The following is a 55070-nucleotide window of genomic DNA, read 5'->3' as shown; positions in this document are numbered from 1 at the left end:
ATCACCACCTCCTTGACGACGTATTTCAGCGCGTCGGCCACAGATTGCAGCAGGCCGAACACGCCCACCACGTTGGGGCCGCGCCGCATCTGGACAGCGGCCCAGATCTTGCGGTCGCCATAGACGAGGAACAGCAGTGAAACCATCACAAAGCCCAGCATCGCCAGACACTGAGCAAAGATGATGAGAACGGTCCCGAACGGGGTTGCAAAAAATTCGGCCATCAGATCCTCATACCATCGGTATTCCATTTTCCGCGCAGTCGGCGGCGACGACTTCGGCGTCGATTGTTTTCAGCCCACGCGGCAAGGCAGGCGAGATCGTATAAACCGCATCGCCGCGCCAAATGCCACCCTCATCCGCGATATTCGTGCGCACATGGCGCGCAAATCCGTAGCCTCGGATCAGGGCGTACTGTGCGGCGGCGCATTCCGCATAGCGCGCCACGTCGCCAGTGTCACGTGCGCCTGTCATGCTGACCCGGAAATTAACCAGATCCCCGTCCAGCAGATCGGTCTGGACACCGCGATATTCGGGCGCAAACGGCACCGCATTCCCGCCGGGTGCGCAGGCTGCCAGCCCCCCGGCCAGCGCCAGCAGGCCCATTGCAATGGCGGCGCGCATCACGCACAACCCGGCGCTGGCTTGCGCTGATCGGTCACAACCCAGCCGCCGCCGCGCGGCGACGCAATCAGCGTATAACGGCAGGATTTCGTGTAGGTTTCATAGGATGTGCCGATCGTGGTCACATTGCCCCACCCCCCGCGCCCGACGCCAATTCCAACGCCGATGACCGGGCGCGGGGATGGGCGGCTGGCTTGCTTGTCAACGCTCCACTGATAGGCGCGCCGCCCGTCGGGCAGATCGAACACCTCGGCCGGCTGGCCGAAATCCAGCATCGGATCAACGATGGAGCGGCCCATATATTTGTCCAGAACCGGCGCCGCGCAGCCTGCCAGAATCGCCGCCAGCGCCGTGCCGGTCAGGATATGGGCAAAGTGCCGCACGGGCCTGTTCACTCCGCCGCCAGTTTCGGCGCGCGGCGCGCTTTGGCGCCGGCGCTTAGCTCCGCCATCAGCTGACTGGCCCGCGCGATGGGGTTGGTCAGGTAATGATCCTTGATCGCATAGCGGAAGCTGGCGCTGCCGGGCGCGCGCGCGTCCAGCGGCTGCCAGTCATTTTCCGGGACCTGGTCGATATCGGCCAGATGCGGCACCTCGGCCACCAGGGCCTGGCGCAGCTGCGGCAGGCTGTCGTATGGCAGCACCGCGCCCATCTCGCCCGACAATGCGCGCAGGATTGCCCAGTTTTCCTTGGCCTCGCCGGGCGCAAAGCCCGCGCGCAATGCCAGCTGCGGGCGGCCTTCGGTATTGACGAACAGGGCCTGCTCTTCGGTATAGGCGGCGCCCGGCAGGATCACATCGGCGCGGTGCGCGCCGCGGTCGCCATGGCTGCCCTGATAGATCACGAACGGGCCGTCCTTGATCTCGCTCTCGTCGGCACCAAGGTTGTAGATCACCTCCGCCCCTTCGACAGCGGCCTCAAGCCCGCCTTCGGTGACCGCGCCCACATCCAGCGCGCCCACGCGGCCTGCGGCGGTGTGCAGCACCAGCATCTTGCCGCCGGTCGCATCGGCATAGGCCATCGCCTGGCTCAGCACCGCCTCCCCGTCAGCCTCGGTCAGGGCGCCCTGCCCGATAATGACGATGCAGCCCTCCTTCGCCTCGGCCTTGCCGACCAGATCGGTCAGCGCGGCGCGGTCGTCGCCCAAATGGTGAATGTCGTAGGTCAGATCCACCTTGGGGCCGATGACGCTGACATCCGCGCCGGCCAGCCACGCCTTTCGGATACGCGCATTCAGAATGGGCGCCTCGTCGCGCGGGTTGGTGCCGATCAGCACGATGGATTTGGCGGCATCAATTTCCTCGATCCGCGCGGTCCCGACATAGGCGGAGCGGTTGTCGGCAGGCAACTTTGCCCCATCCGTGCGGCATTCCACATGGCCGCCCTGCCCCTCGATCAGTTGCTTCAGCGCAAAGGCGGCCTCGACCGGAGCCAGATCACCGACAAGGCCGGCAACCTTCTTGCCCTTCATCGCTGTTGCGGCGGCGCTCAGCGCCTCGGGCCAGGTGGCGGGGCGCAGCTTGCCATTCTCGCGGATATAGGGACGGTCCAGACGCTGGCGGCGCAGCCCGTCCCAGACAAAGCGCGTCTTGTCCGAAATCCATTCCTCATTCACGCCGTCATGGTTGCGCGGCAGCATCCGCATCACTTCGCGGCCCTTGGTATCGACCCGAATGGACGAGCCGAGCGCATCCATCACGTCGATCGTTTCCGTTTTGGTCAATTCCCAAGGGCGGGCGGTAAAGGCATAGGGTTTGCTGACCAGCGCGCCGACGGGGCAAAGGTCAATGATATTGCCCTGAATGTTGCTGTCCAGCGTTTCGCCCAGGTACGACGTGATCTCGGCATCCTCGCCCCGGCCGGTCTGGCCCATCTGGCTGATCCCGGCGACCTCGGTGGTGAAGCGCACGCAGCGGGTGCAGGAAATGCAGCGCGTCATATGCGTTTCGACCAGCGGGCCCAGATCCAGATCCTCGGTTGCGCGCTTGGGCTCGCGGAAGCGGGAGAAGTCGACGCCGTAGGCCATCGCCTGATCCTGCAAATCGCACTCGCCGCCCTGATCGCAGATCGGGCAATCCAGCGGGTGATTGATCAGCAAAAATTCCATCACGCCCTCGCGGGCCTTCTTGACCATGGGCGAATTGGTCTTGACCTGAGGCGCCTCGCCGTCCTTGCCGGGGCGCAAATCGCGCACCTGCATGGCGCAGCTGGCGGCGGGCTTGGGCGGCCCGCCGACCACTTCGACCAGACACATCCGGCAGTTGCCGGCAATCGACAAACGCTCGTGATAGCAAAACCGCGGAATTTCCACGCCTGCAATCTCGCAAGCCTGAATCAGGGTCATAGCCCCGTCCACTTCGATCTCGGTTCCGTCGATGTTCACTTTGCGAAGGTCGGTCATATCGTTCACTTTGCTTTCAGGAATGAGCCGATGCGGCTGCGGTTCTTGATCTCTTCCTGTCCCAGTCGGCACAGGCTGGCGGCGTCCAGATTGCTGGCGCCTTTCGACTTGAAATAGGCGTTGCGCGTCGCGCGCATCTTTGCCTGCTCGGCGCTGTCATTCACATAGGCGTCAATCTGCGCAGCGGTATAGCCGCGCTCTGCGGCCAGACCTTTCAGCTGATTGACATAACTGCGCGCGGCCCAGAAGCGGCCAGACAAATCGCCGCACTCGCGGCGGATCTTGTCAGCGGCAGCGACAGCCAGAAGGCCGGCGTTGATGTCTTTCTCGGCGGCCAGATCGGCGCGGGCGGCGCTGGCCATGGTGCCAAGGCCAAGGGCGATAAGGGTCGTCAGGATCAGGCGCATAGGGTCACTCCATTCGTGCTGCATGTCAGGCAGGGTCGCATCGCGGCCCCGCTGTCACACGAGATGGAGAGCGGCACGCCTGTTATGCAATAACACGCGCAATTTGCCGCCGATATGCGCCGCACCGCTACCATTTCACGCAGCTTCCCCGCAGGATCAATGTGCCGTCTTCGGTTATGGCGCGGCCGTCTTCGGGGCCGTATCCGGGCTGCCAGTCGATGCTGCTGTCACCGAATGTTTCGACGCAGTATGTGGTGCCCTCAAACCGGCCCGCTTCCCGCGCGCCATTGATGCCCTGGCCGACATCGCGCACTGCCACGGAAAACTCCTCGCGCGACACGCCGGATTTGCTGAGCTTGGCGGGATAGTACTTCCCGTCAAAGAGAACCCGCTCGCCAGGCTTGCCGCAAGCCGTCAGAGCCATAGCGGCGGCCAGCGCCGTCAATGTTGTCGCTCGGATCATCGGAAAGCCCCCTTTTTTCAATCGGCCAGTCTTCGCCGGGCCTGTTATTCTGCCGCCACGGGGCGCGATGTGGTGCTGCGTTTATGCTTGATCCGGTCCTCGATCTCATCGCGGAAGTTGCGGATCAGGCCCTGGATCGGCCATGCCGCCGCATCGCCAAGCGCGCAGATGGTATGCCCCTCGACCTGCTTGGTCACGTCCAGCAGCATGTCGATTTCCTCTGGCTCCGCATCGCCGCGCACCAGACGGTCCATGACACGCATCATCCAGCCGGTGCCCTCACGGCAGGGGGTACATTGGCCGCAGCTTTCGTGCTTGTAGAATTTCGACAGGCGCCAGATCGCCTTGATGATATCCGTCGACTGGTCCATCACGATCACGGCGGCGGTGCCCAGACCGCTGCGCTGGTCGCGCAGATAGTCGAAATCCATGATCGCCTCGCGCATGTTCTCGCCCCGGATCAGCGGAACCGAGCTTCCACCCGGAATCACGGCCTTGAGATTGTCCCAGCCGCCGCGAATACCGCCGCAATGTTTCTCGATCAGCTCCTCGAAACCGATGCTCATCGCCTCCTCGACAACGCAGGGATTGTTGACGTGGCCCGAGATCGCAAACAGCTTGGTGCCCGCATTGTTGGGGCGGCCAAAGCTGGAGAACCAGTCCGGCCCGCGCCGCAGGATGGTGGGCACAACGGCAATGGATTCGACGTTGTTCACCGTGGTCGGGCAGCCATAAAGCCCCGCGCCCGCCGGGAACGGCGGCTTCATGCGCGGCATGCCTTTTTTGCCTTCGAGCGATTCCAGCAGCGCGGTTTCCTCGCCGCATATATAGGCGCCGGCGCCGTGGGTCAGGTAGATGTCAAAATCATAGCCCGATTTGCACGCATTCCGGCCCACCATTCCGGCCGCATAGCATTCGTCGATCGCGGCCTGAAGCGCCTCTTTCTCGCGGATATATTCTCCGCGAATGTAGATATAGCACGCCTGCGCCTGCATCGCGTAACTGGCGATCAGGCACCCCTCGATCAGGGTGTGCGGATCGTGGCGCATGATCTCGCGGTCCTTGCATGTGCCCGGCTCGGATTCGTCGGCATTGACCACCAGATAGCTGGGGCGGCCATCGCTTTCCTTGGGCATGAAGGACCATTTCAGACCGGTCGGGAAACCGGCCCCACCGCGCCCGCGCAGCCCGCTGGCCTTCATCTGGTCAATGATCCAGTCGCGCCCGTTCTCAAGGATCTTGGCCGTGCCATCCCAATGGCCCCGCGCCTGCGCGCCCTTCAGCGTGCGGTCATGCATCCCGTAAAGGTTGGTAAAGATGCGGTCCTGATCTTGCAGCATTGCCTTAACGCCCCTGATTGTCTTGGCGCGCACGCCAGATATTGTAGATCATCCAGATTGCCCACAGGAACCCCCCGAGGGCCATCAAATCGAACAGCGCAAGCGCGCGCTGGCTTAGTCCCAGTTTAGCACCGATAAACGTCGCTGCCACCCAAAGGATGGCGGTCGCCGCTATGACCAGTGCGGCGCGCCGACCTGCCTGCGCCTGATCTGCGTTTCTCATAGCGCCCGTGCCGCGACTGGCGCGACACTTGCATATTCAAGCCGCGTGTTGCGCCCGCCACTGTTGTCTTTGTCGGCAGATGTCTGGGTCGTCACTGTCATCTCCCCTTCGGTTCCGGGCGCATTTCGGCCTGTCTACTCGTAAACCTCACCCTTTTTAACGCGGCTTGCAAACTCGGTGTCGCCCCCCGCGGCAAGGGTTTTGGCCTGCGCGACCCATTCATCACGGGTGGCCCGACCTTTGAAATCTTCAAGGTTCTGATCGACCCAAGCCAACTCTTCGGGCGTCCACGCCGCAATCTGGTCGAAGTGATAAAATCCCATGTCATGCAGCATTTGCTCAAGCTTGGGACCAACGCCCTTGATCAGTTTCAGATCATCGGCGGCTTCATCGCGCGGCGCGGTCAGCGTCTGCGGCTTGCGGCCCGCGCTCGCGCCCGCTGTGCCGGGCAACGGTGTCTTGCCATCTGGCGTCGCAGCTGCGCCACCCTGCGCGCCGCCGGACTTCGCCGAGGCGTCTTTGGCCTCCGTCGTCGGCGTGCCGGTTGCGTCCCCTTCCATCTGAGGCGCTTTTTCCGTCGCATCCGATGTCTTGGCAATGCTGGCATCATCGCGCGGTCCGGGCTCGCCCGCCGGCGCGGTGGTGTTGTCTTCGCGCGGTTTGGCCTTGGAGACGGCAGCATCTCCCTGCGCAGCCTTGTCCGCGTCAATGCGGCCCGTCTCGGTGACGATATCAAGCGGCGCATCGCGCACGACCACCTTGGAGGGGTCGGGATGGTGATTTGCGCCCATGTCGCGCCACGGCGCCAGAAGCGGAACCTCGGTTCCGTCGATCCGTTTTACCGTTTCGCCCAGATCCGTCGCCAGCTGGGCCGAGGCATTGTATTTGCGCTGGCCACTGTCAAACTCTTTCAGGCTGGTGAGGCCTGATTTCGGCTCGGACGCAAAACGCCCGTTTTGCGGGCCCGGCGTCGGGACACGGCCCGCCGCCAGTTCGTCAATGATCTCGCGCAGGCGGTCGGCGGTCAGATCCTCGTAATAATCCTTGCCGATCATCGCCATCGGCGCATTGGCGCAGGCGCCCTGACACTCCACCTCTTCCCAGCTGAATTTACCGTCTGCGCTGACGGTGTGGGGCTTGTCCGCGATCTTCTCGCGGCAGACGGAAATCAGGTCTTCGGCGCCGCAGATCATGCAGGATGTGGTGCCGCAGATCTGGATCATCGCAACGCTGCCGGTGGGCTGCAACTGGAACTGGAAATAGAACGATGCCACTTCCAGCGCGCGCATATACGCCATGTCCAGCATGTCGGCGATCCCCTCAATCGCGGGGCGGGTCAGCCAACCTTCCTGCTCATGCGCGCGCCACATCAAGGGGATGATCGCCGAGGCCTGACGGCCCTCGGGAAACTTGGCAATCTGCGCTTCGGCCCATGCCTGATTTTCCGGCGTGAAGGCAAAGCTGTCGGGTTGTTCGGGGTGCAGGCGGCGTAGCATTAGGCGCAGTCTCCTGTGCGTATCAATATCGTGACCGGCGCGGGCGCGCAGGCAGCAAAAGGAATCGTCACCTGTCAATCTCCCCGAACACCACGTCCATCGTGCCGATGATCGCGGCGATATCGGCCAGCTGGTGCCCACCCGCGACGTAATCCATCGCCTGAAGGTGCAGATAGCCCGGCGCGCGCAGCTTGGCGCGATAAGGCGTATTGGTGCCGTCGCTGACCAGATAGACGCCGAATTCACCCTTCGGCGCTTCGACGGCGGCATAGATTTCGCCCGCCGGAACGTGGAAGCCTTCGGTGTATAGCTTGAAGTGGTGGATCAACGCCTCCATCGAGGTCTTCATGTCACTGCGCTTGGGCGGGGTAATCTTGCCACGGGCCAGAATGTCGCCCTGCCCCTCGGGCGCGCGCAGCTTTTCGATGGCTTGCAGCATGATATGCGCAGACTGGCGCATCTCCTCCATGCGGACCAGATAGCGATCATAGCAGTCGCCATTGGTTCCAACAGGCACCTTGAAGTCGAATTCGTCATAGCATTCATAGGGTTGCGCGCGGCGCAAATCCCAGGCCATGCCGCTGCCACGCACCATGACACCCGAAAAGCCCCAATCCAGCGCGTCCTGTTCGCTGACCTTGCCGATATCGACGTTGCGCTGCTTGAAAATGCGGTTTTCCGTCAACAGCCCGTCCAGATCATCCAGGAAAGACGGGAATGTCTTGGCCCAAGCCTCGATATCGTCCAGCAGATCGTTCGGCAGGTCCTGATGCACGCCGCCGGGCCGGAAATAGGCCGCGTGAAGGCGCGCGCCGCAGGCCCGCTCGTAGAAGATCATCAGCTTTTCGCGTTCCTCAAAGCCCCAGACAGGCGGCGTCAGTGCGCCCACGTCCATCGCCTGCGTCGTGACGTTCATCAGGTGGTTCAGGATGCGGCCAATCTCGCAATAAAGCACGCGGATCAGGCTGGCGCGGCGCGGCACTTCGATGCCCGTCAGACGCTCGATGGCGAGGCACCATGCATGTTCCTGATTCATCGGCGCGACGTAATCCAGCCGGTCGAAATAGGGCAGGTTTTGCAGATAAGTGCGGCTTTCCATCAGCTTTTCGGTGCCGCGATGCAGCAGGCCGATATGCGGATCGCACCGCTCGACAATCTCGCCGTCCAGTTCCAGAACCAACCGCAAAACACCGTGCGCCGCTGGGTGTTGCGGGCCGAAATTGATGTTGAAGTTACGGATCTGCTGTTCGCCCGTCTCGTAATCGCGGGTGCCGTCGTCATAGGTATTGTTGCGGATATCGCCGTCCATCACTTCGCCACCTCTTTTTTGTCCGTCTTCTCATCGCCGGGCAGGATGTATTCGGCCCCTTCCCATGGCGACATGAAATCGAACTGGCGGTATTCCTGAACCAGCGACACCGGCTCGTAGACCACGCGCTTTTGCGCCTCGTCATAGCGCACTTCTGTATAGCCGGTGGTCGGGAAGTCCTTGCGCAGCGGATGGCCGCGGAATCCGTAATCGGTCAGGATGCGGCGCAGGTCGGGGTGGCCGCTGAACAGCAGGCCGAACATGTCGAAAACCTCACGCTCGAACCAGCCGGCCGAGCGGTGGATGTCGGTAATCGACGGCACCATGTCATCGGCCCGCGCAGCTACGCGCAAGCGGATACGGTGATTTTGGTACATGCTGAGGAAATGGTAAACCACGTCAAAGCGCTTGGCCCGCTCCGGGTAATCCACGGCAGTGATGTCCACCAAGGTGGAGAACCGGCAGGTGCTGTCGGTTTTCAGAAACTCCACCAACCCCTTGATGCTGCTGAGCGCCACGTCAACGGTCAGCTCGTCATTGGCGATGGACCAGCCCAGCACGCAATCGCTGCGTTTCGTCTCGATATGGCTGCCCAGTTCCTTGAGCGCTTCGGTCATGTTCTTTCCCTTGCAATCAGCGATCCGCCCGGCTTAGCGGGTGATCGTTCCGGTGCGGCGGATTTTGCGTTGCAGTTGCAGAATACCATACAGCAACGCCTCGGCTGTCGGCGGGCAACCCGGCACGTAGATATCGACCGGCACGATCCGGTCGCAGCCACGCACCACGGAATAGCTGTAGTGGTAATAGCCGCCGCCATTGGCGCAGCTGCCCATCGAGATGACATAGCGCGGCTCGGGCATCTGGTCATAGACCTTGCGCAGGGCCGGAGCCATCTTGTTGGTCAGCGTACCGGCCACGATCATCACGTCGGACTGGCGCGGGCTGGCGCGCGGCGCGATGCCAAAACGTTCGGCGTCATAGCGCGGCATGGATGTGTGCATCATCTCGACCGCGCAACAGGCCAGGCCAAACGTCATCCAGTGCAGGCTGCCGGTGCGCGCCCAGTTGATGATGTCCGAGGAGGCGGTCAGCAGGAAACCCTTGTCCTGCAATGCGCGGTTCAGGTCCTGCGTTGCCACCTCGCGGTCGGCGCCCGCCTGGTTCAGTCCGGTCCCTACTCCCATTCCAGGGCTCCTTTTTTCCACTCATAGGCAAAGCCGATGGTCAGAACGCCCAGGAAAAACATCATTGACCAGAATGCTGTCATGCTCAGATCCTGGAACGCGACGGCCCACGGGAACAGCATGGCGATTTCAAGGTCGAATATGATGAACAGGATCGCCACCAGATAGAACCGGACGTCAAATTTCATTCGCGCGTCGTCAAACGCGTTGAAACCGCACTCGTATGCGCTGACCTTTTCGGGGTCGGGATCGCGGCCCTTCAGGATCAGGGACGCAAGGATCAGAACGACCCCAAGGCCGATTGCAATGGCCAGAAAGACCAGAATGGGAAGGTATTCCCTCAACATCTCATCCAAGAGCGGCTCCTTTTCTGCCCGGACGCGGCGCTCAGATGACAGGCGCGGGCGTCCAACCGGCAAAGTTGACTGCGCATGTATCTAGCCCCGCCCTTGGTTGGGGTCAACCTGCGCCGGGCGAAAACGAGGTCAGGGCAGCGGCCCCTTCTAAGCGGTGGGAACGGCGTAGAACGGGCGGTCAAACATGCGGCTGGCGTCGCCTGCGGGCAATGCATCCAGATAGCTCTGCCTTTCGGTGATCCGCTCGAACCACGCCGCCAGTTCGGGGTAGCCGTCCAGCGCGGCGAAATGGCGCGCCATGTAGACGGCCTGCCCCACGCAGATATCGGCGGCCGAATAGCCGCCCGTCAGCAGATAATCGCGATTCTCCACCGGGGTGCTGAGCCGCGCCTCGATCGCCTCGTAACACTGGATCAGATGCGCGACTTCGATCCGCATGACCGCGGCGCTGCGGTCTCCGGCATCCAGTACGAAATGCTGCTGCGTCAGCGCCGCGACATGCTGCGTCACGGTTTCGGCAAAATGGACCCAGACCAGCCACGCCATACGGTCCATCGCGCCGGGAAGCCGGCCCATGCCCCGCTCGGGAAACCGCTCGCACAGGTATTCCACCATGGCGCCGCTTTCGAACATGCGCTCGCCCTCGATCTCCAGCGCGGGCACGCGGCCTGCGGGCGACCGGGTCAGAAATTCCTCTGTTCCCAGCGATCCGTCAAACGGCATCTCCACCAATCGGTGCGGCACATCAAGCTCGTTCAGCAGCCACAGCACCCGCATCGAACGGCTTTGCGGCACATGATAGAGCGTGATCATCAATCCCTCCTGTTCAGATTCGGCATGCCTGCACCTGCGCCATAGCGAAAAAGCATCTTGGCGGCGCGCGCCTGCAATGGTGCATAACCCGCAAAACGTGCTGCGGTTTCCCCTGTTACCGCATATTGCATACCGGCGGGAGGTGCCGGGCGTCAGCCGACCGGCATTCTGCACCCTCCACCTGTTGCAATTACACCACATCGGACAAGTTCGGTTCACTCAGTGCCGCCATTTGATTCACGTCAAAGTGTGGCGCTGCATTGCGGCATACCTGACCGGTGAACCTGGAAGGAAGAGTGACATGACCATCTACACCAAAGCCCTCGCCGCTGCCGCCGCTGCTGCCGTTATCGGCGTCGCCGCCCCCGCAACTGCCCAGCAAAAGGGCGACATGACCCTCGGCATCGGTGTTCACAGCGTGAACCCGCAGGGCGGCACATCGACCACCAGCATCGGCGGCATTTCCGTCGGCACCAATGCCCGCCCGACCCTGACGTTTGAATATTTCGTTGCGGATCGCGTCGGTATCGAAGTGCTGGCCGCATGGCCGTTCGAGCATGATATCAAGCTGAACGGCGCCAAGGTCGGCTCGACCAAGCATCTGCCCCCGGTCATCTCGCTTCAGTATCACTTTGTGAACGAGTCGAAAATCACGCCCTTCATCGGCGTCGGTATCAACTACACAACGTTCTTCGATGACAAGCTGACAGGCGGTCCCAGCCTGAGCCTTGATGACAGCTGGGGCCTTGCCGCTCACGCTGGTGTGGATTTCAAGATGTCCGAATCCGGATCGCTGCGCTTTGACGTCCGCTACATCGACATTGCGACCGACGTTAAGGTTGCCGGCGGCAAAATCGGCAAGGTCGATATCGACCCGTTCGTCTTTGGCATGGCCTACGTCCACCGCTTCTGATTGCGAACAAGACAGCAATTTTCAGGGCTGCCCGGCATCGGGCGGCCCTTTTTCGTAACCACGGCTCATTGGGTGCGCGGTGCAATCTGCCCTACATGGCGCACGGCACCGAACCGGTCGATGAAATACTCGCGCCCGCCCTGCCCCGGCGGCGCGCAGGACACGACCAGCCACAGACCGTCCGAGACAGCCGGGCGCGCAGTGCAATCCACCGGTCGCGCCGCGCCGCCCATCTCTGCGACGTATCGCGCTGCGATCTGCACAATCACATCCGTTTCCGTCCCGCGCAGCGCCTTGCGGCCCAGCGACAGGCCAATGACCGCAGTTGCGGCGATCATCGCGATGACAGGAGCAAAGAACATCCAGCGCGGCATCACCCTGTCCTTTCGCGATCCGGCGCGAATCTCGGGAACCACCCGGCGCACCGTGTCGTTGATGCGATGAAACGCAATTCAGACATGAGGTTGAACATGACCGATACAGACATCAAAGGCACTTTCTGGGACCGCATTGAAAACGTCAATGTCGGGATGCTCTCGGCCGATGGAACCGATCCGCGCCCGATGGCGCATCACGCACGCCGCGACGATGGCGCACTGTGGTTCCTGACCGCCGATTCGACCGACATCGGCAGAGATGCCGCCGCCGGCAAAGCTGCCCGGTACCAGGTCGTAGGCGGCGACGCCAAGATTTACGCTGTCGTTGACGGCACCCTCAGCGTCGAGACGGACCGCGCAAAACTGGAAGAAATCTGGTCGCCGATGGACAACGCATGGTTCGAGGACGGCAAGGACGATCCCGATGTACGGCTGGTCCGCTTCACGCCCAAATCGGCCGAAGTCTGGGCGTCCGACGGCACCGCCAAGGCGCTGTATGACATGGCGACCTCAGCGATGAGCGACGACACCGCCAGCCCCGGCGCCCATGGCAAGATCACGTTCTGATGGGCCGCTTTGTCACCTACATGTCAGGGGCCGCCATTTTGGCGGCCTCTTTCGCGTGGCCCGTTGGCGCCGAGCAGGTGGGCGAAATCGGCGTTGACTGGGCCGGCAATGACATCGTGATCGAGGCGATTGCAGATCCGGACGTCACCGGCGTCACCTGCCATCTGGCCTATTTCAAACGCGGCCTGATTGACCGCCTGGCAAATGGAAACTGGTTCGAGGATCCGTCGAACAGTGCGCTTGAATGCCAGCAGACCGGCCCGATCAGGCTGGGGGACATTGACCGCTCCAAATCGGGTGAGGACGTGTTTCGCGCCAGCCGGTCGATCATTCTTAAAACGCTGCGTGTCAAACGCATCTTCGACCAATCCAACCAGACACTTGTCTATGTTGCGCATACCCGCGAACTGACCCAAGGATCGGCCAAGGTGTCCATCTCGACCGTGCCGCTGCGCGGCGCCCTTACGGAGTGACTGTCGGCAGCGCCTGCTGCCAGACGGCCCCCACCTCGGCCCGGATGATGCGCGCGATCAGCGCGCAGTCGTTCAGGCTGAAGGTCAGCGGCAGGCGCATATCGACAATGGCCCGCAATATCCGGTCGCTGGGCGGCAATGCCTCGCTTGGGGCGTAGTGCCAGCTGTCATATCGGCTGGTGTACCCTTCTGGCTCGGCGCCGCCGAACCATTTCAGTTGCACACCGCGCGCGGCGCAGCGATTCAGCACCTCCGACACTGCCCCATCCGGCCAGTCCTTGAGCAAGAACTGAATGGACGAGCCGACGAAGCTCTCCTCTTCGGGCCGCTCAATTACCGTCAGGCCGGGGGTGCCACGCAGCCCCGCCTCGACCGCCCGATACCGCGCTGTCCACGCCGCGCATTGCGCATCCAATCGCGCCAGCTGCGGGCGCAGAATGGCAGCGCGCAGGTTGTCCATGCGGCCCGAGACGTTGGGCATGTCGTATTTGGCCTGCGCGAATGCTGCATCGGGCGGCACTGTGCCATGCTTGCCAAACAGCATGTATGACCCTGACAAAAGGATGGCGCGCGCCATCACGTCATCGTCGTCGGTGATCAAAATCCCGCCTTCGCCGGCATTCAGATGCTTGTAGGTCTGCACCGAGTAGCAACCGATCAGCCCATCGCGCCCAGACAGGCGCCCGCGCCACGCGGCGCCCATGGTGTGGGCGCAATCCTCGATCACGGTCACGCCTGCGTCATCGCAAATCCGCATCAAGCGGTCCATATCGGCCAGATGCCCGCGCATATGGCTCAGCATCAGAACGCGCGCCTGATCGGCCTTGGCCTCCAGATCGTCCAGATCAATGGTCAGCGCCTCGGTCACGCCCACAAATACCGGCACCGCACCGACGCCCGCAATCGCCCCCGGCACCGGCGCCAGCGTAAAGGCGTTGGTCAGTACCCGGTCGCCCGGCCCCACGCCCACCGCGCGCAGCGCCGCGCCCATCGCATACCCGCCAGATGCCACTGCCAAGGCATATTTCGCGCCGGTATAGGCGGCAAAGTCACGCTCCAGCGCCGCGACTTCGCCAATCTCGCCCGCGGCGGTGTTGTAGCGATGCAGGCGTCCGCTGCGCATCACGGCGATGGCGGCGTCAATCGCGTCCTCCGGGATCGGCTCCTGCTGGGTGAAATTTCCGGTGAAAACCTCCGCGCCGGTCATATCAGCAGCCGCTGCGCCGCGTCCGGCAGATCGGCAAAATCGCTGAGCAGCACATCCGGCTCCAATCCGGCCATATCGGCGCCATTCGGGCCGAACGTGACCAGTACAGACGGCACACCGGCGGCGCGGGCGGTGGTGTGGTCCGTAATCGTATCACCCACCAGCAGGCAGCGGGCCGGATCGCCCCCGGCCCGGCGCGCCGCCTCGCGCAGCGGCTCGGGGTCGGGTTTGCGCACCGGCAGCGTGTCGGCGCCGATCAGCGCGCCAAACAGGTCCAGTGCGCCCATCCGCATCAGCAAAAGCCGCGCCAGATATTCCGGCTTGTTGGTGCAGATCGCCACCTTGAACCCCGCGGTTTTCAACGCCTCAACCGCATCCAGCGCACCGGGATAGAATACCGTATGGGTGTCGATCGCCTCTTCATACGCGTCCAGCAGGATCGGGTAAAACCGGTCAAGCACGGCCGCATCCGGCGCTTGGCCCATCCGCTCCAGCCCCAGCGCCAGCATCGCGCGGCCGCCGCACAGGGCGGTGCCCGCGTCGGTGCCCGCGTGCAGCATATCGCCCGCGCCCATCTGGCGGAAACACGCATTGGCGGCGGCGACCAGATCGCCGCTGGTATCGGCCAGCGTTCCATCAAGATCAAAAACGATACTGCGCATCTGCACCCTCCGGGGTTGCGGCCTGCGGCGACATTCCGCCCTGCCTTGTCACATATGGCAATCTTGTTTGATCGCCACCTCTCTTGCACATAGCTGGCCAGCAGATAAAACGGGCGACAGCCGGATACAAAGGAAATCTTGTCTATGACCCTCGCCCTGATCGTGCTTGCCGCCGGCAAAGGCACGCGCATGAATTCGGACCTGCCCAAGGTGCTGCACCCCGTTGCGGGCGCCCCGATGCTGGTCCATGCCCTGCGCGCCGCAACCACGCTGGAGCCTGATCGGATCTGCGTTGTCACCGGCCACGGCGCCGACGCGGTCGAGGCCGCGGCGCTGGAGCACGACCCCGAGATCCAAACCGCCCGCCAGACCGAGCAGCTGGGCACCGCACATGCGGTTGCCCAGGCCCGCACGGCGCTGGAGGGGCATGACGGCGACGCGATCGTGCTGTACGGCGACACCCCTTTCATTCGCCCCGAAACGCTGGAGCGTATGATCGCGGCCCGCAAGGAGTATGATCTGGTTGTGCTTGGCTTTGATGCCGCCGATCCGGGCCGCTACGGGCGTCTGGTCATGCAGGGCAATGCGCTGGACCGGATTGTGGAATTCAAGGATGCAACAGATAAAGAGCGCGCGATAACACTTTGTAACTCCGGCGTAATCGCAGCAGACAGCGACACCCTGTTCGATCTGATCAGCGCCGTCGGCAATGAAAACGCATCCGGCGATTATTATCTGACCGACATCATCGCAATCGCCCGCGCCAAGGGGCTGACCGCCACGGCCATCACCTGCGACGAGGCCGAGACACTGGGCGTCAATTCCCGCGCCGAACTGGCCGCCGCCGAAGCGCTGTTTCAGACCGCTATGCGCCAAGCCGCCTTCGAGGATGGTGTCGGCTTCTACGCGCCCGACAGCGTCTATTTCTCATTTGACACGGTTCTTGGCCGCGATGCGCTGATCGAACAGAATGTCGTTTTCGGCCCCGGCGTCACCGTCGAAAGCGGCGCGCATATCCGCGCGTTTTCCCACCTTGAGGGCTGCCATGTGGCGCGCGGCGCTGTCGTTGGCCCCTATGCGCGCCTGCGTCCCGGCGCCGAACTGGCCGAGGATGCCCGCGTCGGCAATTTCGTCGAGATCAAGAACGCCTTTCTGGACACTGGCGCCAAGGTCAACCACCTGACCTATATCGGCGACGCCGATCTGGGCGCGGGCTGCAACGTGGGCGCGGGCAGTGTCACCTGCAATTACGACGGTGTGCGCAAGCACCGCACCAGCATCGGTGCGGGGGCCTTTGTCGGCTCGGGCACCATGCTGGTCGCGCCCGTAACGGTGGGCGCCGAAGCGATGACAGGCTCCGGCTCGGTCATCACGCAGGACGTGCCCGATGGCGCGCTGGCGCTGGGGCGCGCTGTGCAGGTTGTCAAACCCGGCCTTGCCCGGCGGCTTATGGCCTTGTTCAAATCGTCCAAAGAAAACAACCAGAAAGAGGCCATCTGATGTGCGGAATTGTCGGAATACTGGGCAAGCACGAAGTCGCCCCAACGCTGGTCGAGGCGCTGAAGCGGCTGGAGTATCGCGGCTATGACAGCGCGGGTATCGCCACTGTCAACGATGGCGCATTGGAACGGCGCCGCGCCATCGGCAAGCTGGTCAATCTCAGCGATCTTCTGGTGCATCAGCCGCTGGCCGGCAAATCCGGCATCGGGCATACACGCTGGGCCACCCACGGCGCGCCGACGCTGACCAACACCCATCCGCATCAAACCCGCCGCGTCGCGGTTGTGCATAACGGTATCATCGAAAACTACCGCGAATTGCGCGCGGATCTGGCGCAGGCCGGCATCACCCACCAGACCGAAACGGACACCGAAACCGTCGCCCTGCTGGCGCAGCACTACATCGACCAGGGCGCCACGCCGGCAGACGCTGTGCGCCGCACCGTCGCCCGGCTGGAGGGTGCCTATGCGCTGGCTTTCCTATTCGAGGACGAGCCTGATCTGATGATCGCCGCCCGCAAGGGCAGCCCGCTGGCCATCGGTCACGGCGACGGCGAGGTCTATATCGGCTCGGACGCCATCGCGCTGGCGCCGATGACCAACCGCGTCACCTATCTGGAAGAGGGCGATTGCGCCGTCCTGACCCGCAGCACGATCACCATCACCGACCCTGCCGGCACCCCGGTTGTGCGCACACCGCGCACCATTCGCGTTGACGCCGCCCTAATCGACAAGGCCGGGCACAAGCACTTCATGTCCAAGGAGATCGCCCAGCAGCCAACCGTCATCGGCGAGACGATCGCCGCCTATGTGGCAGCCGATGCCAGCGACATCAACCTTCCCGGTGAAGGCATTGACTTTACAAAGATAAACCGCCTTACGATGGCATCCTGCGGCACTGCGTATTATGCCTGCCTGACGGCAAAATACTGGTTCGAGCAGTTGGCCGGCCTGCCTGTCGAGGTCGATTTTGCCTCCGAATTCCGCTATCGCACGCCCCCCATTAGCGACGGTACAGCCGCGCTCTTTGTCAGCCAGTCGGGCGAAACCGCAGACACGCTCGCCGCGCTGCGCTACTGCGCGGGCAAGGCGCAGTCGATCCTGTCGGTCACCAACGTCCCCGAAAGCTCGATCGCGCGCGAAAGCGATCTGACCCTGCCGATCTATGCGGGTGCGGAAATCGGCGTCGCATCGACCAAGGCGTTTACCTGCCAGCTGACTGTGCTGCTGCTTCTGGCGCTCAAGGCGGCCCATGCCAGAGGCCGGATCAGCAGCCAGACATTGCAGGAAAAGCTGACCGCAGTGCGCGGCCTGCCAGCGATCTTCAATCAGGCCATGAGCATTGAGGACCACGTGCGCAGCATATCCCAGCGCCTAGCAGAGTCGCGTGATGCACTGTTCCTGGGGCGCGGGCTGATGTTTCCGATCGCCTTGGAGGGTGCGCTTAAACTCAAGGAAATCAGCTATATACACGCCGAAGCTTATGCTTCGGGTGAGCTGAAGCACGGCCCCATTGCGCTGATTGATGAAAAAATGCCCGTGGTGGTGATGGCCCCGCGCGATGCGCTGTTCGACAAGACGGTATCGAACATGCAAGAGGTGATGGCCCGCGGCGGCAAGGTGATCCTGATAACCGATCAGTCCGGCGCCACCTCAGCGTCGGAAGGCGTGTGGCAGACAATCATCCTGCCCGATATTGATTTTGATCTGACACCCATCCTCTATGCGCTGCCGGTCCAGTTTCTGGCCTACCATACCGCTGTCACCAAAGGGACAGATGTCGATCAGCCGCGCAATTTGGCCAAATCCGTGACCGTTGAATGATCTGATAAATCAAAACGTTACGCAGCACCGTCAAAGCGATGCGTTAATCCAGGGAGAATACGCGCAACTCAGGCAGGCCCGTCAGCGGCGCGTCAATCACACGCAGCGCGGCAAGGGACATCCGGCTGCCTGCCCCCGCCTCGCCTGTGATCGGGATCAGATCGACCTTCACCGACTTGCCATTCGCAGGATACACCACCCGCCCCGGACCCGGCGCCGATACAAGCGGCGTTTTCAGCCAGAATCCCGGCTCGCCCGCCGCGCCCAGACTTGCGATCGTCAAGCCCAGATCCCTGCCGCCCGCTGCCGGGGCGGCGGCCGCTGCCTTGTCCGCGGCGGTCGTTGTGTCGAATTCGGTCACCGTGCGGGCCGTTTGCGGCGGCTTGATCGCGGCAACAGTGCTGGGCGCCGGTTCGGCCGCGGGGGCCTGCACATCCGGCGCGGCGTTCTGCCGCGGTGTCAGCCAGTCCGGCGCGTTTGCGCATCCTGCCACGATCAACAGCGGCGCGATAAGGGTAATATGCTTCATCCGCTCAGCCTATGACGACAATTCACCGCGCACAACACCGCTTGCACCAGCCTGTCGGCATCGGGGCGGCTGATGGCGTGAACGTGCCGAAACAGCTTGCCCCAAGGGGCGCGGCACCTTACCTTTGCGGGCATGACAGAGCCTCTTATAGATCCGTTTCACCGTGCCATCGATTATCTGCGCGTGTCGGTTACCGACCGCTGCGATTTTCGCTGTGTTTATTGCATGTCCGAGAACATGACATTCCTTCCCAAGAAGGAATTGCTGACGCTGGAGGAGCTGGACCGCATGTGCAGCGCCTTTGTCGGCCTTGGCGTGCAAAAACTGCGCATCACCGGTGGGGAGCCTTTGGTGCGGCGCGGGATCATGTCGTTTTTCCAGTCGATGACGCGCCATCTGGACAGCGGCGCGCTGCGCGAGCTGACGCTGACGACCAACGGATCGCAGTTGGAGAAATACGCGGATGACCTGTATGCGGCCGGTGTGCGGCGCATCAACGTGTCGATGGACACCGCCGACGAAGAAAAATTTGCGGCCATCACCCGCTGGGGCCGACTGCCCCAGGTCCTGCGCGGCATCGACGCGGCGCAGCGCGCGGGGCTTCGGATAAAAATCAACGCGGTCGCGCTGAAGGGCTTCAACGAGGACGAGCTGATTTCGATCACCGAATGGTGCGCCAGCCGCGACATGGATCTGACATGGATCGAAGTCATGCCGATGGGCGATATCGGGAACGAGGACCGTCTGGGCCAATATTGGCCCTTGAAGGATTTGCGCGCCCGCCTGGCGGAGCATTACACCGTCACCGATATCCCCGAACGCACCGGCGGCCCCGCCCGCTATGTCCGGCTGGAGGAGACGGGCCAGAAGATTGGATTCATCACGCCGCTGACACATAATTTCTGCGAAAGCTGCAACCGCGTGCGCCTGACCTGCACGGGCGAGCTGTACATGTGCCTCGGGCAGGAAGATATGGCCGATCTGCGCCCGCCGCTGCGCAACCACCCGCAAGATATCGCACCTTTGCAGGATGCGATCCGCGCTGCAATCGCGCGCAAACCCAAGGGCCACGATTTCGACTATTCGCGCCAGACGGTGGACGGCAAGATGCCCCGCCACATGAGCCACACAGGCGGCTAAGCGCGTGGCGCACCGGCCGGGCGGGTCCACGCTGCTGTTGCGGGCCTATGGTGCTGCTGCGCGCGTCGCAGCGCCACTGGCCTACCGGGGTGTGCGGCGCAAACTGGCGGCGCATGGCACCGATCCTGCGCGCATTCGTGAGCGTCTGGGGCGGGCCACGGTGCCGCGCCCGGATGGCCCGCTGATGTGGCTGCACGCGGCCAGCGTGGGCGAAAGCCTGTCCGTGCTGCGCCTGATTGCGCATATGGGCGCGTGCGATCCGAGGCTGAATTTCCTTCTGACCTCCGGCACGGCCACATCGGCGCAGATGCTGGCCACGCGCCTGCCGCCGCGCTGCATTCATCAGTTTGCACCGCTGGACAGCCCGGCCTATCTGCGCCGGTTTTTTACCCACTGGCATCCTGATGCGGCGGTGTTCGTCGAATCCGAGCTATGGCCCAATACGCTGCGGATGGCGGCGCGGCGCGGCATTCCGCTGGCACTGCTGAATGCGCGTATCTCCGACCGTTCGGCGCGCGGTTGGGGCCGGATGCCCAGGACGGCACGGGCATTGCTGGGACTTTTTGCCATGATCCATTGTCAGGACGCACGCACGGCGGCGCACCTGGCCGATTTGGGCGCGAGCAACGCCCGGCATGGCGCAAACCTCAAGGCGATGGCAGGGCCGCTGGCCTTTGACGCCGTGCAACTGGTGGAGCTGCAAAACCGGATCGGCGCGCGTCCGGTCTGGACCATGTCCTCCACCCATCCGGGCGAGGAGGAGGTGGCGCTGAATGCACATGCGGCGCTGCTGCGGACGCATCCCGACGCGCTGCTGATCCTTGCGCCGCGCCACCCCGACCGGGCGGAGGAGATCGCGAAGATGATTAAAACGGCAGGGTTTACGCAGTCCCGCCGCAGCGCAGGCACCCTGCCCGGTGCGCAGGATCAGGTATATCTGGCCGATACGCTGGGCGAGCTGGGACTGTGGTACGCGCTGGCGCCGGTTGCCTGCATTGCCGGGTCTTTCGTTCCGGTCGGCGGGCATAACCCCTATGAGGCTGCCCATGCCGGCACGGCGGTGCTGCACGGCCCGCTTTACGTCAATTTTGCGCAGGCCTATGCGCAGATGGATGCGGCAGGTGCGGCGCGGCAGGTTGCGGACGCGGACCAGCTGGCGGATACGCTCCGCACACTATTGGGCGCGGGCGACGATCTGAAGGCGATGCGGCAGGCGGCGCTAGGCTTTGCCAATGCGCAGGACGATCAGCTGGCCGAGCTGTCCACGACACTTTGCGCGGCGCTCAAGCTGGGGTAGACCCGGCCACAGATCCCCTTGCCGAAAGCAGCTGCCGTGACCGAGCTTATCGTGACCAATTTCAACCCGAATTTTACCGGCGTGTCGGCAACGGCGGCGGGGGTTCTGCGCGCGCAGGTGCCGCGCTATGATCTGGCGCTGGCCGGCCAGCCGCTGCCGGGTTGCCCCATACCGATCAGCAAGGATGAGGCGCGCCGTCGGTCGCGCCAGCCCTCGAATGGGCGGCCCTTTGTGATCTGGCATGTGCGGCGCAACACCGAAATGCGCGCCGCGCTGTGGGCGCGCGATGTGCTGCGCCTGCCTGTGCGGATCGTGTTCACCTCGGCGGCGCAGCGGCGACACTCGGCCTTGCCGCGCTGGCTGATCTCGCGCATGGATGCGGTGGTCGCCACGACCGAACGCGCGGCAGAATTCGTGCCGCACGTGCGGGCGGTGGTGCCCCACGGCGTCGATTGCGCATCCTTTGCGCCCGCGCCCGACCGGTCAGTGGCATGGGGCGGCACCGGATACCCCGGCGCGCGCGGCATCGCCACGATTGGCCGCATAAGGCCCGAGAAAGGCACCGACCGCTTTGTCGAGGCGATGCTGCGGCTTTTGCCGGACCAGCCGGACGTGACCGCGCTGGTGCTGGGGCGCGCAGGGCGCAGCGACGCCGCGTTCCTGCAAGGGCTTAAGGATCAGATCGCTGCCGCCGGCCTGTCAGGGCGCATCCTGTTTCCCGGCGAAATCGCGCCCGCCGCCCTGCCCGCATTGCTGCGCGGCCTGTCCGCCGTGGTTCAGATGCCGCGCTATGAGGGCTACGGCATGGCCCCGCTGGAAGGCATGGCCAGCGGCGTGCCGTTCTTTGCAACCGATGCAGGCTACTACCGGCAGTTCAGCCAGCGCGGCGCGACCGGCGTTATCATCAGGGATGCCGTGGAAGCGGCGGAGGCGCTCGCGGCGCTGCTGAGCGATCCGCATCGTCATGCGGCCATGGCCGATGCTGCGCGCGCCGCGGCCACTGCCCAGTTCAGCGTCGAGGCCGAAGCAGACGGCATCGGCGCCGTGTATGACGCCCTGTGGGCGGGCGCCTGAGAAAATTCGCGAATTTTCTCGGCCCGCGCGCCGCAGGCGTTACACCGGCATGCGCCGTTCGACCAGCTCCGCCCACCAACTGCACCCGCTGGGGATGATGGAATCGTCAAAATCATATTCGGCGTTATGCACCGGGGCCGTGTCGCCGTTGCCGAGCAGGATATAGGCGCCGGGCCGTTCCTCCAGCATATACGCGAAATCCTCGCCGCCCATGACCAGCGGCGCGTCGGCGCAATCGCCGCTGACCGCGCGGGCGGCATCTGCGGCAAATTCGGTCTGCTCGACATGATTGACCATGACCGGGTAATTGCGCTGATACTCCAGCTCCGCGCTGCCGCCCATCGCGGCGCCCAGATGGATGCACAGCGCGCGCAGCCGCGTTTCCGCCAGATCGCGCATGGCAGGCTTCAGCGTGCGAATCGTACCTTTGAGATGCACACTGCCCGGAATGACATTCATCGCCGTGCTGGAGGATTCGATCGACGTGACCGAGACCACCAGCTGTTCGGTCGGATCCGCGTTGCGGCTGGAAATTGTCTGGATGGCTGTGATCAGCTGCGCCGCCATGACGACCGGATCGACGCCCTCATGCGGTTTGGCCGCATGGCCGCCGCTGCCTTGAACGCTGATCTGAAACTCGTCCGTCGCGGCGAAAAACGGGCCGGGCCGGATTGCAAAACTGCCCACAGGCAGGCCGGGCCAGTTGTGCAGGCCGTACACCTCCTGAATGCCGAACCGCTGCATCAGACCGTCATCGCACATGACCTTGGCGCCGCCGCCACCCTCTTCGGCGGGCTGAAATATGACCACGGCCGTCCCGTCGAAATTACGCGTTTCGGCAATATATTGCGCCGCGCCCAGCAGCATGGCGGTATGCCCATCGTGGCCACAGGCATGCATCGCGCCCGGCACCGTGCTGGCATAGGGCGCGCCCGTCGCCTCAAGGATCGGCAGCGCGTCCATGTCCGCGCGCAGGGCGATCACCTTGCCCGAGCCGCAGCGCCGCCCCCGGATCACGCCGACAACACCGGTCCGGCCGATGCCTGTCACCACCTCGTCGCAGCCAAACGCGCGCAGCTTTTCCGCCACCAGCGCGCTGGTGCGGTGCGTGTCAAACATCAGTTCGGGATGGGCATGGATATCGCGGCGCCACGCGGTGATCGCGTCGTGTGTCTGGGCAAAGCGGTTTTTCGTTGGCATGGCACGGTCCTCCTTGGGCGGCATGATCGCAGAATGACCTTTAGGGCGATGCAGGTAAAGGGCGCCTTTGTGGTGCACTCCAGTCCACCCGCTCGCGCATGACGGGAGCCCGCTTAATTATGGTAAATTATTTGCGCATTTTAACATCTTTATTGAGAAATTGGCCGCGGCTGGTCTGGAATATCCTGATCGTTTTATGCCAACTTGCCGCAGGTGGTCCGATTTGAGGCTGCTGTCATTCCCATCGATCCCGCCCTGACACCGGAGGATGGCCATGTTTGCCAGATTGATCGCAGCGGCGATATCGCTGTGCATGCCTGTGCCACTTTTTGCGGCGGATGGGCATGCCGGGCGCGGATCGGACGGCCTGCTTCGGCTATATTACTGGCAGGCGCCCTCAACGCTGAACCCCTATCTGTCCGGCGGAATCAAGGATGTAGAGGCTGCCAGCCTGATCCTTGAGCCTCTGGCACGGCTGGATCCCGATGGCCGCATGGTGCCTTGGCTTGCGCGTGAAATTCCATCGCAGGACAATGGCGGCATCGCAGACGACATGCGCAGCATTACCTGGCGGCTGAAACCGGGGCTTGAATGGTCAGACGGCAGCGCCGTTACGTCGCAGGATGTCAAATTCACCGTAACCTATTGCATGGCCCCCGGCAGCGGCTGCGCCCAGCAGGCCAAGTTTCGCGACGTGGTGGCCGTGGACACCCCGGACCCGCTGACGGCGGTGCTGCGCTTTGCAGCGCCCAAGCCCTTCCCCTACGGCCCGTTCGTCGGCGCCCAGACGCCGGTTTTGCAAGCCGCACAATTCGCAGACTGCCTCGGCCCCGCCGCAGCCGCCTGCACCGAAGCCAATTTTGCGCCCATCGGCACCGGCCCCTTCCGCGCGGTGGCGTTCCGCCCCGGCGACGCCGCAAGGTTCGAGGCGAACCCGGCCTACCGCGTGCCGGATGCGCCCGCCTTTGCCACTGTCCTGCTCAAGGGCGGCGGCAGCGCCATCACCGCTGGCCGGGCGGTGCTGGAAACCGGCGAATTTGACTATGCGTGGAACCTGCAACTTGGCCCCGATGTGCTGAATGCCATGGCCGCCAAGGGGCGGGGGCGCGTCGTCACCGCATTTTCGACACTGGTGGAACGGATGGCCCTTAACCTGCGGGAGTCGGCCCCGCGCGGCTCATCCACGGCGGGGCCCAGCCCGATCCCGCACCCGGCCATGGCCGACATTGCCGTGCGGCGGGCGCTGTCAATGTCGCTGGACCGCAATCTGATGGTTCAGATCGGGTATGGCGAGGCCGGCCGCGTCAGCTGTAACATCGTCCCCGGACCGCCGGCCTACGCATCGCGCGCAAATGACGGCTGCGCGGCGCAGGACATCCCCGGCGCGCGGGAGGTTCTGACGAAGGCAGGCTGGACCGATGATAACGGCGACGGCGTGCGCGGGCGGAACGGGCGCGAGCTGCGATTTGTGTTTCAAACCTCGACAAACGCTGTGCGCCAGGATTTTCAACTTCTGGCCAAGGAATGGTGGCGCCAGATCGGCGTTGCGACAGAGCTGCACAGCATCGACTCATCGGTGTTTTTCAGCGCCGACGCGGGCAATCGCGACTCGCTTCAGCAGTTCAATGCCCATATCCAGATGTATGCCAGCGCCTCGGACGGCACCGACCCCGAGGCGTATCTGTCCGGCTGGTCCTGCGACAACATTCCGACAGCGCGAAACGGATGGCAGGGCCGCAATGTCGGCGGCTGGTGCGATCCGGCCTATGACGCGCTGCTGGACCGCCTGTCAGCCACCTCTGCACCCGAGGATCGCGCGGCGCTGGCGCGCACGCTGAATGACATGCTGGTGCAAAACTATGTGGTCGTGCCGCTGGTGGATCGTGGCCGCGTGTCCGCGCACGCAAACACACTGGAAGGCGTGCGGATGAACGCCTGGGACAGCGAGCTGTGGAACATCGCAGACTGGCGACGGGCGCCCCGCTAGGCCAGCGCCACTTGACGGCCCCCGCCCCGCACCAGACACTGCCCGGCCACCTGCCCCACACCTTGCCATAGGCCACCCCATGCGCGCATCAGCCCTTCGCCGCCTTGCCATGACGCTGCCGACGCTTCTGGTGATCTCGGCGCTGATCTTTGCGTTGCTGGAGCTTGCACCGGGCGATCCTATGGCCCAACTGCCCGACAGCATCCCCGCCGAGGTACGTGCGGATATGGCCGCCGCCCTTGGGCTGGATCAAAGCGGGCCGGTCCGCTACGCGCTCTGGCTGCGCCAGATGCTGGTGGTCGAGCCATCGGTTGCGCTGGACAGGCTGCTGGGCACCGATCTGGCCGAAGGGGCGCCGCGCATCCTCAGCTGGCAAACCCGCGCGCCGGTGATGTCGCTGATCGCGCAGCGCCTGCCGCAGACGCTGGCGGTGGTGGGCCTGGCATATCTCATCGGCACCTTGGCCGCCGTCGCGCTCGGGGTCTGGTCTGCCGCGCGGCAGGGGACCGCGCTGGACCGTGCCGGCACGGCGGTTGCGGCGATGGGCTATGGCCTGCCGCCCTATTTCACCGCCGCTGTGCTGATCTACGTCTTTGCAATCTGGCTGGGATGGGTGCCGACGGTGTACGACACCACGCACCGCGTCACCGGATGGGACAGCGCAGCCGTGCAACTCCGGCAGATAATCCTGCCCGTCGCCGTACTGTCCTTGCAGACCACGGCCCAGATCACCCGCTACACCCGCGCCGCGATGCTGGAGGCGCTGGGCCAGAATTATATCCGCACAGCCCGCGCCAAAGGGCTGACCCAGCGGCGCGTGCTTCTGCGCCATGCCCTGCGCAACTCATGGGTCGCAACGCTGACCGTGATCGCATTGGGCGCACCGCAGGTTTTCGCCGGCGCCATCATCACCGAGCAGATCTTTGGCGTGAACGGTATCGGTCAGCTGCTGATCCAATCGCTTCACGTCGGCGATTTGCCCGTCGTGCAGACCGTGACCATGCTGATTGCCGTGCTGATCGTGCTGGCCAATCTGGCCGCCGATCTGCTGATCGCACGCATTGACCCACGGCCCGATCATGGATAACGCGCGCCGTCACACTCTGGGCGTCATGCTTCTGGGCGGCACCATTGCGCTCGTGCTCCTCGGGCCGCTGATATGGCCCGTGCCGCACACCGCCATGGACCTCGGCGCGCGCAACGCGCCCGCCAGCCTTGCCCATCCACTCGGCACAGATCAGCTGGGCCGCGATCTGGCCGCGCGGCTGCTGGCCGGGGGGCGCATCTCGCTGGCTGTGGCGCTGGTGGCCGCGCTTGTCGGCACCGGGCTGGGGCTGGCCATCGGGCTGGCTGCGGGTATGTCCCGCGCACTTGATGCGCCCTTGATGCGGCTGACGGACATCTTCCTGTCGCTGCCGCTCCTGCCCCTGCTGCTGATCGCCGCAACCGTGCTTCGCGCGCCCCTTGCCGCAATCTTCGGCCCAGAGGCGGGCATATTCGCATTGATCACCCTGTCCATCGGCGCGACCAACTGGATGGCAACGGCCCGTATCCTGCGCGCCGAGGTGCGCGCCGTGATGAAGCGCGACTTTATCGCCGCCGCACGTCTGGCCGGGATCGGCCCGTCGCGCATCGCCTTCTTCCATATCCTGCCCAACATCTCGGCCCCGCTCGGCGTCTCGGCCGCGCAGGCTGCGGCCGCCGCCATTTTGATGGAAAGCGCGCTCAGCTTTCTGGGGCTGGGCTTTCCTCCCGATCTGCCCAGCTGGGGGCGCCTGATCTACGAGGGCACGCCGCATCTGGGCACCTATCCCGGCCGGGCGCTTTGGCCCGGCGCGTTGATCGCAGTCACCGCAACCGGTATCACTTGCCTCGGGGATCGGCTGGGCGGCCCCCCGCAATAACCGGCGCGCACCCATTTTTTTTCTTGGTCAAAATACCCAAGATCCCGCCGCCCGCCACACAGCCCGGCGATGCCTTGACCGCCCCACCGCTCGACACGGCCGCGCCGCCACCCTAGATGAACGCAAACCACAGCCCCTGACCAAAGGAAGTCCCCATGCATTACGGCGACACGCGGCCCGAGACGCTGAAATACAACCCGTTCAAGGCGATCGTCACACCGCGCCCCATCGGCTGGATCGGAACGCTCGATCCCGGCGGGCAGGCCAACCTGGCGCCCTACTCCTTTTTCAACGGCATCGGATCAGACCCCGAGATGGTCATGTTCTCCAGCGAAGGGGCCAAGCATTCGGCCACCTACGCGCGCGAACGCGGCGAGTTCACATTTTCCCTGGCGACCGAGTCGCTTGCGCCGCAGATGAACATCACATCCGCCCCCGAACCCTCTGGCGTGAACGAATTCGAGCTGGCCGATCTTGAGCAAGGCGCGCCCGCCGTGATCCGGACGCCGTTTGTCGCCGCCAGCCCTGCCGCGCTGGAATGCGTGACGCTTGACGTGCGCCAGCTCAGCGACCGGCACGGCACCTTGCTGGACCGGTTTTTGGTCATCGGCGAAGTCGTTCAGACCCATATCCGCGACGAGTACATCACAGACGGCCGCTTTGACACAGTGGCGGCGCGGCCCATCGCGCGGATGGGATATGCCGATTACGCCACCGTCACCGAGGCGTGGCAGATGGGCCGCCCCGCGCGTTAGTGGATATCTGCACCGTCAGCGCCAGATCGGCGCGTAAATCCGCTGTCGCGCGCGCCTTTGCCGCCGCATCGGGCAGGCGCAGCAAATATGACGGGTGCAATGTGATCAGCACGTCGATGCCCGCGCTGCCGCGCTCCACACTGCCGCGCCGGGCCGTGATGCGGGCGCCCGACCCGGTCAACGACAGGGCCGCCGTGGCGCCCATGGCAACGATCAGCCGCGGTTTGGACCGGGCAATTTCGGCGTCCAGCCACCATTTGCACTGCTGGACCTCGCCCGCATCCGGGCGCTGGTGGATGCGTTTGCGACCGCGCGGGATGTGCTTGAAATGCTTGACCGCGTTGGTCACATAGGCGGCGCCGCGGTCCAGCCCGGCCTCTGCCGCCAGCGTGTCAAACAGCTGTCCGGCAGGCCCGACAAAGGGGCGACCGACCAGATCCTCCCGGTCGCCGGGCTGCTCGCCCACGATCATCAGCGCCGCATCCGCCGGCCCCTCGCCGCACACCGCTTGCGTGGCATTGCAATGCAGCGCGCAGCGGGTGCAGGCGCGAATATCCGCCTCCAGCCCGCCGCCCGTATCCGTCCATGCCGACACGTGCCGCGCCAGCCCGGCCTGCGCCGCCGCCGCGCGCAAGGGTGGCAGGGTCGGCGCCGCTGCCGCCATCGCCCTCGCGCGCGCTGGCGCATCTGCGATCAGGCCGGGAATCGCCGCCGCCTCCCGCAGGTTCTTCCAGTATTTTCGCGGCATTTCGGACGTCATCGCATTCACTTTCAACCGCGCAGGATTGAAAATATTGCGAAAATAGGTCAGCCATAGCTCCTCGCTGGCGTCCTCTGGCAGGTGCGGTGCCGCCTGCCCCGCCTCCAGCCTGACCTTGCCCTTCTCAAAAATCGCGGTCACATCCGGCGTCACGATCCGCCAATCCATATCCGCAAAGCGGTCCCGGAAAAACGGTGTGTTCATCTCCAGCGTATAATGCGTCGGCTCGAACCACGCGGCAAAGCTGCGACGCGGCGCTGCCGGATCGCCGATCTCGCGGAACCGGACAAACGCGCGCATCTTGTGACGGCAGCGATGCACCGCCTTTTCCATCTGCCGCAACTTGGCCAGTTCAGGATCGGCGCGGTCCGACATAAGGTGCGGCGCATCCCGCAGCCGCCACAAAAACGCATAAAGCCGCGCAAACCGCTGCGGATCCGAGTGAAACACGGCCGAATTGGCCAACTCCACAAAGCCGCGCGGCACCGTCACCGGCGCTGTGCCCACAAGCGGCGGCGTGTCTGCCGCGAACAAATCCGGCGCGCCACCCTGCCCTTGGGCATTCCATAACACATCGCAGGGCGCCACGTTGGCCGCCAGCAATCCGCGCGCCGCATCGCGCCACGCGCCCGCCGCCCCGATCATCGGCACCGTGACATGCTGCATCAGAACAGGGTCATCTGTTCAGGCGGCGGCGCAAACCGCGCGCGCAAATGGGCGCTGTCCGTCAGACTGCCGGGCGTCCAGCCGCCTGCGGTCACGAACGCGCCCGCTTTTTTCATGGACGCGCCCATGCGCGTGATATCCTCATACCTCAAATGGCGGTGTCGGCGCGTGGTCAGAATGCGGTTCACCGTTTTCACGCCAAAGCCCGGAACACGCAGCAGCAACTCGCGACTGGCGCGGTTCACATCCAGCGGAAACAGACCGCGATGTTGTAGCGCCCAGGCCAGCTTCGGGTCGATATCCAGCGCCAGATTGCCATCGGGCGTCACCGACGTAATCTCATCCACGTCAAAGCCATAGAACCGCAGCAGCCAATCGGCCTGATACAGCCGATGTTCGCGCTGCAAAGGCGGGCTGATGAGCGGCAATTTCGCCGACGCATCGGGAATGGGCGAGAACGCCGAATAATATACCCGGCGCAAGCCGTAGCTTGAATAGAGCCGCGTCGATTGGGTCAGAACGGCGGTGTCGGTGGACGCATCCGCGCCAATAATCACTTGCGTCGATTGCCCGGCAGGGGCAAATTTCGGCGGCCTTTTGCCTGAATGGCTGCGGTCCTTGGCCACCTCGCGCCGTTCGCGCACATCGGCCATGGCGCGGCGGATCTGGCCGGGGTTCTTTTCCGGCGCGAAAGTGCTGAGCGCGGCATCGGTGGGCAGTTCCACATTGATCGACAACCGGTCCGACAGCAGCCCCGCCTCGGCAATCAGTTCCGGCGCGGCGTCGGGGATGGTTTTCAGGTGGATATAACCTTTGAAATGCTCCTCGTGGCGCAGTTTTCGGGCGATCTGAACCATGTCCGACATCGTGGCATCCGGCGACCGGATAACGCCGGAGGATAGGAACAAGCCCTCGATATAATTGCGACGGTAGAACTCGATCGTCAGCTTCACCACCTCATCCACCGAAAACCGCGCGCGCGGCACGTTCGACGACACGCGATTGATGCAATAGCTGCAATCGTAGATGCAGAAATTCGTCATCAGGATCTTCAGCAGACTGATGCACCGGCCATCGGGCGCGTAGCTGTGGCAAATCCCGCTTCCGGTGTTGGAGCCAAGCCCGCCGCCCCGCGCATTCCGTTTCGTACCGCCCGATGACGCGCAGGACGCATCATATTTGGCCGCATCGCTGAGAATCGCCAGCTTCTGGTCGAGTGTTTGCTTCGTCATGCGTTCACTATATGTTCGCATTTAGCGCGTAGCAATAGGGTCATGCAACGGAATACAGCCATCCCGGAACACAAAAGAGCGAGCCGACCGGCCCGCTCTCTCGCTGTCATTTCGCAATTCCGGTTCAGGCCGCGCGCGCCGCCGCGATCGAATCTTCCAGGATATCCAGCGCCTCGGCAAAAATGTCGTCCTGGATGGTGATCGGCGCAAGGAAGCGGATGACGTTGCCGTAAATCCCGCAAGTCAGCAGGATCAGCCCGCGCTTGAGCGCTTCCATGCGGATGCGGTTGGTCATGTCAGGGTTCGGCGCGCTGCCATCGGTGGTGTTGAATTCCGCGGCGATCATGAAACCCGGACCGCGCACATCGACCATTTCAGGCGTGGTGGCGCGGATCGATTCCAGACGCTGCTTCAACCGCGAGCCAAGCTCATTTGCGCGGTTGCACAGATCCTCTTCCTCGATCACGTCCAGCACGGCGTTCGATGCCGCAATGCCCAGCGGGTTGCCGCCATAGGTGCCGCCCAGACCGCCGGGATGCGACGCATCCATGATCTCAGCGCGCCCCGTCAACGCCGCCAGCGGCAGACCGCCGGCCAGACCCTTGGCCATGGTGGTGATGTCTGCGGCCACGCCGTAGCCTTCCATCGCAAAGAGGTGCCCGGTCCGGGCAAAGCCGGTCTGCACCTCATCGGCGATCATCACAATGCCATGCTCATCGCACAGCTTGCGAAGGCCGCGCATCAGATCGGCGGGTGCGGGGTAAAAGCCGCCCTCGCCCTGAACCGGCTCGATGATGATGGCGGCGACGCGCTCGGGGTCCAGATCGGCCTTGAACAGCTTGTGCAGCGACTCCATCGCGTCCTCGGTGGAAATGCCGTGCAGATCGATCGGGAACGGAACGTGATAGACGTCGGGCATCATCGCGCCGAAACCCTTCTTGTAGGGCACAACCTTGCCGGTCAGCGACATGCCCATGAACGTCCGGCCATGGAACGCACCGCCAAAGGCGATGATCGCCGAACGGCCTGTATGGATGCGCGCAACCTTGATCGCGTTTTCAACGGCTTCGGCGCCGGTTGTCACGAAAACGGTCTTTTTCGGGAAATCGCCCGGCACCTTTTCGTTCAGCCGCTCGGCCAGACGGATATAGCTCTCGTAAGGCAGAACCTGATGGCAGGTATGGGTAAAACGCGCCACCTGATCGGACACGGCCTGCATCACCTTGGGGTGGCAGTGGCCGGTGTTGACCACGGCAATCCCGGCGGCGAAGTCGATATAGCGGTTGCCTTCGACGTCCCACACTTCGGAATTCTTGGCGCGGTCGGCGTAGATCTGGGTCATCATGCCCACACCCTGCGAAATGGCGCCTGTGCGGCGTTCTGCGATCTCGGCGTTCAACATGACGCATCCTTTCGAGAAAAATGAAAAGAAATCCGGGCGCATTTGGCCCCGTGGTTTCGGGCATGCTGTACGCCGTTTTATCAGCCGCAAAAAGTCTGTTTATTGCCTACAGCAACCCATTGTTTTAAATAGCCATGAATTTCATCTGTTCAAGGAACTGAACATGCCCAACAGCGCCGACGATCTGGATCTTGGCCCCCGTTTGCGGGCGGTGCGCAGCAAGGCCGGCCTGTCACAGCGCGCGCTGGCCAAGCGGACAGGCGTGCCAAATTCGACCATTTCGCTGATCGAAGCAGGCAAGGTGAACCCCTCTGTTTCAGCGCTCAAGCGGATACTGGAGGGGATTCCCACCTCCTTATCCGAATTTTTCAACTTCCAGCCCGAACCGGAACGCAAAACCTTCTACGCCGCCGAGGATCTGACGGAAATCGGCAAAAATGGCGTGTCCCTGCGCCAGATCGGCACCACCCTTTTCGGGCGCGCGATGATGATCCTCAGCGAAACATACGAGATCGGCGCCGATACGGGCCGCACCATGATCGGACACGAGGCCGAAGAAGGTGGCATCGTGGTGAAGGGCCGGATCGAGGTGACCGTAGGCGATCAGCGTAAAATTCTCGGCCCCGGCGACGCCTATTACTTCGACAGCCGCATCCCCCACCGGTTCCGCCAGGTCGGGCCAGAGCGCTGCGAGATCATCAGCGCCTGCACACCGCCGACTTTTTAGGTCGGCCGCGCAAACCACCGAATTGACAAGCCCGCGTCACGAACCAACACCAAAAGAGATTTTCCGCCTGGGTTTTTTCTTGGGTACAAATACCCAAATCCCGCCGCCGGCGACACTCACGCCGCCTGAGAGGCCACCAGCCTGATCCGCTCGATCATTGCCCGCAGCCCGTTAGAGCGCTGCGCAGACAAATGGTCGGTCAGCCCCAGCCGGGCCAGCTCGCCGCCCGCGTCGACGCGCGGCACCTCCTCAACCGGCAGGTCGTTATACAGCGCGCGCAGCACGGCAATCAGGCCCCGCACGATCAGCGCGTCACTGTCCCCGTCAAAGCGAAAGATGCCATTCGACACTTGCGGATGCAGCCAGACCTGACTGGCGCACCCCTCGACGCGGGTGGCAGGTACTTTCAGCGCATCATCCAGCGGCGCCATCGCCTTGCCCTGTTCGATGACGTGCCTGTAGCGGTCTTCCCAGTCATCCAGAAATTCAAAATCCTCGGCGATCTCTTCGAAGGGGGCTTGGGCCATGATCCATCCTCTGACTAACTGCATCACCGCAGGTAGCCCCGACGCAGGCAAACGTCCACCCCAGGGTGCCGCGCTGCCTTGCGCTTGGGCGGCTGGGCCTGCTAGGGTCTGCGCCATTGAAAAGCGGCGAAAGGGGCATGTGCCAATGCGCGGTCTGGTTACATTTTTGACGATTTCCAGCCTGACGCTGGCGGGCTGTTCCGGCTTTGGCTCGTCGCGGGCCAATCCCGCCAACTGGTTTGGTCCAAGCAATGCGGCGCCGCGCAGCGCGCCTGTGCAGGATGCGTCGGTCAATCCGCTGATTCCCGAACAGACAAACACGATTTTCCGCCGCAAACGCGGCCCCGCGGCATATCTGGGCACGCCGATCTACGCGGTTCAGAATGTTGTGGTCGAACCCTCCGCCGGCGGCGCCATTGTCACGGCAACCGGCGTTTCGCTCCGGCAAGGTGCGTTCGACGTTCGGCTTTGGCCCGAAAACGAAGGCGAGCCGGTCGATGGTGTTCTGACCTACACCTTGCGCGCGATCCAGCGTGTCGACACCCCCCAGGGCCCCGAGCAGACCCGCCGCGTCAGCGCCGGGCAGTTTGTATCGTCCCAGACATTGGACCGGGTGCGCGGCGTGCGTGTTCTCAGCCAGACCACCACCGCCAGCAGCAACCGCTAAGCTGGCGGCTGTTACAGCTCGACCGTTTCGATGGTGCTGCCTTTGACGCGCAGCGCGATTTCGCCCTTGCACAGGCGCAGCGCCTCGTGGCCGAACACATCGCGGCGCCAGCCGCTGAGCGCGGGCACATCGCGCTGACCTGCGGCGATGGCGTCCAGATCCGACGCGGTGGCGATCAGCTTGGACGCCACCCCCTCGCGGTCGGCCGCACCTTTCAGCAGGACGCGCAGAAGGTCGGCAACAGCCGGATTGACCTGCAATTTCTCGCGGCTCAGGTCCGGCTCGGGCTGTTCGCCCGCCGGCACCGCCTGCCCGTCTGCCACCGCCTTCAGGATCCCATCGGCAATGTCGCCCTTGCGCGCCTCGCGCAGCAACAGGCGCGAGCGGCCTAGATCCTGAACGCTGGTCGGTTTCGTCGAAGCCAGTTCGACCAGCGCATCATCCTTGTACACACGATTGCGCGGCACGTTGCGCGACTGCGCATAAGCCTCGCGGAATTCGGCCAGCGCCCGCAGAATCGACAAAAACCGGCCCGAGTTGTTGCGCGTCTTGATCCGCTGCCACGCATCGCGCGGGTGGGTGATATACGTTTCGGGATTGGTCAGAACGGCCATTTCCTCGGCCACCCATTTGTCGCGACCGGTCTTTTTCAGCTCGCGCGCCAGATACTCGTACACTTTGCGCAGATGTGTCACGTCCGCCAGCGCGTAGGTCTTTTGTGCATCGCTCAGCGGGCGGCGCGACCAGTCGGTAAAGCGCGATGATTTGTCGATCTGCGCCTTTGCGATGCGCTTTACCAGCGTCTCGTATCCCGCCTGCTCGCCAAAGCCGCAGACCATCGCGGCGACTTGCGTGTCGAACAGCGGCGAGGGAATCAGCCCGGCATCGACATAGAAGATCTCCAGATCCTGCCGGGCCGCATGAAACACCTTGACCACGTTTTCATCGCGGAACAGTTCATATAGCGGCTCCAGCGACAGCCCGTCCGCCAGCGGATCGACCAGAACCGCAGTTTCGTCCCCGTCGCCCGGATAGGCCAGCTGAACAAGGCAAAGCTGGGAATAATACGTGCGTTCGCGCAAAAATTCGGTGTCGACAGTCACGTAAGGATGCGCTGCGGCGCGGGTGCAATATTCGGCCAGGGCGTCTGTGGTGGTGATGGTGTGGATCAAAGGAACGGCTTCTTTCGCTGATATGGGCTGCGCTGCTATAGCGCGCAGCGCCGGAAATTGAAACGGGAATGCCTGCGCCCGCCCGTCATGGCAGCCAGACCGGCGTGCGATCCCCGGCCGCGAAACGGCGCAGCACCGCCGGGTACAAAACATGCTCCATCGCCAGCACGCGGGCGGCCAATGTACCGGGCGTGTCGTCTTGGGCGACAGGCACCCGCGCCTGCCCCAGAATCGGCCCGTCATCCAGCGCCGCTGTGACCTCATGCACGGTGCAGCCCGCCTCGGCGTCGCCGGCGTCCAGCGCGCGCGCATGTGTGTCCAGACCGCGATATTTGGGCAAAAGCGATGGGTGAATATTGATCATCCGGCCCTGCCAGCGCGCGACAAACCCTTCGGTCAGCACGCGCATGAACCCCGCCAGGCATATGATATCAGGCTGATATTCCATGATGCGCGCATGCAGCGCATCCTCGAAACCGGCGCGGTCCGCGCCATGGGGCCGGTGATCGACCACCTCGGTCGGCACACCGCGCGCCGCGGCCTTCTCCAGCCCGCCCGCATTCGCACGGTTCGACAGAACCAGCGCCGGGCGCGCGGGGTGATCGCCGGTCATGCTGTCCAGCAGCGCCACCATGTTCGAGCCGCCGCCCGACAGAAGGATGGCGACCCGTTCGCTCACGCCAGCGCGCCGCTATAGCGCACGCCGGCGCCTTTGGTGACATGGCCCAGCCGGTGGACTGTCTCGCCCGTTTCGGCGAACAATTCGGCCAGTGCGTCGGCGCGGGCCGCGTCAACGCAAACGATCATGCCGATGCCGCAGTTGAACGTCTTCAGCAGTTCGGATTCGGCCATGTCGCCGGTCTGCTTGAGCCAGTCAAAAACACCCGGCAGCGGCCAGGCGCCCAGATCAATCTCGGCGCCCAGCTCCTCGGGCAGAACGCGCGGCAGGTTTTCCGTCAGCCCGCCGCCGGTGATATGGGCCAGCGCATGCACGCCGCCACTGCGGATCGCCGCCAGCGCAGATTTGACGTAAAGCCGCGTGGGCGTCAGCAGCGCCGCGCCCAGCGTACCATCCGCCCAGGGGCACTCGGCATCCCAGCCAAGACCGGAAATCTCAACCAGTTTGCGCACCAGCGAATAGCCGTTGGAATGCACGCCGTCACTGGCAAGGCCCAGCAAAACATCGCCCTCGGCCACGCCGTCCGGCAGGGCGCCGCCCCGCTCCATCGCGCCGACGGCAAAGCCCGCCAGATCGAAATCGCCCGCCGGGTACATTCCCGGCATTTCCGCCGTCTCGCCGCCGATCAGCGCGGCGCCCGAGCGCTCGCAGCCCGTTGCAATGCCTTCGATGATGCGCGCGGCCTGCTCTGTCTCCAGCTTGCCGGTGGCGAAATAATCGAGGAAAAACAGCGGCTCGGCACCTTGGCAAACCAGATCGTTGACGCACATGGCAACCAGATCAATACCGACACCGTCCACATTGCCGGTATCAATCGCGATGCGCAGCTTGGTGCCGACGCCGTCGGTGGCAGCCACCAGCACCGGATCATGGTAACCGGCCGCCTTGAGATCGAACAGCGCGCCAAAGCCGCCAAGCCCCGACATCACGCCGGGGCGCGCGGTGCGTTTGGCCGCGGGTTTGATCCGCTCGACCAGCGCGTTGCCTGCGTCGATATCAACACCGGCATCGGCATAGCTGATACCATTTTTCGGGTCTGTCATCCTGGCACTCCTTGGTCCATGGCGGGCGGATCACGCGCGGGGTAGCCCATCACAGCGGCAATCGCAATCTCAAAGCCTTGACGCGGGCGCAGCGGCTGATTACGACACGCCCCATGGCGGGCCTGTAGCTCAACTGGTTAGAGCAGAGCGCTCATAACGCTTTGGTTGCGGGTTCAAGTCCTGCCGGGCCTACCATATCCTCCGCCGCATTACAGCCAGCGCAGCATCTGAAGCGCGATGACAGCAATCGCTGTCCCTGCCAGAATTTTCGCCACCGGCATCAGGCGCAGCATGGGCGCGGCGCCGCCGACCGCGCGCAATGTGCCCTCGCGGGCCATGACGCTGAGAATCGCGACGCAGATCGTCACCGATGCCGTCCCCAGCGCCATTGCAAGGGTGGCGATCAGCCCGGCCAGCGCGATATCCATCTGCCACGTCAGCACAAGCAGCAGCAGCGCGCCGGTGCAGGGCCGGATGGCAATGCCGCCGATCAGTGCGGCGGTATCCCAGACGCCATGCACCTGCGCCGCCTCCTGCGGGGTGGGTCCATGGCGGTGGCCGCATCCGCAATCGCCCGGCGCGTGGCCCGGTGGCACCCTGCCCTGCCGCCACAGGCGCCGCGCGCCGCGCACGGCAAGCCAGACACCGATCAGGCCGATTGCGGCGCTGCTGATCGGGGCCATCCACCCCTCGACCGCGCCGGTCATCTGGGTGCGGGTATATCCCAGCAGCAGCACGCCGCCATAGACCAGCAGCACCGCCGAGGCCGCCTGAGCCAGCGATGCCCCCAGCGCGATCAGCGACAAGCGCCAGACCGGCACGCGCCGGCCCATGCCATAGCCGCCGATCAATACCTTGCCATGGCCCGGCCCGACCGCGTGAACAAAGCCATAGCCGAAGGCAAGGCTCATCAATACCGCCAATGCGCCCGGCTCCTTGCTGCGCAGGGCGCGCAGCGCACTGGCCAGACCGTTCTGGAAATCACGTTGCCAGCCCGCCGCCCAGCGCGCGATGGCCGCGTCGCCGCCATAGGCCAGCGCCCAGATGGCCAGCGCCGCACAGCCCAGCGGCACAAGGATCAGCGCGCGGCGCATGTCACGCTAAAGCTGTCGGCAAAAAGCACGCCGATATCCCCCAGATCGACCGCCGCGAACGGATCGTCCGACACGTCGACAGCGGCCAGCTTGTCCCCATATTCCGCCTGCGCGCGGGCCGTATCGGCGCGGGTGCGGGTCACTGTGCAATCTGCGCCCTCGACGGTGGGCATCACCGGCACCTCATAGGCCACGAAATAGCTGGGATCGTAGATTTGCAATGTCACCGCCTCGGCCCAGTCCGTGATGGGCGTCGTGAGCGGCCGTATATGCGTGGTGATGATCCGCCCGTTTTCATACAGCGCGCGGTGCCGGATCGGCGGCGCCAGCGGAACGGGATCGCCGCCCATTCCAAGGGTCACATCACCGGGAAATCCGGCAGCCCAATCGACGTCCTGTCCGGCGAACGCCTCAAGCTGCGCAGGCTCGGGCGTGCCGTCGCCGTCGGCGTCCAGGCCCCTGTCCTCGATCATGACCAGCGAATAGAACGCGTCATAGGACCAGCCGATGCGCAGGGCGGCCAGATCGCCATCGTCGTTGACGATCAGCGCGGCTGCCGCGTCGATAAAGACATGCGGATGCGCCATCACGGCGCTGCCGGGCGCGCAGGCCCATGCCGCCGCGCACAGTGCCAGCGCCCGCCTCATTTCAGGCAATCCGTCAGCGCGGCGCTGATGCTGCGCAGCAAGGCGGGGTAGAACGCCGCGCCGGGCGCAATGTCACTGCCCATGGGATCAACGGACGCGGTGCGCACGGAAGTGCCGTCAATCACCGTCTGCACCAGCGCCGGGTTGAACGCAGGTTCCGACAGGACGCAGCGCGCGCCGCTGTCCTGCACGATCCGGCGCACCTCGGCCACGCGGGCCGGGCCGGGATCGGACGCATCGCTATGCGCGATGGCGCCGGCGGCGGCCAGCTGAAACCGGTGCTCGAAATACTGGAACGCATCGTGAAACACCACAAAGGGGGTGTCCTGCACCGGCGCCAAGGCGTGGGCAATCTGGGCCTCCAGCGCGGCAAATTCGGCGCGTCCGGCCTGTGCGTTGGCCGCGTAGGTCTGCGCGTTTTCAGGGTCCAGATCGCTCAACTTTTGCGCGATGACATCCAGCCAGACCTGCGCGTTTTGCGGGTCCAGCCATGCATGCGGGTCCGTTCCTTGGTGGTGGTGATCGCCGTGGTCATCGTGATCGCTGTGATCGCCATGATCGTGGCTGCCATGCGCTGCCGCGCCAAATGCGGCCTCGGTTCGGAAGTCCAGAAGATGGGTGCCACCGGCTTCCAGCAGGGGCACCACAGTCGCATCCGGCGCCAGCGCGGTGATCGCGCCCTCCAGCCACGGGGTCAGCGACGGGCCGATCCAGAACACCGCGTCCGCAGCTTGCAGGCTGCCCGCCTCGGACGGGCGCAAGGCATAGCCATGCGGCGATGCGCCGGGCCGCACGATCACCGACGCCGCGCCCAGATCGCCCATGACACGTGCGACCAGCGACTGCACCGGCGCCACGTCCGTCGCCACATTCGGCACATCGGCCCCTGCCGGCCCGGCGGCGACGGCCAATGTCAGGCCAGCGGCCAAGGTGATCTGTTTCATCTGGTTGAACATGTTCGGACCTTGTGACAATATAACATTACATATCGCTCTAAATGATATATTATATCATCGCAAGCCCTTCTTCTTACCCGCACTCCGCCAAGGACATCCCATGACCCCCGATGCGTTCGATCCCCACAATCATCAGGACTGCATCGCAGACGGTCTGGCCGCGGCCGAGCGTCACTGCGCCAGGGAGGGACTGCAATTCACCCCGATACGCCGCCGCGTGCTGGAGATTTTGCTGGGCGATCACACTGCACTGGGCGCCTATGACATTCTGGACCGGCTGCGCAAGGATGGGCTGAACGCGCAGCCGCCCATGGCTTACCGCGCGCTGGATTTTCTGGTGATGCACGGCTTTGCCCACCGGATCGAGCGGCTCAATGCCTTTATCGCCTGCTCGCACCTGCATGGCGACCACACGCCCGCCTTCCTGATTTGCCGCACCTGCCAGCGCGTGGTGGAGACAGACACAGACCCCGCCGCGGGCGAGCTGGGCCGCGCGGCCAGGCAAGCCGGCTTTGTGATCGAGCGTACCGTGCGCGAGGCCGAGGGCCTGTGCCCCGCATGCGCGGAGGCCGCATGAGCGCGGCGCTTGTCACAACCGCCGGCCTGACCGTGCGGCACGGCGCCGCGACCGTGCTGGAGAATGTCGATTTCAGCATCGTGCCGGGCGAGATTGTCACAATCGTCGGTCCGAACGGATCGGGCAAATCCACCCTTCTGCGCGCGATACTGGGCGGGGTGCGCCCGGCAGCGGGGACAGTGACGCGCCGTGCGGGCCTGCGGCTGGGCTATGTGCCGCAGCGGCTGGTGCTGGATGCCACGCTGCCGATGACAGTGGCGCGGTTCCTGGGCCTGCCGCGCCGCGTTCCGGCGGCCGAGGCAACCGCCGCACTGGCGCGCGCCGGCGTGCCGGGAATTGGCACGCGCCAGATGGCGGCGCTGTCGGGCGGCCAGTTTCAGCGTGTGCTGCTGGCCCGCGCCCTGATTGCCCGGCCCGAGCTGCTGATACTGGACGAGGCGACCGCCGGTCTTGATCAGCCCGGCTCTGCCGCGTTCTACCGCCAGATCGAGCAGGTCCGCCGCGAGACGGGCTGCGCCGTGCTGATGGTCAGCCACGATCTGCATGTGGTGATGAGCGCCTCTGACCGCGTCATTTGCGTCAACGGCCATATCTGCTGCGAAGGCACGCCCGAAGTCGTGGCCGAGGCCCCGGTGTACCGCGCCCTCTTCGGCGAAGGCACCCAAGGGGCGCTGGCGCTCTACCGCCACCACCATGACCACCGCCACGGCCCCGGCGAGGGGTGCGGCCACGATCACACCGCAAAGCGGGCCGCAGCAGAGGAGCAGGCATAATGCTGGACGATTTCATGCTGCGCGCGGCACTGGCCGGGATCGGCACCGCGCTGGCCGCCGCGCCGCTGGGCTGTTTCGTGGTCTGGCGCCGAATGGCGTATTTTGGCGATGCAACGGCCCATGCGGCCATTCTGGGCGTGGCGTTGTCGCTGGCCCTGTCCCTGCCGGTCTTTGCCGGGGCGCTGATCGTGGCGCTGGTCATGGCGACGCTGGTGACGCTGCTGGCCGGGCGCGGCTATGCGATGGATACGCTGCTGGGCGTCATGGCCCATTCGGCGCTGGCCTTCGGGCTGGTGGCGGTGTCGTTCCTCAGCGGCGTGCGGATCGACGTGATGGCCTATCTGTTTGGCGATATCCTGTCAGTGTCGCGCGGGGATCTGGGCATCATCTGGGGCGGTGCCGCGCTGGTTCTGGCGCTGACGCTGTGGCGATGGTCGGCGCTGCTGACGGCCACGCTGAACCCCGACCTGGCCCGCGCCGCCGGCATTGACCCGCGCCGCGAGGAGCTGATCCTGACGCTGGCGCTGGCCATCGTGGTGGCGGTGGCGATCAAGGTGGTCGGCGTTTTGCTGATCACCGCGCTGCTGATCATCCCGGCGGCCACGGCCCGCCCCTTTGCCCGCACGCCTGAGGCGATGGCGCTGATCGCGGCCCTCATCGCCGTGGTCGCCGCGTGGGGCGGGCTGCGCCTGTCATTCATGTTCGACACCCCCACCGGGCCGACCATCGTGTGCGCGCTGGCATTGATGTTCTGCGCGTCCAGCGTGGCAACGGCGGTCCGGCGGCGCGCGTAGGCGGCCCCTGCCCTACCCGGCGCGCGCCTGCATCGGGGACTGAAACGCGCTGACGCCTTCGGTGATCTGCTCGACCAGCTTCAATGCGGCATCGGACATATTGATATGCTTGTAGAACAGGCCAACGTGAATGTTGGCAAGTTTTGGAAACCCATCCTCGGGCGTCAGAATGCGCATTCCCGGCAGCAGCGTCTTGCTGGTCAGGGCGGTCACGCCCATGCCGGTCAAAACCGCCTTTTGCAGGGCCGAGATGCCGGGGCTTTCAAATGAGACGCGCCAGTCGCGCCCCTCCACCTCCAGCGCCTCGACCATGCCCTTGCGGTAAAAACACCCCTCGGGGTGGGCGATGATCCGCACCATGCTGCCGGGGTCTATCCGATACTCCTGCGCGCAGGCCCAGACGGGACGTTCGGACCAGTAAAGCGACAGATGCGGCGCGGGCACCACATCGGTGATCGACACGACCATATCCAGATCGTCCACATCCAGCGCCGCCAGCAAATCACGGCTGCGGCTGCACCGGATATCCAGCAAGACCTGCGGATTGGCGCTGGAAAATTCGCCGATGATCCTTTGGAAATACTCGATCGAGTAGTCAATCGGCAGCCCGATGCGCAGCGTTCCCAGCAGCTTGGTGCGTTGCAGGCTGGCGGCGGCACGATCATTCAGGCGCAGGATTTCGCGCGCGTAGCCCAGCAAAACCTGCCCATCTGCCGTCAATTCGATCTTCTTGCGGCTGTCGCTCAGCAGCTTGACCCCTGCCACCTCTTCCAGCCGCTTGATCTGTAGCGAAATCGCCGGCTGCGTGCGGCCAAGCGCCCGGCCCGTTTCGGTGAAATTGCGCAGATCAACCACCGTCACGAACGTGCGTAACAGATCCATCTGAAGGTTCGTAAATCGGCGCACTATAAATAATCCTTATCACTTCATTACTACTATAAATTTCGCGCATGCCGCAAGCCGCGCTAGGATTACCAAGCTTTAAAAGTGAGGGTAACATGACCAGATCAACCGTTTTTGCCGCCGAAATGGCATGGCCTGACTATCAAAAACGGGTGCAAAACGGTGATGTCCCAATCTTGATTCCCCTCGGCTCGATGGAGCAGCACGGCCACCATATGCCGATGCATGTCGATGTGCTGCTGCCCACCGAATTTGCCCGCCGCGTGGCGGGCGAGGTGGGCGCACTGGTCGCGCCGCCGTTTACCTACGGCTATAAATCACACCAGAAATCGGGCGGTGGCAATTTTTTTCCCGGCACGACCAGCCTTGATGGCGCAACGCTGGTCAATGCCCTGAAGGATGTGGTCAAGGAATTCGTGCGCCACGGCGTGCGCAACCTGTGCATCGTCAACGGGCATTTTGAAAACTCGTGGTTCATCACCGAGGCGATTGATCTGGCCCTGCGCGAGTTGCGCTGGGGCGGCACGGATGATGTCACCGTCATGGTGCTGTCCTATTGGGACTTCGTCGATCAGGCTTCGATCGAGAAGCTGTATCCAAACGGTTTCCTTGGCTGGGATATCGAGCATGGTGGCGTGCTGGAGACATCGCTGATGCTGCGCCTGCACCCCGATCTGGTATCGCTGAAGGACGCGGTCGAACATGCGCCCGCCACCTTCCCGCCCTATGACGTCTACCCGGCCAAGCCCGATTGGACCCCCGCCAGCGGCACGTTGTCCTCGCCCAAGGAGGCGACGGCCGAAAAGGGTGATATACTGCTGGAGGTCTGCACCCGCGGCATCGTCGACGCCATCAACACCGAATTTCCGCGCCGCGCCGCATAGACCGCCCAGACACAACACAAAAGCATGCCAAAATGCTGAGTCCCAACAAGGAGAAGACACCGATGACACATTCCCTGATCCGGCCCACCCGCCGCAAACTGCTGACCATGACGGCAGGCGCCGCGCTGGCCACGCCCTTCCTGTCGATCCGCGCCTCGGCGCAGACGGTCAACCTGTCGATGCTGGCATGGTACGGCCACGCCGAGCCTGACATCGTGGGCGCATTCGAGGAGGCCAACAACGTCAAGTTCACGCCGAAATACTATACCGGCGGCGACAACATGCTGGGCCTGATCGCGCAATCGCCCCCCGGCACCTATGACGTGATCCTGTCGGACGGCGAATATGTGCAGCAGCTGAACGGCGCGGGATATATTCAGGAACTGGACCCGGCGGATTACCCGTTTGACGATTTCTTCCCCGAATTCCAGAAATTCCCCGGCCACTGGGTCGATGACAAGCTTTATTCGGTCATCACGCGCTTTGGCTTTCTGGGCGTGGCCTACAACACCGACGCCTTCACCGAAGAAGAGGCCTCGACCTACGCCGTTTATGCCGATGACCGCGCCGCCGGCAAGCTGGGCCATTTCGACTGGCACCTGCCGAACCTTGGCCAGATGAGCCTGTGGAACGGCAACCCGTCGCCCTATGACATCGACAGCGCAGCATGGGATGCGGTGCAGGAAACCGCGATGGGGCTGCGCCCGCAGGTCGGCGGCTTTTTCGACTATGGCGGAACCTTCTCGTCGCTGGAAAGCGGGCAGATGACGCTGTTTTCGGGTATCGGCGACTGGATCACCGGCGTGCTTGAGAAAAACGGCGCCAAGGTGCGCAGCGTCATCCCCAAGGAAGGCGGCCTGCAATTCACCGAATCCTTCTCGATCGGGAAAGGCACGCAGAATTACGACATGGCGAAAAAGTGGATCCAGTACATCACATCGCCCGAAGGTCAGGCAAAATCGGCCAACATGGCCGCCTACCCCGCCCTGATCCCCAGCGAAGCGGGCTGGAAAGTGCTGAACGACACCAACCCGGCCGAGGCCAAGCGCCAGAACATGGTGCTGGGCGTGCGCAACGTGATGGACATGATCCGCGAGGGCCTGATTCAGTACCGCCAGCTGCCCGTTCAGCAGGATCTGGGCGACTGGAACGATTTCTGGTCCGATTACAAGGCGTCCTGATACTGGCGCGCGCCGGGGCGTGGCTGACATCGCCCCGGCGCATCCCCCACCCTCAGATTGGGAACCGTGATGATCAAACGCCCGAGCCTTTTCTCGCTTGTCCTGACGCTGCCGCTGCTGATCTGGCAACTGGCGTTCTTCCTGTTTCCGCTGATATTCCTGGTCGCCATCAGCTTCTGGACGGTCAAGACATTCCAGATGCAGCCTGACCTGAATTTCGGCAACTGGCAGCGCATCCTGACGCGCGGCGTGTTCTGGGACGCGTATCTGCGCACCATGATCCTGGCCACATCCGCCGCAGTGCTGACCAGCGCCATCGCCTTTCCGGCGTCCTACGCGATTTCGTTCAAGCTGAGCGATACTGCCAAACGCTGGATGATTTTCGTGCTGATCATCCCGTTTTTCACCAGCTATCTGGTGCGGATCTATTCCTGGCAGGTGTTTCTGACCGATGCGGGCATCATCAACGCGGCGCTGGCCTATGTCGGGCTGGGTCCGTTTCCGATGCTGAACAACACATTCGGCACACTGGTCGGCATGGTCACGCTGTGCCTGCCGCTGGTCATCCTGCTGCAAACCTTCAGCCTGAACTTCGTCAACCGCGACCTGATCGAGGCGGCGCATAACCTGCGCTGCGGGCGGTTGCGCACTGTCTTTGCGGTTGTTGTGCCGTCGGCCAAGGTGGGCCTGGTGGTTGCGGCGCTCTTTGCCTTTATCCTGTCATTCGGTGATTTCGTCAGCCCGCTATACCTTGGGGGCGGCAACCCGCCGACATTGTCGATCATGATCACCGACATCACCAAATCGGGCCAGCAGTGGCCGCGTGCCGCCGTCGTCGCGGTGATGATGATCGGAACGCTGATGACCGTGGCCTTTGCCGCCATCACCTACGCCTACAAGGAGCGCGGAAAATAATGGGCAATGAAAACAAACTGATCAACGCATTGCTGTTCGTTCATATCGCGCTGTGCCTGATATTCATCTTTGCCCCGATTGCTGGCAGCTTTGTCTTTTCGCTGAATTCTGACCGGTTTCCGTCACTTCCCTTGGGTGAGTTTTCCTTTGAGTGGTATCGGCTGATCTTCAACGATCCGCTGGTCTGGTCCGGCTTTTTCAACACGCTGATTGTCGGCCTGACGGTGGCGGTGATCGCCACGTTGCTGGGCTTTGGCGGGGCCTATGCCGATTTCCGCTACAATTTTTTCGGCAAGTCGATCTATCTGGCGCTGGCGCTGCTGCCGCCGACGATTCCGGTGGTGATCATGGGCCTTGCGATGCTGGCCTTCCTGTCGCGCGTCAATCTGTCGGGCACGACCATATCGGTCATCATCGCCCATGGCGTGATGTGCAGCCCGTTTGCCATGGCCATCATCCGGCTGCGCCTGTCGCAGATGGATCCCGATCTTGAGGCGGCATCGTGGAATCTCGGCGGCAATGAATGGGCGACCCTGCGCCACGTGATCATCCCGTTTACCAAGCCTGCGATCTTTGCCGCGCTGTTCATCACCATGGCCGTGTCCTTTGATGAATTTGCCGTCGCATGGTTCGTCTCGGGCCTGAACGAGACGCTGCCCGTCAAGATCCTTGGCTTCTTGCAGGGGCAGGTCAGCCCGCGCATCAACGCCATCGGCTCGCTTGCCTTCCTCAGCTCGATGACGCTGATCGTGCTGGCCCAACTGCTGCTGCGCACGCCCGGCGCCGGAAAAAAATAGAAATGGACGCTTCAATGACATCAAACGCCATCGTCAAATTCGATAATGTGGTCAAGAAATTCGGCGATTTCGTCGCCGTCGAACGGGCCGATTTCGAAATCGCGCAGGGCGAGTTTCTGGCGATCATGGGCTCATCCGGCTGCGGCAAAACCACCACGCTGCGGATGCTGGCCGGCCTCGAAGATCCGACCAGCGGCAACATTTATCTGGATGGCGAGCGGGTGAATGGCCGCGCCACCTGGGACCGCGACACGCCGATGGTCTGGCAGAGCCTTGCGTTGTTTCCGTTCCTGACCGTGCAGGAAAACGTCGAATTTTCGCTGAAAATGCGCGGCGTGGGCAAGGCCGAGCGTAGCCAGCGGGCGCGCAAATGGCTGGACAAGATGCAGATCACCGAATTTGCGGATCGCAACATTGCGCAACTATCCGGTGGTCAGCGCCAGCGCGTCGCGCTGGCCCGCGCGCTGGTGACCGAGCCGAAGATCCTGCTGCTGGACGAGCCGCTGTCGGCGCTTGACGCCCATCTGAAGGTGCGGATGCAAGCGGTTCTGTCGAACCTGCAACGCGATCTGGGTATCACCTTCGTCTACGTCACCCATTCGATGTCCGAGGCGTTTTCAATGGCCGATCGCGTCGTCATCATGAGCCGCGGCCAGATCGAACAAATCGGCACGCCCGAGGAAATCTACCGCCAGCCGCATAACCGCTTTGTCGCGGAATTCCTTGGCTCCGCCAACATCTTTGACGCGGTGATCGAGGGCCAGTCAGATACCGGATGGGCCGTCACCTACGAGGGGGGGCAGCACGGTGATCCCCGCGACCGAATTGCCGGCGGCCAAGGCGGGCGACAAGATCACCTTTATCGTCAGCGCCGAAAACATGCATCTCAGCGCACCGGGCAGCGGCGTGGACGGGGTCGAAGCCACTGTCGTTGGCGATGAATTTGTCGGCGGCACTGCCATGATCTTTCTCGAAACGGCGACCGGCCACGAGATCAAGGTGCAAAAATCCCATGACGAGCTAAGCACCCTGAACCGCAAGCCGGGGGCAAACCTGATCGTCAGCTGGACCCCCGAGAATTGCCACGTCCTTCCCGGCGAATAAAGCGCGCCGCGTGGCCACCTTGCGCATTTCCCGCGCGCAGGGTGGTCAAGGGGGACATCGCGGCATTATTGCATTTTCGGCAATGGTAAATGCGATTAAATCCCCGTTCCGCGCAACAGCAGCCTGCCCTATCTTGTTCGCAACAGACAAGCGACCTGAAAGGGATCAAGATGATCAGCGAAATCAAGGGCCTGCACCACGTCACGTCGATGGCGGCTAATGCGGCAGAGAATAACAGCTTTTTCACGCAAACGCTGGGCATGCGCCGCGTCAAGAAGACAGTCAATTTCGACGCGCCCGAGGTGTATCACCTCTATTACGGCGACGAGGTCGGCACACCCGGCTCGGTGATGACGTATTTCCCGTTTGGCCAGATGCCCAAGGGACGGCGCGGCACCGGCGAGGTTGCCACGACCGAATTTTCCGTTCCTCAAGGCGCGCTGCCCTTCTGGAAAGAGCGGCTTGGGAATCATGGAGTCACCGGGCTGAGCGAAGACAACTTTCTGGGCGAGGCGCGCCTGCGCTTTGACGGGCCGGACGGCGACGGCTTTGCACTGGTGGAAAGCGATACGCGCGGGCGCACCCCATGGACCGGCACCGACGTGCCCGAAGATGCGGGCATTTTGGGCTTTCACGGCGCGCGTTTCGCGCTGCGGGACGCGGGCGCGACGGGCGAGTTGCTGGGCTTCATGGGCTACCAGAAGGAGGCGGTCAACGGCAACGTCACGCGCTACCGAATCGAGGGCGGCAATGCCGCCGACACCATCGACCTTGAGGAAACGCGCGGCGCCCGCGCCGCCGGCCAGGGCGCCGGGTCGGTGCATCACATCGCATTTGCGGTTGAAAACCGCGCGGCGCAACTGGAGGTGCGCAAGGCGCTGATGGACACCGGATATAACGTGACGCCGGTGATCGACCGCGATTATTTCTGGGCGATCTATTTCCGCGCCCCCGGCGGCGTCCTGTTTGAAATCGCCACCAACGAGCCGGGCTTTGACCGCGACGAGGACACCGCCCATCTGGGCGCCGCGCTCAAGCTGCCCACCCGCTACGAGCCGCACCGCGCGCAGATCGAGCGGCACCTGCCGCCCCTGTCCGCCTGAGCCGCGTCAACACCCCAAAAGGAGCCATTCACATGAGCGATCTGAACATCACCTATACTGAAACCGAAACCAAGGGACGCTATGCCGCCACGCAGCCGGGCAAAACCGGCGAGGCCGAGCTGACCACCTCGAAGGTGTCGCAAACGTTGATCATTGCAGACCATACGGCGGTGCCCGACTCCATGCGCGGGCTGGGCGTGGGGCGCGCGCTGGTCGAGCGGCTGATTGCAGACGCCCGCGCCAAGGGCCAGCGCATCGTGCCGCTTTGCCCCTTTGTGCGGGCACATGCGCAAAAGCACCGCGACGCGCTGGCCGATGTCATTCAGTGGTGACACGTGCCATGCTGCCCCACGGCGCCCCTTAACCTGACAGGAGACCTCAGATGAGCTGGAACCCGACGCAAAACCCGGAATGCCCGCAAGCTGGCACCAAGGATATCGAAACGCTGATCATCCCGCGCGCCCGCGATCTGGGCGGGTTCGAGGTGCGGCGCGCCCTGCCCTCGCCCAAGCGGCAGATGGTCGGGCCGTTCATCTTTTTCGATCAGATGGGTCCGGCGGAATTCATCACCGACGGCGGCATAGATGTGCGGCCGCATCCGCATATCGGCCTTGGGACGGTCACCTATCTCTATCAGGGCGAATTCGAGCATCGCGACAGTATCGGCACCCACCAGATGATTTATCCGGGCGAGGTGAACTGGATGGTCGCGGGCCGCGGCGTCACCCATTCCGAGCGCACCAGCGCAGACACCCGCACCACGCGGCACAAGCTGTTCGGCATCCAGACCTGGATCGCCCTGCCCGAGAACCGCGAGGAAATGGCCCCCGATTTCGAGCATCACAAAAAGGCCAGCCTGCCCGTGATTCAGGACGCCGGCACCAATGCCCGGCTGATCCTCGGCACCGCTTATGGCGAAACCAGCCCCGTCACGATGCACTCCGAGACGTTCTATCTGGATGTCGTGCTGGATGCGGGGGCGCAGTTTCCGCTGCCGGACAATCATGAGGATCGCGGCGTTTACGTGACCGAAGGCAGCGTCGAGGTGGCAGGCGACACGTTCGAGGCGGGCCGCATGATGGTGTTCCGCCCCGGTGACGGCATCTCGGTCAAGGCCGGGCCGAAGGGCGCCCGCCTGATGGCACTGGGCGGCGCGACGATGAACGAAAAACGCTACATCTGGTGGAATTTCGTATCGTCCTCCAAGGACCGGATCGAGCAGGCGAAAGAAGACTGGAAAGCCGAAGACTGGCAAAACGGCCCCTTCCGCCTGCCACCGGGCGACGATGCGGAATTTATCCCCATCAGTCCCGAACTGGACCGCACAAGGCCCAAAGGCTGAACCGGGCCGGGCCGACATAGCATTTGACGCCCCGCCCCGGTTGGGGCATCAGGCGGCATGGCGAAAAATCAACCGACATTCACCTGCACGGCGTGCGGCGCGGTCCATACCAAATGGTCCGGGCGCTGTGACGCCTGCGGCGCGTGGAACACCATTCAGGAGGATGCGGGCCTCAGCACCGGGCCATCCGCCGCCACTCTGGGCGCCAAGCGCGGCACCGGCATGACCCTGACGGACCTTTCGGCCAAGGAGGCGCCGCCGCCGCGCACATCGTCCGGGCTGGACGAATTGGACCGCGTGCTGGGCGGCGGGTTGGTCGCGGCCTCGGCCATTCTGGTGGGGGGTGATCCGGGCATCGGCAAATCCACCCTGCTGCTGCAAGCCGCCGCCAGTTTCGCGGGCCAAGGGCTGAAGACGATCTACGTCTCGGGCGAAGAGGCCCCCGCGCAGGTGCGCATGCGCGCCGGGCGGCTGGGCCTTGCCGGGGCCAATGTGCAACTGGCCGCCGAGACGAACCTGCGCGACATCCTGACCACGCTGGAGGCGGAAAAGCCCGATCTGGTCATCATCGATTCGATCCAGACCATGTGGCTGGACACCATCGGCAGCGCGCCGGGCAGCGTCAGCCAAGTGCGCGCCGCCGCGCATGAATTGACCAGCTTTGCCAAGCGCAAGGGCGTCAGCGTCATCCTTGTCGGCCACGTCACCAAGGACGGCCAGATCGCCGGGCCGCGCGTGGTGGAACACATGGTCGATACCGTGCTGTATTTCGAGGGCGAGCGCGGGCACCAGTTCCGCATCCTGCGCGCCGTGAAAAACCGCTTTGGCCCCGCCGACGAGATTGGCGTGTTCGAGATGACCGGCGCCGGGCTGGCTCAGGTCACGAACCCCTCGGCCCTGTTCCTGTCCGAGCGCGGCAAACCCTCGCCCGGATCGGTCGTGTTCGCCGGGATCGAAGGCACGCGGCCCGTTTTATGCGAATTGCAGGCGCTGGTCGCGCCGTCGCCGCATTCACAGCCGCGCCGCGCGGTCGTGGGCTGGGACGGGGCGCGTCTGGCGATGATCCTCGCGGTACTCGAATCGCGGGTCGGCATCCCGTTTGCGGGGCTTGATGTCTATCTGAACGTCGCGGGCGGCATGAAAATCAGCGAACCGGCCGCCGATCTGGCCGTGGCTGCCGCGCTTCTTTCTGCGCGGGAAGACGCCGCCCTGCCCGCCGATACGGTGATTTTCGGCGAAATCAGCCTGTCGGGCGCCCTGCGCCCGGTGGGCCAGACTGAAAACAGGTTGAAAGAAGCCCAAAAACTTGGTTTCAGCAGTGCAATCATTCCCGAAGGCGGCAAGCCCGGCGGAAAAACCGGGCTGAAACTGACGCGCGCGGCCGATCTGATCGGCTTTGTGGGCGACACATTTGGCGCAGGCTAGCGCAAAAGGATCGAGACGGACATGAGCGGCTTTACCATTATTGACGGCGTTGTGGCGCTGGTTATCGTGCTGTCGGCGCTGCTGGCCTATTCCCGCGGACTGGTGCGCGAGGCGCTGGCCATCGCGGGCTGGATCGTGGCGGGCATCGTCGCCTTCATCTTTGCCCCGCAGCTGGAGCCGCTGGTCAAGGAAATCCCCTTTGTGGGCGAATTCATCGCCGACAGTTGCGAGCTGAGCATGATCGCCGCCTTTGCCGTGGTGTTCACCGTCGCGCTGATCATCGCGTCGCTGATCGTGCCGCTGTTCTCGTCGCTGGTTCAACGCTCGGCGCTGGGCGGAATTGATCAGGGGCTTGGGTTCCTTTTCGGCGTGGCGCGCGGCATCCTGCTGGTGGCGATTGCGTATTTCGTTTATGAAACCGTGGTCACATCACAGCAGATCGCGATGGTCGATGACAGCCGCTCGGCCCGCGTTTTCCAGAACATGACCGGCAAGATCGAGGACGGCAACCCCGAGCAGGCGCTGGGCTGGATCACCGCACAATACGAGGCGCTGGTCGGCAAATGCAGCAAGCCGCCGGCAGGCACCACCATCGCCCCGGCCGAGTGATCCGGGCATGGCAAACCAGATCCTTGCCGCGTCGATCCTGATGGCGGTCGCGGGCGCGATGATCGCCAGTCAGGCGCCGATCAATGCGGCGCTGGGGCGCAGCATCGGCAGCCCCGTCGGCGCGGCAACCCTGTCCTTCGGCGTGGGCTTCGTGATCCTGCTGGTTGTGTCGATCCTGATCGGGGATGGTGCAAACCTGATGCGCGTTGCGCGCGTGCCTGTCTGGATGCTGGTCGGCGGCGCACTGGGCGCGATCTATGTGTTCGCCGCACTCTGGAGCGTGCCGAAACTGGGCGTTCTGACCACCACCACGCTGATGATATTCGGCCAGATGGGCGCCGCAATCGTGCTGGATCATCTGGGCGCCTTTGGCGTGGCGCAAAGCAGCGTCAGCCCGATGCGCCTGCTGTCGGCAGCATTGGTCGCGGGCGGCGTGATCCTGTCGCGCTGGTAGCGCCGCACGCGTCATCACGCAGGTTTGCACGATCAAGCCGTGACATATCGGGCAGCAAAGCCTATGTGTGGCCCAGCCCCAGAAACCGGATTCGGAGTTGCCCCTTGGCCAAACTCATGCCTCCCGCCCATCCCTTTGACACAAGCTATCTGCGCGACGCCGCCGATGACGACAAGCTGAAGGAGGAATGCGGCGTTTTCGGCGTAATCGGCCTGCCCGAAGCGGCCAACTTTGTCGCGCTGGGCCTGCACGCCCTTCAGCATCGCGGCCAGGAGGCCGGCGGCATCGTCAGCTACGAGGCCAGCACCGGGTTCAACAGCCAGCGCCGGTTTGGCTATGTGCGCGATAATTTCACCAAGCAAAGCCTGATGGAGACGCTGCCGGGCGAATTGTCGATCGGGCATGTGCGCTATTCCACCTCGGGCGGCAAGGCGCCGGTGCTGCGCGATGTGCAGCCCTTCTTTGGCGAATTTGCCATGGGCGGCGCCGCGATTGCGCATAACGGCAACGTCACCAACGCCGTCGCGCTGCGCCGCGAGTTGATCGAGCGCGGCAGCATATTCCAGTCCAATTCCGACACCGAATGCATCATTCACCTGATGGCGCGCAGCCTGCAACGCAATATCGTCCAGCGGATGGAGGATGCGCTGCGCCGGGTCGAGGGCGCGTTTTCCATCGTCGCCATGACGCGCACCAAACTGATCGGCGTGCGCGATCCCTTGGGCGTGCGCCCACTGGTTCTGGGCCGGGTCGGAGATGGCTGGGTGCTCAGCTCCGAGACATGCGCGCTGGACATCATCGGCGCACGTTACGAGCGGGAAATTGCGCCGGGCGAAATGGTGGTCATCACCGCCGCCGGCATTGAGAGCCATTTTCCCTTCCGCAAGCAAAAACCGCGCTTTTGCATTTTCGAGCATGTGTATTTCAGCCGCCCCGACAGCATCATCGGCGACCGCAGCGTATACGAGACGCGCCGCCAGATCGGTGTGGAGCTGGCCAAGGAGAGCCCGGTCGAGGCCGATCTGGTTTGCCCGGTGCCCGACTCGGGCGTGCCTGCGGCCATCGGATACAGCCAGGAATCCGGCATTCCCTACGCGATGGGCATCATCCGCAATCAATATGTCGGCCGCACATTCATTGAGCCCACCGACCAGATCCGCAACATGGGCGTACGCCTGAAGCTGAACGTCAACCGCGCGCTGATCCAGGGCAAGCGCGTCATTCTGGTGGATGACAGCGTGGTGCGCGGCACCACCAGCCGCAAGATCCGCGAGATGATCCTGGACGCCGGCGCCGCCGAGGTGCATTTCCGCATCGCGTCCCCCCCCACCGCATGGCCCTGCTTTTACGGCGTCGACACCCCCCAGCGCGAAAAACTGCTGGCCGCCACGATGAGCGAGGATGAAATGCGCGCGCATCTGGCCGTGGACAGCCTCAAATTCATCTCGCTGGACGGTCTTTACCGCGCCGTGGGCGAGGCATCGGGCCGCGACGACAGCAGCCCGCAATACTGCGATGCGTGCTTCTCGGGCGAATATCCGGTGCGGCCCTCTGACCAGATCGATCAGGGGTTCGAGCTGAAGGCGGCGGAATAGATCAGATATCTTGATCGGTGAATGAAGCCTGTCAATCCGGTGGCGGGTGTATCAGCCCCGCCACCGACACCGGCCCGCGTTTTGGCAAACGCTGCTCCGATTGCTTGCGTCAATCTTCGCCTGTGGGCTGATATTTCGTCTGGCGATGGGATCAACCTGTCTTCGCGCTCGGCAAAATGTTACCCATACCGAGCAGGCGAGACAGAAAGTCATCCGCCACCGCGCAGACGACACGCTATTGCGGCCTTCGCTTCGCCTTGCCATGGCTTGCGCGCTGATCATCGCATGATGCTGATCTGGCACGGAAAATTCATGTAATTCGGGTGATCAGATGTTTGGAACATGTTCCACGCCCCGTCTATATACACGATAGGATGCGCACGCTGAACTTCAGGCGATCAAAGCGAAAAATAGCAACCCTCACAGGCCGCTCCGAGGCCGTCTATTGCTTGCGCACCATTTTCCGACCCGTTATCAAAGAGCGACGGTCCCGTAGCTCAACAGGATAGAGCACCTGACTTCTAATCAGGATGTTGGGGGTTCGAGTCCTCCCGGGTCCGCCACATTTACATTTTCGTTGATTTTATGGTTTAAAATCAGTGCCTTGAGATTGCGTGTCCCAAGCGTCTAGTGGTGTGTCCCATGTTTACGTATCATTGATGAGAAGCTTGACGAGACGCGTGTTGTTAGCGTCGCGGGTGTATCTTTCGACTTCGGATAGAGTCATGTGACCTGCCATAGCCATCATTGTTCGACTCGAAGCTCCCTTTTCAGCCCAATAGACGCAGAAGGCCTTGCGCAGGCCATGGAGACGAGCTTCGATACCTGCCTGACTGGCGGCACGTTGGAAGAAGTTTCCCAAGCCCGCCTGTGTAAATGGTTTACCTCTTGAGTGTTGATTGTCATTGAGAACTGACCCGGCACCAGCAGAAATTGTCATTGAGAATTGACCCATGTGCAACCTTGCCGCGGCTTGAATCAGCTGGGGGCGCATGGAGTGATAGACATGGGATTTTTG

General features: G+C 63.6%; 59 protein-coding genes, 2 tRNA genes and 1 pseudogene (1 of these 62 running past the window's edge). 31 read left to right on the top strand and 31 right to left on the bottom strand.

Annotated features, from left to right (window positions below; all coding sequences use genetic code 11):
* The 14 genes from nuoH to DQ230_RS10755 all read right to left on the bottom strand — a co-directional run.
* Window positions 1-224: the start of an NADH-quinone oxidoreductase subunit NuoH gene (gene nuoH / locus DQ230_RS10820; protein WP_113912651.1), read on the bottom strand. It extends 814 nt beyond the left edge of the window; only the first 224 of its 1038 coding nucleotides appear in the window; its start codon is at window positions 222-224; the stop codon falls past the left edge of the window.
* A 7-nt stretch (window positions 225-231) separates the two neighbouring features.
* A complete protein-coding gene (locus tag DQ230_RS10815; RefSeq protein WP_203228051.1) occupies window positions 232-624 on the bottom strand; it encodes a hypothetical protein in 393 nt (130 codons plus the stop codon).
* Window positions 624-1007 carry a hypothetical protein gene (locus DQ230_RS10810; protein ID WP_162497423.1) on the bottom strand — a complete coding sequence of 128 codons (384 nt, stop codon included), beginning with the start codon at window positions 1005-1007 and terminating at the stop codon, window positions 624-626. Before DQ230_RS10810 ends, DQ230_RS10815 begins: the two co-directional genes overlap by 1 nt.
* Window positions 1008-1015: 8 nt before the next feature.
* Window positions 1016-3025 carry an NADH-quinone oxidoreductase subunit NuoG gene (gene nuoG, locus DQ230_RS10805; protein WP_113912607.1) on the bottom strand — a complete coding sequence of 670 codons (2010 nt, stop codon included), beginning with the start codon at window positions 3023-3025 and terminating at the stop codon, window positions 1016-1018.
* 5 nt (window positions 3026-3030) lie between these two features.
* On the bottom strand, window positions 3031-3432 hold the full coding sequence (locus DQ230_RS10800) for a DUF5333 domain-containing protein (protein ID WP_113912606.1): 402 nt from the start codon (window positions 3430-3432) through the stop codon (window positions 3031-3033).
* Between the two features lie 127 nt (window positions 3433-3559).
* Entirely contained in the window at window positions 3560-3895 is a 336-nt protein-coding gene (locus DQ230_RS10795; RefSeq protein ID WP_113912605.1) for a hypothetical protein, read from the bottom strand.
* Between the two features lie 44 nt (window positions 3896-3939).
* Complete coding sequence (gene nuoF, locus DQ230_RS10790) at window positions 3940-5235, bottom strand: NADH-quinone oxidoreductase subunit NuoF (protein ID WP_113912604.1); 1296 nt, start codon at window positions 5233-5235, stop codon at window positions 3940-3942.
* A gap of 4 nt (window positions 5236-5239) precedes the next feature.
* Window positions 5240-5458 (bottom strand): DUF5337 domain-containing protein, encoded by a 219-nt coding sequence (locus DQ230_RS10785; protein WP_113912603.1) that lies wholly within the window; start codon window positions 5456-5458, stop codon window positions 5240-5242.
* Between the two features lie 134 nt (window positions 5459-5592).
* A complete protein-coding gene (locus DQ230_RS10780; protein ID WP_113912602.1) occupies window positions 5593-6954 on the bottom strand; it encodes an NADH-quinone oxidoreductase subunit E in 1362 nt (453 codons plus the stop codon).
* 67 nt (window positions 6955-7021) lie between these two features.
* Complete coding sequence (locus DQ230_RS10775) at window positions 7022-8263, bottom strand: NADH-quinone oxidoreductase subunit D (protein ID WP_113912601.1); 1242 nt, start codon at window positions 8261-8263, stop codon at window positions 7022-7024.
* Window positions 8263-8880: an NADH-quinone oxidoreductase subunit C gene (locus DQ230_RS10770; RefSeq protein ID WP_113912600.1), complete on the bottom strand. Its 618-nt coding sequence runs from the start codon at window positions 8878-8880 to the stop codon at window positions 8263-8265. The genes DQ230_RS10775 and DQ230_RS10770 overlap by 1 nt, the downstream gene beginning before the upstream one ends.
* Window positions 8881-8913: 33 nt before the next feature.
* Window positions 8914-9447, bottom strand: a complete 534-nt coding sequence (locus DQ230_RS10765; protein ID WP_113912599.1) for a NuoB/complex I 20 kDa subunit family protein — start codon at window positions 9445-9447, stop codon at window positions 8914-8916.
* Window positions 9438-9803 carry an NADH-quinone oxidoreductase subunit A gene (locus DQ230_RS10760; RefSeq protein WP_113912598.1) on the bottom strand — a complete coding sequence of 122 codons (366 nt, stop codon included), beginning with the start codon at window positions 9801-9803 and terminating at the stop codon, window positions 9438-9440. Before DQ230_RS10760 ends, DQ230_RS10765 begins: the two co-directional genes overlap by 10 nt.
* Before the next feature lie 147 nt (window positions 9804-9950).
* Window positions 9951-10616, bottom strand: coding sequence for a glutathione S-transferase family protein (locus DQ230_RS10755; RefSeq protein ID WP_113912597.1), 666 nt, complete (start codon window positions 10614-10616; stop codon window positions 9951-9953).
* Between the two features lie 301 nt (window positions 10617-10917).
* Between DQ230_RS10755 and DQ230_RS10750 the strand changes: the two genes are divergently transcribed.
* Window positions 10918-11529 carry an OmpW/AlkL family protein gene (locus tag DQ230_RS10750; RefSeq protein ID WP_113912596.1) on the top strand — a complete coding sequence of 204 codons (612 nt, stop codon included), beginning with the start codon at window positions 10918-10920 and terminating at the stop codon, window positions 11527-11529.
* Between the two features lie 65 nt (window positions 11530-11594).
* On the opposite strand, the gene DQ230_RS10745 is transcribed toward DQ230_RS10750, so the two are convergent.
* Window positions 11595-11903 (bottom strand): hypothetical protein, encoded by a 309-nt coding sequence (locus DQ230_RS10745; RefSeq protein WP_113912595.1) that lies wholly within the window; start codon window positions 11901-11903, stop codon window positions 11595-11597.
* Window positions 11904-11999: 96 nt separating this feature from the next.
* Between DQ230_RS10745 and DQ230_RS10740 the strand changes: the two genes are divergently transcribed.
* Together DQ230_RS10740 and DQ230_RS10735 are read left to right on the top strand one after the other, a co-directional pair.
* Window positions 12000-12473 (top strand): pyridoxamine 5'-phosphate oxidase family protein, encoded by a 474-nt coding sequence (locus tag DQ230_RS10740; protein WP_162497422.1) that lies wholly within the window; start codon window positions 12000-12002, stop codon window positions 12471-12473.
* Window positions 12474-12493: 20 nt separating this feature from the next.
* On the top strand, window positions 12494-12946 hold the full coding sequence (locus DQ230_RS10735) for a CreA family protein (RefSeq protein ID WP_113912649.1): 453 nt from the start codon (window positions 12494-12496) through the stop codon (window positions 12944-12946).
* Here the strand turns inward: DQ230_RS10735 and DQ230_RS10730 are convergent.
* The gene (locus DQ230_RS10730) at window positions 12936-14153 is read right to left on the bottom strand and encodes a DegT/DnrJ/EryC1/StrS family aminotransferase (protein WP_113912593.1); all 1218 of its coding nucleotides are present in this window, start codon (window positions 14151-14153) and stop codon (window positions 12936-12938) included. The two genes, DQ230_RS10735 and DQ230_RS10730, sit on opposite strands and share 11 nt — an antisense overlap.
* Window positions 14150-14815 (bottom strand): HAD-IA family hydrolase, encoded by a 666-nt coding sequence (locus DQ230_RS10725; RefSeq protein WP_113912592.1) that lies wholly within the window; start codon window positions 14813-14815, stop codon window positions 14150-14152. The genes DQ230_RS10730 and DQ230_RS10725 overlap by 4 nt, the downstream gene beginning before the upstream one ends.
* A 144-nt stretch (window positions 14816-14959) precedes the next feature.
* On the opposite strand from DQ230_RS10725, the gene glmU reads away from it, so the two are divergent.
* Both glmU and glmS read left to right on the top strand, forming a co-directional pair.
* Entirely contained in the window at window positions 14960-16315 is a 1356-nt protein-coding gene (gene glmU / locus DQ230_RS10720; RefSeq protein WP_113912591.1) for a bifunctional UDP-N-acetylglucosamine diphosphorylase/glucosamine-1-phosphate N-acetyltransferase GlmU, read from the top strand.
* Entirely contained in the window at window positions 16315-18138 is a 1824-nt protein-coding gene (gene glmS / locus DQ230_RS10715) for a glutamine--fructose-6-phosphate transaminase (isomerizing) (protein ID WP_113912590.1), read from the top strand. The genes glmU and glmS overlap by 1 nt, the downstream gene beginning before the upstream one ends.
* 43 nt (window positions 18139-18181) lie before the next feature.
* Here glmS and DQ230_RS10710 read toward each other — a convergent pair whose 3' ends face one another.
* Window positions 18182-18667 (bottom strand): hypothetical protein, encoded by a 486-nt coding sequence (locus DQ230_RS10710; protein ID WP_113912589.1) that lies wholly within the window; start codon window positions 18665-18667, stop codon window positions 18182-18184.
* A 132-nt stretch (window positions 18668-18799) separates the two neighbouring features.
* On the opposite strand from DQ230_RS10710, the gene moaA reads away from it, so the two are divergent.
* From moaA to DQ230_RS10695, 3 genes are read left to right on the top strand one after another with little or no spacing between them, the layout of a single operon-like run.
* On the top strand, window positions 18800-19807 hold the full coding sequence (moaA, locus tag DQ230_RS10705) for a GTP 3',8-cyclase MoaA (RefSeq protein WP_113912588.1): 1008 nt from the start codon (window positions 18800-18802) through the stop codon (window positions 19805-19807).
* 4 nt (window positions 19808-19811) lie between these two features.
* Window positions 19812-21104: a 3-deoxy-D-manno-octulosonic acid transferase gene (locus DQ230_RS10700; protein ID WP_203228050.1), complete on the top strand. Its 1293-nt coding sequence runs from the start codon at window positions 19812-19814 to the stop codon at window positions 21102-21104.
* A gap of 36 nt (window positions 21105-21140) precedes the next feature.
* Window positions 21141-22178 carry a glycosyltransferase family 4 protein gene (locus DQ230_RS10695; RefSeq protein ID WP_113912587.1) on the top strand — a complete coding sequence of 346 codons (1038 nt, stop codon included), beginning with the start codon at window positions 21141-21143 and terminating at the stop codon, window positions 22176-22178.
* A 39-nt stretch (window positions 22179-22217) separates the two neighbouring features.
* Here the strand turns inward: DQ230_RS10695 and DQ230_RS10690 are convergent, their stop codons facing one another.
* Window positions 22218-23378 (bottom strand): M20 aminoacylase family protein, encoded by a 1161-nt coding sequence (locus DQ230_RS10690; RefSeq protein WP_113912586.1) that lies wholly within the window; start codon window positions 23376-23378, stop codon window positions 22218-22220.
* A gap of 274 nt (window positions 23379-23652) precedes the next feature.
* Between DQ230_RS10690 and DQ230_RS10685 the strand changes: the two genes are divergently transcribed.
* The 4 genes from DQ230_RS10685 to DQ230_RS10670 all read left to right on the top strand — a co-directional run bounded on the left by DQ230_RS10685 (window position 23653) and on the right by DQ230_RS10670 (window position 28024).
* Entirely contained in the window at window positions 23653-25365 is a 1713-nt protein-coding gene (locus DQ230_RS10685) for a peptide ABC transporter substrate-binding protein (protein WP_338050512.1), read from the top strand.
* Between the two features lie 79 nt (window positions 25366-25444).
* Window positions 25445-26452 carry an ABC transporter permease gene (locus DQ230_RS10680; protein ID WP_113912584.1) on the top strand — a complete coding sequence of 336 codons (1008 nt, stop codon included), beginning with the start codon at window positions 25445-25447 and terminating at the stop codon, window positions 26450-26452.
* Window positions 26445-27269, top strand: a complete 825-nt coding sequence (locus DQ230_RS10675; RefSeq protein WP_113912583.1) for an ABC transporter permease — start codon at window positions 26445-26447, stop codon at window positions 27267-27269. Before DQ230_RS10680 ends, DQ230_RS10675 begins: the two co-directional genes overlap by 8 nt.
* Before the next feature lie 155 nt (window positions 27270-27424).
* Window positions 27425-28024, top strand: coding sequence for a flavin reductase family protein (locus tag DQ230_RS10670; RefSeq protein ID WP_113912582.1), 600 nt, complete (start codon window positions 27425-27427; stop codon window positions 28022-28024).
* On the opposite strand, the gene DQ230_RS10665 is transcribed toward DQ230_RS10670, so the two are convergent.
* The 3 genes from DQ230_RS10665 to DQ230_RS10655 form a co-directional block, all read right to left on the bottom strand.
* Window positions 27987-29450: a UdgX family uracil-DNA binding protein gene (locus DQ230_RS10665; RefSeq protein ID WP_113912581.1), complete on the bottom strand. Its 1464-nt coding sequence runs from the start codon at window positions 29448-29450 to the stop codon at window positions 27987-27989. The genes DQ230_RS10670 and DQ230_RS10665 overlap by 38 nt on opposite strands.
* Window positions 29450-30682: a putative DNA modification/repair radical SAM protein gene (locus DQ230_RS10660; RefSeq protein ID WP_113912580.1), complete on the bottom strand. Its 1233-nt coding sequence runs from the start codon at window positions 30680-30682 to the stop codon at window positions 29450-29452. The genes DQ230_RS10665 and DQ230_RS10660 overlap by 1 nt, the downstream gene beginning before the upstream one ends.
* A 124-nt stretch (window positions 30683-30806) precedes the next feature.
* Window positions 30807-32084: a 4-aminobutyrate--2-oxoglutarate transaminase gene (locus DQ230_RS10655; protein WP_113912579.1), complete on the bottom strand. Its 1278-nt coding sequence runs from the start codon at window positions 32082-32084 to the stop codon at window positions 30807-30809.
* A 163-nt stretch (window positions 32085-32247) separates the two neighbouring features.
* Between DQ230_RS10655 and DQ230_RS10650 the strand changes: the two genes are divergently transcribed.
* Window positions 32248-32811, top strand: a complete 564-nt coding sequence (locus DQ230_RS10650) for a cupin domain-containing protein (protein WP_113912647.1) — start codon at window positions 32248-32250, stop codon at window positions 32809-32811.
* A 116-nt stretch (window positions 32812-32927) separates the two neighbouring features.
* Here DQ230_RS10650 and DQ230_RS10645 read toward each other — a convergent pair whose 3' ends face one another.
* Window positions 32928-33338, bottom strand: a complete 411-nt coding sequence (locus tag DQ230_RS10645; protein WP_113912578.1) for a SufE family protein — start codon at window positions 33336-33338, stop codon at window positions 32928-32930.
* A 145-nt stretch (window positions 33339-33483) separates the two neighbouring features.
* On the opposite strand from DQ230_RS10645, the gene DQ230_RS10640 reads away from it, so the two are divergent.
* Window positions 33484-34005, top strand: a complete 522-nt coding sequence (locus DQ230_RS10640) for a hypothetical protein (protein ID WP_113912577.1) — start codon at window positions 33484-33486, stop codon at window positions 34003-34005.
* A gap of 11 nt (window positions 34006-34016) precedes the next feature.
* Here the strand turns inward: DQ230_RS10640 and rnd are convergent, their stop codons facing one another.
* From rnd to purM, 3 genes are all read right to left on the bottom strand, one after another.
* Window positions 34017-35174: a ribonuclease D gene (gene rnd / locus DQ230_RS10635; RefSeq protein ID WP_113912646.1), complete on the bottom strand. Its 1158-nt coding sequence runs from the start codon at window positions 35172-35174 to the stop codon at window positions 34017-34019.
* A gap of 88 nt (window positions 35175-35262) precedes the next feature.
* Window positions 35263-35856 carry a phosphoribosylglycinamide formyltransferase gene (purN, locus tag DQ230_RS10630; protein ID WP_113912576.1) on the bottom strand — a complete coding sequence of 198 codons (594 nt, stop codon included), beginning with the start codon at window positions 35854-35856 and terminating at the stop codon, window positions 35263-35265.
* Window positions 35853-36899 (bottom strand): phosphoribosylformylglycinamidine cyclo-ligase, encoded by a 1047-nt coding sequence (gene purM, locus DQ230_RS10625; protein ID WP_113912575.1) that lies wholly within the window; start codon window positions 36897-36899, stop codon window positions 35853-35855. Before purM ends, purN begins: the two co-directional genes overlap by 4 nt.
* Window positions 36900-37017: 118 nt before the next feature.
* Here purM and DQ230_RS10620 point away from each other — a divergent pair.
* A tRNA-Ile gene (locus DQ230_RS10620) sits at window positions 37018-37094 on the top strand.
* 14 nt (window positions 37095-37108) lie between these two features.
* Here DQ230_RS10620 and DQ230_RS10615 read toward each other — a convergent pair.
* The 3 genes from DQ230_RS10615 to DQ230_RS10605 are packed head-to-tail and all read right to left on the bottom strand — an operon-like array spanning window position 37109 to window position 39596.
* The gene (locus tag DQ230_RS10615) at window positions 37109-37993 is read right to left on the bottom strand and encodes a nickel/cobalt transporter (protein ID WP_113912574.1); all 885 of its coding nucleotides are present in this window, start codon (window positions 37991-37993) and stop codon (window positions 37109-37111) included.
* Window positions 37978-38640: a DUF1007 family protein gene (locus DQ230_RS10610; protein WP_113912573.1), complete on the bottom strand. Its 663-nt coding sequence runs from the start codon at window positions 38638-38640 to the stop codon at window positions 37978-37980. The genes DQ230_RS10615 and DQ230_RS10610 overlap by 16 nt, the downstream gene beginning before the upstream one ends.
* Window positions 38637-39596 (bottom strand): zinc ABC transporter substrate-binding protein, encoded by a 960-nt coding sequence (locus DQ230_RS10605; protein ID WP_113912572.1) that lies wholly within the window; start codon window positions 39594-39596, stop codon window positions 38637-38639. Before DQ230_RS10605 ends, DQ230_RS10610 begins: the two co-directional genes overlap by 4 nt.
* Window positions 39597-39696: 100 nt before the next feature.
* Between DQ230_RS10605 and DQ230_RS10600 the strand changes: the two genes are divergently transcribed.
* Genes DQ230_RS10600 through DQ230_RS10590 form a run of 3 tightly spaced genes read left to right on the top strand, consistent with a single transcriptional unit; the run spans window position 39697 to window position 41740 of the window.
* Window positions 39697-40173, top strand: a complete 477-nt coding sequence (locus DQ230_RS10600) for a transcriptional repressor (protein ID WP_113912571.1) — start codon at window positions 39697-39699, stop codon at window positions 40171-40173.
* Complete coding sequence (locus DQ230_RS10595; RefSeq protein ID WP_113912570.1) at window positions 40170-40946, top strand: ATP-binding cassette domain-containing protein; 777 nt, start codon at window positions 40170-40172, stop codon at window positions 40944-40946. Before DQ230_RS10600 ends, DQ230_RS10595 begins: the two co-directional genes overlap by 4 nt.
* Complete coding sequence (locus DQ230_RS10590) at window positions 40946-41740, top strand: metal ABC transporter permease (RefSeq protein WP_113912569.1); 795 nt, start codon at window positions 40946-40948, stop codon at window positions 41738-41740. The genes DQ230_RS10595 and DQ230_RS10590 overlap by 1 nt, the downstream gene beginning before the upstream one ends.
* A 12-nt stretch (window positions 41741-41752) precedes the next feature.
* Here DQ230_RS10590 and DQ230_RS10585 read toward each other — a convergent pair whose 3' ends face one another.
* Window positions 41753-42646: a LysR substrate-binding domain-containing protein gene (locus DQ230_RS10585; RefSeq protein WP_113912568.1), complete on the bottom strand. Its 894-nt coding sequence runs from the start codon at window positions 42644-42646 to the stop codon at window positions 41753-41755.
* A 92-nt stretch (window positions 42647-42738) separates the two neighbouring features.
* Between DQ230_RS10585 and DQ230_RS10580 the strand changes: the two genes are divergently transcribed.
* The 13 genes and pseudogenes from DQ230_RS10580 to DQ230_RS10520 all read left to right on the top strand — a co-directional run bounded on the left by DQ230_RS10580 (window position 42739) and on the right by DQ230_RS10520 (window position 54615).
* Complete coding sequence (locus DQ230_RS10580) at window positions 42739-43527, top strand: creatininase (RefSeq protein ID WP_113912567.1); 789 nt, start codon at window positions 42739-42741, stop codon at window positions 43525-43527.
* A 62-nt stretch (window positions 43528-43589) separates the two neighbouring features.
* Complete coding sequence (locus tag DQ230_RS10575; protein ID WP_203228049.1) at window positions 43590-44708, top strand: ABC transporter substrate-binding protein; 1119 nt, start codon at window positions 43590-43592, stop codon at window positions 44706-44708.
* A gap of 69 nt (window positions 44709-44777) precedes the next feature.
* Complete coding sequence (locus DQ230_RS10570) at window positions 44778-45623, top strand: ABC transporter permease (protein WP_203228048.1); 846 nt, start codon at window positions 44778-44780, stop codon at window positions 45621-45623.
* Window positions 45623-46420 carry an ABC transporter permease gene (locus DQ230_RS10565; protein WP_113912566.1) on the top strand — a complete coding sequence of 266 codons (798 nt, stop codon included), beginning with the start codon at window positions 45623-45625 and terminating at the stop codon, window positions 46418-46420. The genes DQ230_RS10570 and DQ230_RS10565 overlap by 1 nt, the downstream gene beginning before the upstream one ends.
* 2 nt (window positions 46421-46422) lie before the next feature.
* A pseudogene (locus tag DQ230_RS10560) lies at window positions 46423-47524 on the top strand (ABC transporter ATP-binding protein).
* 170 nt (window positions 47525-47694) lie between these two features.
* Complete coding sequence (locus DQ230_RS10555; RefSeq protein ID WP_113912565.1) at window positions 47695-48627, top strand: VOC family protein; 933 nt, start codon at window positions 47695-47697, stop codon at window positions 48625-48627.
* A 32-nt stretch (window positions 48628-48659) separates the two neighbouring features.
* Window positions 48660-48959 (top strand): GNAT family N-acetyltransferase, encoded by a 300-nt coding sequence (locus tag DQ230_RS10550; protein WP_113912564.1) that lies wholly within the window; start codon window positions 48660-48662, stop codon window positions 48957-48959.
* Between the two features lie 50 nt (window positions 48960-49009).
* Entirely contained in the window at window positions 49010-49969 is a 960-nt protein-coding gene (locus DQ230_RS10545) for a pirin family protein (RefSeq protein WP_113912563.1), read from the top strand.
* A 57-nt stretch (window positions 49970-50026) separates the two neighbouring features.
* Window positions 50027-51394 carry a DNA repair protein RadA gene (gene radA / locus DQ230_RS10540; protein WP_113912562.1) on the top strand — a complete coding sequence of 456 codons (1368 nt, stop codon included), beginning with the start codon at window positions 50027-50029 and terminating at the stop codon, window positions 51392-51394.
* 21 nt (window positions 51395-51415) lie between these two features.
* The gene (locus DQ230_RS10535) at window positions 51416-52003 is read left to right on the top strand and encodes a CvpA family protein (protein ID WP_113912561.1); all 588 of its coding nucleotides are present in this window, start codon (window positions 51416-51418) and stop codon (window positions 52001-52003) included.
* 7 nt (window positions 52004-52010) lie between these two features.
* Entirely contained in the window at window positions 52011-52457 is a 447-nt protein-coding gene (locus DQ230_RS10530) for a DMT family transporter (RefSeq protein ID WP_113912560.1), read from the top strand.
* Window positions 52458-52573: 116 nt separating this feature from the next.
* Window positions 52574-54052, top strand: coding sequence for an amidophosphoribosyltransferase (gene purF, locus DQ230_RS10525; protein ID WP_113912559.1), 1479 nt, complete (start codon window positions 52574-52576; stop codon window positions 54050-54052).
* A gap of 486 nt (window positions 54053-54538) precedes the next feature.
* Window positions 54539-54615, top strand: a tRNA-Arg gene (locus DQ230_RS10520).
* An 83-nt stretch (window positions 54616-54698) separates the two neighbouring features.
* On the opposite strand, the gene DQ230_RS10515 is transcribed toward DQ230_RS10520, so the two are convergent.
* A partial coding sequence (locus tag DQ230_RS10515; RefSeq protein ID WP_203228047.1) for a tyrosine-type recombinase/integrase occupies window positions 54699-55070 on the bottom strand: 372 nt, incomplete at its 5' end.

It is taken from the genome of Roseovarius dicentrarchi, assembly GCF_003316635.1.
GTDB classification, from domain to species: domain Bacteria; phylum Pseudomonadota; class Alphaproteobacteria; order Rhodobacterales; family Rhodobacteraceae; genus Roseovarius; species Roseovarius dicentrarchi.
Note: the sequence above shows the minus strand (reverse complement) of the source record. Positions and strands in the feature narration are given on the sequence as shown.

Bases quoted from the DNA above. Each gene is read 5' to 3' on its own strand.
- DQ230_RS10545 (WP_113912563.1), top strand. From the start codon at position 49,010: ATGAGCTGGAACCCGACGCAAAACCCGGAATGCCCGCAAGCTGGCACC.
- DQ230_RS10680 (WP_113912584.1), top strand. From the start codon at position 25,445: ATGCGCGCATCAGCCCTTCGCCGCCTTGCCATGACGCTGCCGACGCTT.
- purF (WP_113912559.1), top strand. From the start codon at position 52,574: ATGCCTCCCGCCCATCCCTTTGACACAAGCTATCTGCGCGACGCCGCC.
- DQ230_RS10735 (WP_113912649.1), top strand. From the start codon at position 12,494: ATGTCAGGGGCCGCCATTTTGGCGGCCTCTTTCGCGTGGCCCGTTGGC.
- DQ230_RS10615 (WP_113912574.1), bottom strand. From the start codon at position 37,993: ATGCGCCGCGCGCTGATCCTTGTGCCGCTGGGCTGTGCGGCGCTGGCC.
- DQ230_RS10650 (WP_113912647.1), top strand. From the start codon at position 32,248: ATGCCCAACAGCGCCGACGATCTGGATCTTGGCCCCCGTTTGCGGGCG.
- DQ230_RS10800 (WP_113912606.1), bottom strand. From the start codon at position 3,432: ATGCGCCTGATCCTGACGACCCTTATCGCCCTTGGCCTTGGCACCATG.
- DQ230_RS10730 (WP_113912593.1), bottom strand. From the start codon at position 14,153: ATGACCGGCGCGGAGGTTTTCACCGGAAATTTCACCCAGCAGGAGCCG.
- DQ230_RS10740 (WP_162497422.1), top strand. From the start codon at position 12,000: ATGACCGATACAGACATCAAAGGCACTTTCTGGGACCGCATTGAAAAC.
- DQ230_RS10610 (WP_113912573.1), bottom strand. From the start codon at position 38,640: ATGAGGCGGGCGCTGGCACTGTGCGCGGCGGCATGGGCCTGCGCGCCC.
- DQ230_RS10645 (WP_113912578.1), bottom strand. From the start codon at position 33,338: ATGGCCCAAGCCCCCTTCGAAGAGATCGCCGAGGATTTTGAATTTCTG.
- glmU (WP_113912591.1), top strand. From the start codon at position 14,960: ATGACCCTCGCCCTGATCGTGCTTGCCGCCGGCAAAGGCACGCGCATG.
- nuoF (WP_113912604.1), bottom strand. From the start codon at position 5,235: ATGCTGCAAGATCAGGACCGCATCTTTACCAACCTTTACGGGATGCAT.
- DQ230_RS10655 (WP_113912579.1), bottom strand. From the start codon at position 32,084: ATGTTGAACGCCGAGATCGCAGAACGCCGCACAGGCGCCATTTCGCAG.
- DQ230_RS10675 (WP_113912583.1), top strand. From the start codon at position 26,445: ATGGATAACGCGCGCCGTCACACTCTGGGCGTCATGCTTCTGGGCGGC.
- DQ230_RS10605 (WP_113912572.1), bottom strand. From the start codon at position 39,596: ATGTTCAACCAGATGAAACAGATCACCTTGGCCGCTGGCCTGACATTG.
- DQ230_RS10590 (WP_113912569.1), top strand. From the start codon at position 40,946: ATGCTGGACGATTTCATGCTGCGCGCGGCACTGGCCGGGATCGGCACC.
- DQ230_RS10815 (WP_203228051.1), bottom strand. From the start codon at position 624: ATGCGCGCCGCCATTGCAATGGGCCTGCTGGCGCTGGCCGGGGGGCTG.
- DQ230_RS10785 (WP_113912603.1), bottom strand. From the start codon at position 5,458: ATGAGAAACGCAGATCAGGCGCAGGCAGGTCGGCGCGCCGCACTGGTC.
- DQ230_RS10685 (WP_338050512.1), top strand. From the start codon at position 23,653: ATGTTTGCCAGATTGATCGCAGCGGCGATATCGCTGTGCATGCCTGTG.
- DQ230_RS10795 (WP_113912605.1), bottom strand. From the start codon at position 3,895: ATGATCCGAGCGACAACATTGACGGCGCTGGCCGCCGCTATGGCTCTG.
- DQ230_RS10725 (WP_113912592.1), bottom strand. From the start codon at position 14,815: ATGCGCAGTATCGTTTTTGATCTTGATGGAACGCTGGCCGATACCAGC.
- glmS (WP_113912590.1), top strand. From the start codon at position 16,315: ATGTGCGGAATTGTCGGAATACTGGGCAAGCACGAAGTCGCCCCAACG.
- DQ230_RS10595 (WP_113912570.1), top strand. From the start codon at position 40,170: ATGAGCGCGGCGCTTGTCACAACCGCCGGCCTGACCGTGCGGCACGGC.
- moaA (WP_113912588.1), top strand. From the start codon at position 18,800: ATGACAGAGCCTCTTATAGATCCGTTTCACCGTGCCATCGATTATCTG.
- purM (WP_113912575.1), bottom strand. From the start codon at position 36,899: ATGACAGACCCGAAAAATGGTATCAGCTATGCCGATGCCGGTGTTGAT.
- DQ230_RS10555 (WP_113912565.1), top strand. From the start codon at position 47,695: ATGATCAGCGAAATCAAGGGCCTGCACCACGTCACGTCGATGGCGGCT.
- DQ230_RS10640 (WP_113912577.1), top strand. From the start codon at position 33,484: ATGCGCGGTCTGGTTACATTTTTGACGATTTCCAGCCTGACGCTGGCG.
- DQ230_RS10690 (WP_113912586.1), bottom strand. From the start codon at position 23,378: ATGCCAACGAAAAACCGCTTTGCCCAGACACACGACGCGATCACCGCG.
- DQ230_RS10770 (WP_113912600.1), bottom strand. From the start codon at position 8,880: ATGACCGAAGCGCTCAAGGAACTGGGCAGCCATATCGAGACGAAACGC.
- DQ230_RS10580 (WP_113912567.1), top strand. From the start codon at position 42,739: ATGACCAGATCAACCGTTTTTGCCGCCGAAATGGCATGGCCTGACTAT.
- DQ230_RS10575 (WP_203228049.1), top strand. From the start codon at position 43,590: ATGACACATTCCCTGATCCGGCCCACCCGCCGCAAACTGCTGACCATG.
- DQ230_RS10710 (WP_113912589.1), bottom strand. From the start codon at position 18,667: ATGAAGCATATTACCCTTATCGCGCCGCTGTTGATCGTGGCAGGATGC.
- DQ230_RS10570 (WP_203228048.1), top strand. From the start codon at position 44,778: ATGATCAAACGCCCGAGCCTTTTCTCGCTTGTCCTGACGCTGCCGCTG.
- DQ230_RS10565 (WP_113912566.1), top strand. From the start codon at position 45,623: ATGGGCAATGAAAACAAACTGATCAACGCATTGCTGTTCGTTCATATC.
- DQ230_RS10660 (WP_113912580.1), bottom strand. From the start codon at position 30,682: ATGACGAAGCAAACACTCGACCAGAAGCTGGCGATTCTCAGCGATGCG.
- DQ230_RS10780 (WP_113912602.1), bottom strand. From the start codon at position 6,954: ATGCTACGCCGCCTGCACCCCGAACAACCCGACAGCTTTGCCTTCACG.
- DQ230_RS10775 (WP_113912601.1), bottom strand. From the start codon at position 8,263: ATGGACGGCGATATCCGCAACAATACCTATGACGACGGCACCCGCGAT.
- DQ230_RS10530 (WP_113912560.1), top strand. From the start codon at position 52,011: ATGGCAAACCAGATCCTTGCCGCGTCGATCCTGATGGCGGTCGCGGGC.
- DQ230_RS10665 (WP_113912581.1), bottom strand. From the start codon at position 29,450: ATGCAGCATGTCACGGTGCCGATGATCGGGGCGGCGGGCGCGTGGCGC.
- DQ230_RS10745 (WP_113912595.1), bottom strand. From the start codon at position 11,903: ATGCCGCGCTGGATGTTCTTTGCTCCTGTCATCGCGATGATCGCCGCA.
- DQ230_RS10670 (WP_113912582.1), top strand. From the start codon at position 27,425: ATGCATTACGGCGACACGCGGCCCGAGACGCTGAAATACAACCCGTTC.
- DQ230_RS10765 (WP_113912599.1), bottom strand. From the start codon at position 9,447: ATGGGAGTAGGGACCGGACTGAACCAGGCGGGCGCCGACCGCGAGGTG.
- DQ230_RS10755 (WP_113912597.1), bottom strand. From the start codon at position 10,616: ATGATCACGCTCTATCATGTGCCGCAAAGCCGTTCGATGCGGGTGCTG.
- nuoG (WP_113912607.1), bottom strand. From the start codon at position 3,025: ATGACCGACCTTCGCAAAGTGAACATCGACGGAACCGAGATCGAAGTG.
- DQ230_RS10600 (WP_113912571.1), top strand. From the start codon at position 39,697: ATGACCCCCGATGCGTTCGATCCCCACAATCATCAGGACTGCATCGCA.
- DQ230_RS10535 (WP_113912561.1), top strand. From the start codon at position 51,416: ATGAGCGGCTTTACCATTATTGACGGCGTTGTGGCGCTGGTTATCGTG.
- radA (WP_113912562.1), top strand. From the start codon at position 50,027: ATGGCGAAAAATCAACCGACATTCACCTGCACGGCGTGCGGCGCGGTC.
- DQ230_RS10550 (WP_113912564.1), top strand. From the start codon at position 48,660: ATGAGCGATCTGAACATCACCTATACTGAAACCGAAACCAAGGGACGC.
- DQ230_RS10750 (WP_113912596.1), top strand. From the start codon at position 10,918: ATGACCATCTACACCAAAGCCCTCGCCGCTGCCGCCGCTGCTGCCGTT.